Consider the following 54,145-nt stretch of genomic DNA (forward strand, 5'->3'; position numbering starts at 1 on the left):
CGTGGTGGATTTGTCTCGCCGAGCTGAAAGCTCCAAAAACAGCATTTCTCTGTACCCAAAGTTGGCATTGGCAAATATACCATCCACACCTCTGCGCCAGAACTCCTCCTCGGGGGGCTCCACCGGACTTAATGAGTTTGACAGCGAATATAACCCAGGTACTACCAGCCCGCCGTTGGTGGACGCTCTGATAGAGCTCATGCGCTCCCGGCGAAGGTTGGAGCCCAGCAGACCAGTGAAGCTGATGTCCTCGTTGAGGTCCTTGTTGAAGTTCAGGATCAGGTCGTAGTTCGATTCGTTGAAATCCCTGTTGAACCGGGTATACTCGGCCACGTCTGCACTCCCTATGGCTACCCGTTCTTCCTGGAAGTCAGTAGTGGTGTTGAAGGCAGCCCGCCCCATCAGGCTGAACCAGTCTGTGAACTTGTAGTTTGCCATCGCATAGCCAAAGAAGTTGTCCCGGCTATCGTTCGAGAAGTTCTCGAATCTTGTCCAGTAGGGGTTGTCTGTGTAGATGGGCCCCGTGTTCAAACTGTTCCAGTTCCAAGTGATGTTCTGGCGGTTTCTGAAATACGCCTCTTCCTGTTCCCTGATATCCACGTTGGTTTGCCACCACTGCCGGAAGGCCTGGTTCGGATTTCGGCCGTTGTAACCGGTACCATACCTGCCCACACCCTCTATTCTGGAATAGTTACCAGAGGCGCTGACCGTTAACTTATCGGTTGCCTCATACGATCCGTTGAAGTTCAACAGGTTTTTGTCAATGGTGCTGTTGGGCAGGTTTCCCTGGATGTCGTTGCGGGTATAGCCCAGGTTGATCGTGGTTTTGTCGCCGCCCCCGCTCACCACGATGCTTTGGTTGGAATTGACACCTGTTTCGTAGAAGGTGCTTGGGTCGTTGTCGGCGGCTACCCAGGGTTTTGTTCTGCCAAAGTTCGGATGGAGCGGGTCGATCGCGTCCCAATGGTATACCTGTAGGCTTGGATTGAACCGAGGGCCATAAGAGGCGTCATCCTGAAACCTTACGACCGGCGCTACGCCGCTTCCCAGATCGGCAGGGTCACGAAAGCTCTGGTCATAGCCGCCGCCATACTCTTTCTGGTATCTGATAAAGGTGCTCTTATCGATCCGGCTCCAGGTTACGCCACTGTTGATGGTCACATTCAAGGCATTCTTCATACCCTTCTTTGTAGTGATCATGATCACGCCGTTTGCTGCCCGTGAACCATACAGCGCAGTGGCTGCTGCCCCCTTCAACACGTTCACCGACTCAATGTTGTCTGGGTTCAGGTCGGCTGCGGCATTTCCAAAGTCAGTACCCACCCGACCCGTTTGCTGGTTTGCGGTGTTGTTGTTGGCATTGCTCACCGGCACACCGTCGATCACGAACAGTGCCTGGTTATTACCTGTAATGGACGAGTAGCCCCGTATGACCACGTTGGTAGACCCGCCCATGGTGTTGTTGGTCCGGATATCCAGACCGGCTACCTTGCCAGAGAGGGTGTTCACGAAGTCGGCGCTTCGCGTGCGGGTAATCTGGTCGCCGCTCACCTGCTGGGCCGAGTAGGCCAGCTCGTTTCTGCTGCGCTCTATACCTAGTGCTGTAACCACTACCTCGCCGAGCTCTCTTGTGGACACGGGCAGGTCAACGTTGATGGTGGTGGCATTGCCTATAGGCCGCTCAGTGGTTTGGTAGCCTATAAAACGGAATTGCAGTGTATTGCTGCCCTCGGGTACGGTGATAGAGTAATTGCCGTCTGTGCCGGTTGCGGTACCCACGCTTGTCCCCTTCACCAGGACTGACACTCCAGGCAAGGGCTGATTGGTGGAAGCGTCCATTACCCTTCCGGTGATGGTCCTTCCCTGTGCCAGCACCTGCAACTGCAGCGCGAAGACCAGCAAAAAGAGTAGCGTTAAAATTTTTCTCATAGCTTTCTGGATTTGAAAAGAATCGAAGTAGAACTAGCTTACAATAGTAAAACTGATGCATCAGCGTCAGGTAGACGACTGTTCAGAGAAAGGCCAATGATGTTACCGGTGCTGAAAAGCAGCCGTTCAGGATAATCCATTTGCACCGGCGCCAGAGCGGCAACCGTCGGGTGAGCTATAGAAGTCGCAGCAAACTCAATTTAAAGTACACAGTAATACCCCCTTCCGGGCAACTGCATTTGTTGCTGTATTAGCTGTTATATACCTGAGTTTCAAGGTATATGTTATAACTTTTTTAATTTAACTTTAATGTCGTATTGTCATTTTTAAAACATTATATAAAAATATTTACAACCCAAGCTCAGAAATGGAATTAATCTGGGAAGTGAATCAAGCAGTAGCGACACAGTAGATTACGTGGTTTGCATTACCTGCTTTGCTTTAGGAGATAATCTGACAGGCCGATAATAAGCGGAGAGTCCAGTGAAAACGAAAGCGCCTGCCTCCAGAATCGGAAGGCAGGCGCTTTTGATGCAGATATGTTTCAGGCGGAAACGCCAGCCACACTATTTCATTAGCTGATAGGTGATAAAGGCGGCCACATACGCCAGTCCGCTCATGTAAAGCAGTTGCGCCAGCGGCCACATCCAGCTTTTGGTTTCGCGTCGCACTACGGCCAGCGTACTTACGCATTGCATAGCAAAGGCATAGAAAATCAGCAGCGAGAAAGCACGCGCCGGCGTGAAAAACGGTTTGCCGTCGGCGTCTTTCTCCGACATCAGCTTATTTTTGATTGTGCTCACGTTCTCTTCCTCGCCTATGCTATAAATGGTAGACATAGTGCCCACAAACACCTCGCGGGCAGCAAAAGAGGTAAGCAAGGCTATACCTATTTTCCAATCATAACCCAGTGGACGAATGGCTGGCTCGATGGCATGGCCGAACTTACCCGCATAGGATGACTCCAGTTGCGCAGCCGCAACAAGGTTTTCGGTTTGCTCCTCAGTGTAGCCTTTTGCTGCCGCCTCTGTGTTGGCACGCTCCTCGGCCCTCTCAAAGCTATCGCCGGGACCGTACGAGGCCAGCACCCAAAGTATGATAGAAACCGCCACGATGATCTTGCCGGCCTCCAGCACAAAGGTCTTCGATTTCTCGAAGATAGTCAGGCCTACGTTTTTCCAACGGGGCATTTTGTATACAGGAAACTCCATGATGAAGTAGCTGCGCTCCCGGGCCTTGAGCAGCACCTTGAGCAGCAGCGCCGAGAAAATGGCCGACAGGAACCCGAGCAGGTATAGCCCCATCAGCACAATGCCCTGCAAATTCAGGAAACCAAAGTAGTATACCTCCGGCACCACCAGCGCAATCAGTACAGTATAGACAGGTATGCGGGCCGAGCAGCTCATGAGCGGCGTCACGAAGATGGTGATCATCCGGTCTTTCCAGTTCTCGATGGTACGGGCCGACATAACCGCCGGCACAGCACAGGCCACGCCAGAGATCAAGGGCACCACGCTTTTGCCGTTAAGCCCGAACTTGCGCATGATCTTGTCCATCATGAACGTCACGCGGGCCATATAGCCGGTCTCTTCGAGTATGGCGATAAAGGCAAAGAGAAGCGCGATCTGCGGTATAAAGATCAGCACGCCACCCAAACCGGCGATCACGCCTTCGGTCAGCAGGTTGATGAGCGGACCGCTGAAATTTGCCTGGATCAGGGTATTTAGGTTGGCTATACCTTCGTCGATCAGGTCCATGGGGTAGCTGGCCCAGGCAAACACTGCCTGAAACACCAGGAACAACAGCGCCAGAAAGATCAGGTAACCGAATACTTTGTGTGTCAGGATCTGGTCGAGTCGGTTACTGAATTTTTCCTCCTCTTTCACCTTCTCGACACGTACCACATCGAGCAGCAGTTCGTTTATGCGGAGGTAGCGGGCAATGGTCTCGTTGGCCTGCACAGTGTTCGACTTGAAGTCAATCGAATGCAGCAACTCTTCCAGCCATACCTTGTCTTCTTCAGCAATAAATCGCAGGCTCTTGTATTGGTGCGCATAGTGCAGTGCCAGGTAATCGTTGCGGAGGCCAAAGCGCTCCCTGATCTGGCTTACAACAACTTCAAGCTCTTCCGGTATATCAAAGAAAGCCGCCTTAGCTGGGGCCAGCTGTTGCGATGTCACGATTTTGAGGGCTGCTATACCTACGCCTTTACGGGCATTCATCGGGATAACCGGCACGCCCAGTTCACGCTGCAGCGCTTCGATATCGATCTTCACCCCTTCGGTTTCGGCCACGTCCATCATGTTGAGGGCGAGCACGGCAGGTATACGCAGATCGGCCAGCTGTGTGAACAGCAACAGATTGCGCTTTAGGTTAGACGCGTCGGCCGTTACGATCACAAGGTCGGGGTAATGCTTGGAGTCCGGATCGTAGAGCAGATCGATGATCACGCGCTCGTCCAGCGACTTGGGGTATAAGCTATAGGTACCAGGCAGGTCGATGATCTGCGCCTTGAGGCTAGGGGTAAGCTGGCTGATGCCCGTCTTCTTGTCGACGGTAACACCCGGAAAGTTGCCGACTTTCTGGTTAAGGCCGGTTAGTTGGTTAAAAAGGGACGTTTTGCCCGAGTTGGGATTGCCAATCAAAGCAATTCTGGCCACTGGCTGATGGACAGGTGCTTGCTTGGCCTCTGGCGCTTCCGCCTGTATGGTTACAGCCATGTGATAATTATCTCTTCAGCAGAATGGTTTCGGCTTCGTCTAAACGGAGGGAGAGCGTATAATCATTCACGATGATAGTGATAGGATCTCCGAGCGGTGCTTTGCTGTTCAGTTTGATCTCCGTACCGGGTATGCACCCCATCTCGAGCAGCTTCAGGGCCATTTCAGGGTCTCGGAGGCAGCAAATCTCTCCCCGCTCCCCGATTTTCATGTCGCGTACACTCTTCTGTACCTGTGGTTCTTCTGTCCTGTTACGCACCGCTACCTTCCTTTTATTTAGACTGCTTATAAACAACCGCAAGTTACAAGCTGTTCCCCTCTTAAGCAAAAGATTAAGTCGATTTGAAAATTTGGAGATTTGGAGATGAGGGGGATTTGGAGATTTGAAGATGTGAGAAATGCACGGCTGACTTCAGCGCCGTTTCATTTGCTAGTCCTAGGCGAGGGCAGGGTTCTATAGGTATCGCCTCAGTGGTGAGGATGTTTTGCAAGACCGGGTCAAACCGTCCTTGCCCTTCATTGTCCAAGGCGGGGAATCTGTTGCTACCAACTCATAGATGGAAGCCCTGTAGTCACAGTTACGCACCACCGTCACGCATTGAAAGGGTAACTCGCACGCTGACTACGCAGGTATAGCCTAAGCCCGGTGCATAACCGACGATTTTGTGTTGGGGGTAGGGGCCCTAGATAAGAGCGTTCAGCGAGTTTAAAATCGTCTTGATTTTTTTGTCCCGAAAGCTTTCGGGAGCCCGCCCGGCCAGGGCAAGCTATGAAACAGTACAAGTTGCTCTAGGAATTGCTTCCGCTACGCCAGGTGCGCTATAACATCAGCTTTTACCCCCAATTCCTATATCAATAAAAATTATTCCGAAAAGAAGATACGCTTGACACGGGCGCTCACATTCGTAAGCAACTCATACGGAATGGTGCCGATGCGCCGGGCCAGCTCTACCAACGTCAGCTGAGGGCCGAACACAACAACTTCGTCACCAGCTTTGGCAGGTATACCGGTCACGTCGACCATACACATATCCATACACACATTGCCGATGATGGGGGCACGCCGGCCGTTGATGATTACCTCGCCTCCGCCGTTGCTGAAGCGGCGATCGTAACCGTCGGCGTAGCCAATGGCGATGGTGGCGATGGTCTTATCGGTGTCGGCTATACCTTTGCGGCTGTAACCAACCGTTTCGCCCTGCCGGATGCGTTTGATCTGCGAGATGGTGGTTTTGAGTGTACTCACCGGCTGCAGGGCTTCCTGTTGAGAACCGGTGGCCTCTACCCCATACAAACCTATACCTAATCGCACCATGTCCAGGTGGTGTTCCGGGAAACGCACAATGCCGGCAGAGTTGAGGATATGCTTGATGAACGTATACCCGAGCCGGGCCTCTGCTTCTTCGGCCAGTTTTGAGAAGGTAGCCAGCTGCATGTTCGTAAAATCATCGTGCAAGGCCTCATCGGCTCCGGCCAGGTGGCTAAAGGCACTTGCTACCCGCACCTGTGGGTGCTGACGAAGCAAGGCAAACAACTCCTCAAAATCCTCGCCTGTGAAACCCAGCCGGTGCATGCCCGTGTCGAGTTTGAGGTGGATCTTGTGCGAAACTCCTGCCTGGGCCGTTGCCAGAAAATCATGTAATTGCTCCAATGAATAAATCTCAGGCTCCAGGTTGTATTGCCGTAGCTTGGCAAAACTGTCCGGCGATGGGTTCATGACCATAACAGGCAGCGTGATACCGTGCTCCCGCAGGCTCACACCCTCGTCCACATAGGCCACGGCCAGGTAGTCCACCCGGTGGAATTGCAATAGGTTGGCCACTTCGAAGCTGCCGCTGCCATAGGCATAGGCTTTCACCATCACCATCAGTTTAGTGCCCGAAGCCAGTTTGGAGCGGTAGTAGTTCAGGTTATGCACCAAGGCATCCAGGTTCACTTCCAGCACTGTGCCGTGTACCTTCTGCTGAAAAGCGTGCACGATCTTCTCAAACCCGAACACACGGGCTCCTTTCAGCAGGATCAGCTCGTTGCGGAACTGGTCCGGACTGAACTGCTGCAGAAAATCGCCAGTGCTGACAAAGAATGTGGAGTCGCCCTCAAACTTAGCGGCGTGCGCCTGAATGGTCGGCCCTATACCGATCAGCCGCTCTACACCGTGGGCCTGGGTAAGGGTGGCAACTTTGGCATATAGCTTCTCTTCTGCCATACCCGATTCGAGCAAGTCTGACAAAATGAGGGTGCGCCGGCCCCGCCCTAGCTGACTTGCCAACAGATCGAGTGCGATGGAAAGTCCGGCGAGGTCGTTGTTGTAGGTATCGTCGATGAGGTAACAACCGTTGATGGCCTCTTTCATTTCGAGGCGCATGGCTACCGGTTGCAGGCGATCCATCCGATCCTGGATATCAGTCAGCGGCAAGCCCCGGTACAGCAGCACGGCCAGGCAGTGAAGCGTATTCTCTACAGAGGCCTCGTCGGTGAAAGGTATAGCCAGGCTGTGCTGTTCTCCCCGGAAGGTATAGCCTACGATGGTTTTGTGACCGGATACGGTACTGGACACGATGGTAACATCCGCTGCCTGCTTGCGGGACCAGGTGAAGGCTGGAATCCCTTTGGCCTGCGCCGCTTCGTGTATCAAGGTATGGTCCCGGCAATAGAAGAGCAAGTCCACCTGGCTGAAAAGCTGCAGCTTCTCCGCCGTTTTTTGCTCGTGGCTGGCAAAGCCCTGGTCGTGAGCACTGCCGATGTTGGTAAAAACACCAAGGGTCGGCTGAATGATTTTCTGAAGATTCGCCATCTCGCCCGGCTGCGACACACCTGCCTCGAATATGCCAAAGATATGGTGCTCGTCGAGTTGCCACACCGAGAGCGGCACCCCGATCTGCGAGTTATAGCTCCGGGGGCTTTTCACGACCATCTCATCGGGACTCAGCAACTGGGCCAGCCACTCTTTTACAATGGTTTTGCCGTTGCTGCCCGTTATACCCAGCACCGGTATCCGGAACTGCGCCCGATGCCAGGCCGCTATTGCCTGCAAGGCGATCAAGCTGTCTTTTACCTGCAGGATGTTGGCCTCCGGGTACAGCGCTGCCAGGCCGGTAGCCTCTTCCACCACAAACTGCCGCACCCCCAAGCCGTAAAGCTGCCCCAGGTACAGATGTCCGTCGTTGTGCTTGCCCCGGATCGCAAAAAAAAGCGTGCCCGCCGGCTGCGAGAGCTTCCGGCTGTCGGTGAGCAGGTGCACAACCGGCCTGTCCTGAACCAGTCGCCCCTCGGTGCTGCCTGTAATAGGAAAAAGCTGCTGAAACGTGAGCATATTCGTTGTTATTAAAGGCTTCAAATATACTATTTCCTTTCGGGTATAAACCAAGCCTATAACCCGACTCCCAAAATCGGGATGGCATACCGAGTGCAGTTAGGGAGGCAGTTAACCATGACCACTGCCCAACTGAGCCTAAGATTGCTGAAATCCTACAAACTCCTTAACTTTTGAAACCCACAATATAGCGGCTTGTTAGTCCAGAAAAGTATACCTTTGCGCTCTTTTATTTTGAAATGGAACCGACAAACACCAAACCATACTATGCGGCAGGTATAGCGGCCTTCGTGATCTGGGGCTTTATACCTTTCCCGCTCAAGGCGCTGGCCGATTACCCGAGCGGGCAAATCCTGTTTTTCCGGGTGGCGCTGTCGGTGGGTCTTTTACTCACCATCTCACTGCTGTTCAGGCGCAAGAACCTGCTGCTGACGCTGGCAGAGGTCAGAGCTTCTAAGCCAAAAGAGATCCGTAAATTTTTGCTCTATACCTTCCTGGGCGGTTCGCTGCTGACCATCAACTGGCTGGCTTTCATCTATGTGATCAACCACATCAACATCCAGACCGGCTCGTTTTCTTACCTCCTCTGCCCGATCCTGACGGCGGTGCTGGGCTTTGCGCTGCTCAAGGAAGAGCTTCGGGCGAACCAGTGGGTGGCCATCGGGCTGAGTGCGCTGAGCTGCGTGCTGATCGGCACCGGCGAACTGACCAGCCTGCTGTTCAGTTTGCTAATCGCGTTGAGCTATGCCTTTTACCTGATTACCCAGCGCATTCTTAAGGTATACGACAAAATCGTGCTGCTCACGTTGCAGCTTCTGCTCTCGCTCCTGTTCATCGCCCCGTTTTACGGGCAGTTGAAAGGAGGCGCTACAGTAGAACTGGACACGCACTTCTTTCTGATGACAGGTATACTGAGCGCTCTGTTCACAGTGTTGCCGCTGTTCCTGAACCTCTATGCCCTCAAGGAGCTCACGTCGGGCACAATCGGCATCCTGATGTACATCAACCCGATTCTCAACTTCGTGGTGGCTTTCCTTTATTTTAACGAAGAGACAACTGTCGTAAAAGTGGTGGCGTATGCGCTGATTTTTATCTCGGTGATCATCTACAACATCAACCTGAAAGGGCGTAAAAAGACGGGTGCTGGCATGGTGATTCCTCCGGTGGGGACAACAGCCGTCGTAAAATAGCATACCCGCTAAACAGAGAGAGGCCATACCTGCTATGCGTACAGGTATGGCCTCTTTCCGTTTCAGTCTTTAGCGGTTACTGCCCAGTCTGTCCTCCCTCCACACGGCGCCCCTGCGGAGTGCGGGGTCTCGGGCGTTGGTTAGGATTTTCCTCCAGCTGTCGCTGGCGGTCTAGCTCTACTTTTGCGCGTGCCACCGAGTCCACATTAGGTGGAATATTCCCGAATCGGTCGGCCTGCTCGCCTGTCTCGGCGGTGCGGCCTATTGGTGCGGGGCGCGGCTTGTTCAGGTTCTGTGTGGATTTGCTCCTCTCGGTTATGGCCTCTGATGTACTGGTATCGTCTGTTGGGTTCGATTTAGGTCTCTCACCGCAGCTTACTGCTATTGTTGCCACAAAGGCAGCGGCAAGACCGGTTTTTAGTATATGTTTCAGGTTTTGCATGGTCGTGTTTAAAATGATTTGACATCCCTGCTTTCTAACGTCCATCACGGATGTTAGGTTGTAGAACAGCCCTCCACCGCATTAGAGGCCTATTAATCCCAAGCCAAATATTAAAACCCTAGTCCGATCCGTATTCCGGAACGCACTTTCTGCCGCTCCTGAAACGAGGTCACAAAATCGACGCGCAGCACTTTGAAAATATGCTCTATACCTAAGCCAAGCTCCGCATAGTTATCCGACTCCTGGGTGTTCAGGTAGTGCAAACTCACTACCTCCTGCCATTTGAGGCGGCGGAAGAGCGGTATTTTATTGAACAGGAACCCGTTGAAATGGTGCTCATAATGCCCTTCGAGGTAACGGTTATTGGTGCTGTAGCGGTAGTAATCGAGCAGTTGGAAGCCGGTGTACACACCCGCAAATACGGTGCGGTTACCGTTGAAATGGCGGTAGTCCATCAGACGCATGCCTTCCTTGCCCCAGAAGGTGCCACCCGTGAAACTGTATTCGCTACTACCCAACAGACCCAGGCTGAAATCGTCTGAAATGCGGAACGCCATGGTGGTATACTTCACATCGCCGCCCAGCGCTTTTATACCTCCCCGGTAACCCAGCGAGAAAGTCGGCCAGCGGGAGCCGATGTTAATTTTGCGGTCGGGCCGGGAGATGTAGTTCATGCCTGGCCGGAAGCTTACCGTGAAAGCAGCCGTCAGGGCTTGGTGCGGTTCAAAGGAGGCATCGACCAGCTCGGCATTCGCGGGTACGTTGGAGGTAAACCCGCCGCTGTCGCTTTCCCGGAAGGCATAGTCCGTGGCGTTCTGCAGGGGCATGCGGTGCGCGTAATCCAGTGAGGTGAGTATGGCCACGCCGTTCAGCAGCTCCGACCGGTACGTGACCCGGGCATAGTCGCGCTGGTAGAGCTTGAGGTAATTGCGCTCCATGAAAAGGGTATAGATCGTATTGGCGAAAGGCGCGATCGGCTCGGTAGAGTTGATCTGGTCTACAAAGCGGCCGCCCTCTACCGTAGCTGTACTCCGTTTGATCGGATTGTAGGTATAGCTCAGGCGCAGTTTGGCGTTCAGCTTCTCGTTGGCAAAGCCGTAGCGTATGGTAGGCTCTATCTCGTAGCGCCGGCGGTCTTCGAAATCCTGCCGGAACTGTATGCCTACGTTGGCCACCACGCCTTCTACTGTGTTGTACTGCAGCAGGCTGGGCCCTCCCCTCAAACTCAGCAGCGGATCGAAGTTATAGGACCTTCGCTCATAAGTGTTGGAATAGGTATAGCCCCGCATAAAGAAATTCCCGAAAGTCGGTTTGTTCCGGATGCGGTCTACGGAGTCTTTGTACACCTTCGATTCCCGGATCACCTCCAGGCTGTCCTTGCGCTGGTAGTCAACCTGCTCTTCTTTCGTAAGCGGCACCGGCCTGATCTCGGCCCAGTAGGCTGAGTCGCGGGTGTTGGCTTCCTTCTCCACCACCAGCACCTCGCGGCTGAAAAGTTTCTCGTCGTGAATGGCCGGCTGCTCCGCCGGTGTGGCTTCTTTTGGCTTCACCACCCGCACACGCTGCCGTCTGGCGGGCTTCACCTCTGCCCTGGCATCAGTGGCAACCAACTCGGGCTCGGGCTCTACGATGGCTGGCGGACGGCTGTAGGCCGGCTGTACCTTATACCTGGAGTACACGCCCGTAGCGTAGCCTCCACCCTTAAAGCCAAGTCCTGATGCCTCAAATGTGAACCGCTGCGAAACCGGCATCCATACCTCGTCCTGCACCGGGGCGTATACCTGCCTCACCCTGATAAAATCCACGAAATCTATACCGGCGCTTTTGGTGAGTGTGAGGTCTGTGCTGTGGATGCGCCAGCTCCCATCCACAATGTAGATATTCCCTTTGAACACAGGATCGTTCGTCCGCCGGGGAATGACCTTGATTTTGTTGATGGTGCGGCCATTCTCCTGGAAAGTACCCAAGTACTCGAAGCGATAAAAAAACAGCGCATTGTTGGCCAGCGGCGATACGAAACCCCGCTCACTCAGCCCTTCTACCTTGAGCAGGTTGTCATAAAAGCTGATGTTCATCTCGGAGGCCTGGTTGAAACTGAAACTCTGCTTCTTGCCGCTCACCTTAGAGGAAATCATGCGCTCACTGATCTTGTTGGGCTTCTTGAAGTGCAGATCCGACACCGACTCCGACAGGTACACAATGCCCGTGTCCACGTCCACCACCCGCACACCGAGCACTTTGCCGGGCACTTTGTCCATGCGGGCCACGCTTTTCATGTATACCCGGGCGCTCCAGGCGTTTACCTCGTCGCGGTGGTATTTGCGCAGCCGGATGGCATTGCGCATAATGCCGTAAGCCGGGTCTTCGTCCGAGGCTTTTACCACGACCTCTTTCAGGTTGAGCACCTCCGGCACCAGCTGCACGTTCAGTTCCTGCACCGCCTCCCCGATCATAACGGTTTCGATTCTGGCCCTGTAGCCCACATACTTGAATTCCAAGGTATAGGTACCGGCTGGCAGTTGCAGCTGGTAATGCCCCTGATCGTTGGAGGCGGTCCCACTGGCGGTTTCTTTGATATAGATGCTGGCAAAAGGCAGTCCCTGATTGTTTTCGTCGGTAATGCGCCCGCGCAATACACCGGCTGCGGCTATGGCGGGGATCAGGTATAGCAGGATGAGTAGATTAGCAAAGCGCATGCGCTGAAGAGTTAGGGTCTGTCCTGATGAGATTTACAATTTAAGAACTAACGATAAAACCCATCTATCTTATTTCTCTTTTTTCGATTTTAAGGAAACAGGCTATACCTGCCGGGCCGCCACTACCGGGGAAGTTTGGTTTGGTGGGCTTCGATTTCACGCTGTGAGAGGCGATTTTTATAGCGCACATTCAGGATAACGCCCACCAGCACCAGGGCCATTCCTACGTAGGTTGCCAGCTCAAAATGCTCGTCGAATAAAATAAAGCCCAGCGACAACGCATAGATGATTCCGATGTAATTGAGGTTGGCCACTTTCGAGATTTCCTCGGCCTGGTACGACATGGTCATGTAATACTGCCCCAGCTGCGTGAGCACACCCACCAGCAGCAGAATGCCCCAGTCCCAACCGTCCGGCTGCACCCAGTTGAAGATGGAGTAAATACCTGAAATCGGAAGTGCCACCAGCGGAAAATAAAACACAATCACCAGCGGATGCTCGCGTGTGTTAAGCCGCCGGATAAAATTGTAGGCGAAGCCCGAGAACACGGCACTCGCCACACCCATCCAGACATAAAAGGAATCTGCCGTGGCATCCATGCCCTCTATCACCAGAATACCGCCAAACGAGATCGCAAAAAAGACCCATTGCCAGGGTTTTACTTTCTCCTTCACGATAAAAATGCCCATAATCGTCGTGAAAATGGGCGACAGGTACTGTAGTGTAGCAGCCGTGGCCAAGGGTATATTCTGCAGTGTGTTAAAGAAGAGCATGAGTGCCATGGCCCCTGCCGCTCCCCGGGCGATCAATAAGCCATAATTGCTGCCCCACACGCTTACCCGCTTGCTCCGCAGCACCACAAAGCTCATCACCAGCGACACCACCGAGCGAAACAGAATCACCTCAATGGCAGGTATATGCGGCAGCATTTTCACGCACACATTCATGAGCGAGAAAAACAGCGTGGACAGCAACATGTACCTGACTCCTTTTGAAAACATATCCCGATTTTATCTTTGGAAGTACAAAGGTGCAGGTAATTAGGTTTAGTTGTGTGTTTAACTGCCGGATTATTAAATTGCTGATTGTTGAAAATACCGCAACTCTTGCAAGCCCGAACTTGTTTTAAACAGGAGCAACACGAACGATTTGGAACGACATAAGAAACAGAAAACCTATACCCCGAAAGAAGCCTTGATTAAGGCAGCGGCCTACTGTGCCTACCAGGAACGCACCCAGCAGGAAGTGCGCACCAAGCTCTATACCTACGGCCTGGAACCCGACGATGTAGAAGAGATCATTGTGCGCCTTGGGCAGGAGAAAATGCTGGACGAGGAACGCTACGCACAAGCCTACGTGCGCGGCAAGTACGGACTAAAGAAATGGGGCCGGCGCAAGATCACACAGGGCCTCAAAGCGAAAGGTATCTCGGACTACTGCATCAAACAAGGCATGAAGGAGATTGACTTTGAGGTATACGAACAGAACCTGCTGCAGCTCCTTGAGAAAAAGAACGCTACCGAAAAAGAAAAGAACCCCTTCGCCCGCCGCCAAAAACTCACCTATTTCCTCATGAGCAAAGGCTACGAAAGCGATTTGGTGCAGGAAGCGGTGAAAAAGTTAGAAAGTTGAGAAGTTAGAAAGTTTGGGAGTTATGAGTTCAGGTTGGTTTCGTAGGGATAGGTCGCGACCTGTCCCTACAAGTGGAAAAAACGATCAACGAATAACGATCAACGTCTCTTTGGCATTTCCGGGTTCTGGATGCGGCGCTGCGGCACCAGCACCACTTTGCGGCCAGTTATCTCTTCCAGCATGGGCTTCAGCACTTTCTCGGCGTTCACGGTTGTCTGGCGCAGTATCCCTGAGTTGATAGCCGCTTCCTTCACATTGTCCTCGGCATAACGGTAGCTTTCCTGCACCAGCTCCGCATCCTGGAAGTAGGTGTTTTCCTTTGAGAAGACTTTAGACTTGCTGTGGTCTATTTTGTAATAGCAAACCTCGGGCTCCGGCAGACTGATTTCCACCAGCGAATCTCCATAAAACCGGATATCCTGGGCAGTCAGCTTGGCAAAGTCCACGCAGCCAACCGCCTCGCCCGTCACGACCAGCACCACCTTTGAGTTGGGCACCCAGCGGGACACGTTCTTTTCATACTCCACCACATCCTTAAAATTATAGCGCACCAATTCCATCCGTCCCAGTTCTTCGACCGTGGTCAGGATGGTATTGTGGTTCACGATAACTTCCGGTTGTTTCTCGTCAGGGCCGAAGGTGTCTTTCACCTGCCGCCAGACGTACCAGCCAACCAATAGCAGTAGGAGGAGGGGCAGCAAGCGGAATAAAAATCGGATGAGTGGCATCGGGTCAAATATAGGGGTTTGTATCTATTATTGTCTACACAGCAATTTTGGTGCGAAAGTTCAATATATACCTATACCTCAACTCCCAACCGTTCTCTGAAACCCGCATTGCCTTGCAAGCCGCCGGTATGAATAGCAACGAGGCGACTGCCTTGCGGAAAATAGCCTTTTTGGATCATGTCGATCAGGCCATAGAACATTTTACCTGTATAAATGGGCTCAAGAGGCATGTTGTGCTGCTGCTGAAATTCACGCATGAACTCCAGGAGTTCCGGTTTTACTTTAGCGTAGCCCCCGAAGTGGTAGTCGGTGATGAGCTGCCAGTTGTCGTAGTGCTGTCCGTTATACCTGTCGATCAGTTGCGTAATCTCCTCCTTTAGGAATTCGCCGCCTTTCAAGGCAGGGAAACCCAATACCTGCTTATTGCCTTCCAGTCCGGCGATGATACCCGCTATCGTGCCGCCCGTGCCGCAGGCGCAGCAGATATAGTCGTAGTCAATCGGGATGTCTGCCACAATTTCGGTGCAGCCCTTCACGGCCAGGCTGTTGGTACCGCCTTCCGGTATAAGGTAAGGATTGCCGAACTGCTCAGCCAGTTGCGTCAGGTATAGCAAGTCGGACTTCTGGCGGTAGGCTTCGCGGGAGATGTAATGTAGTGCCATACCTACTGAGGCGGCAAATGAAAGCGTGGGATTGAGCGGCAGATGTTTCTCTCCCCGAATAATGCCGGTAGTCCGGAAGCCAAACTCCTGCCCAGCCGCGGCCACTGCAGCTATGTGGTTAGAATAAGCGCCACCGAAAGTCAGGAGGGTGCTCTTTTGCTGCCGCCTGGCCTCCTCGAGGTTATATTTGAGTTTGCGCCACTTATTGCCGGAGATGGCAGGGTGCAGCAAATCTTCCCGCTTCACCCAAAGCGCTATACCTTGGTTCTCCCAAAGGGGATTGTGCAACTGCTGCAGTGGTGCTTCCATAATAGCGGTAAAACAAAGGCCCCGGCTACAGAACCGGGGCCTCAGCCTTTTGTAAGATTATACGTTCACTTTTTCTGGCTCCGGCTTCTTCCGAATGCTGTAAAAGATGGCTCCTCCCAGCACTAACAAGAGTAGAATGGATGATACCAACGACACGGTGTTTCCGATGGTATAGGACTTCGGCTCAAACCGGAACTCAATCGTGTGCTTACCCGCTGGCACCGGCATGGCCCGCAGGATGTAGTTGGCCCGGATGTGCTCCACTGGCTGACCGTTCAGGTACGCTTGCCAGCCATCGGCGTAGTATACCTCCGAGAACACTACCAAACCCGACTGGGTTGCTTTAACCGCATATTTCAGCTCGTTCGGCTGGTACTCAGTCAGCTCAATGGTAGAGCCCTCGGTGTTAAAGTTCTGGGCCGGCACCTTGAACTTGGACACATCCACTACAGCTGTTTTGTTCGCTTCAAAATCTGTCAGCGCCTCGATCTCCTCATCCGGGGTATTCACCGTTTTGACCTCCTCCACAAACCAGGCATTGCCCAGTGCGCCCGGCACACGCTGTACTGGCTGCTGCTGATCGCCCGTGATCACGTAGCGGGTGTTGAGCATGCGCAGCACCTCCAGGTTGTTTTGCACAATGTGGCGGTCAATCACATCCTGATAGCGGCGCAGTTTGGCACCGTGGTAACCACCCACCGACTTATGGAAATAAGACGTGCGGGCATCGTTAAATGGGTTTGGCAGGTATAGCACCCGGTAGTTCGGGTCTTTGTCCTGCAGAATCATCTGGTCGGCCGGCGTCGGCTGAAAATGGTTCTCTACCACACGTTTCTCGAAATCGCCGTCGTTGAGATAGCGTTTGTTCACGCCCCACAAATCCACCAGCACCAACAGTCCTATACCTGCAATCGCCACTGTAGAAGACAGTTTGCCTTTGAGATAGAAGTAAAGCAGCCCCACTGACAAGGCGATAAAGACAAAAGAACGTAGCGCGTCGGAGCGCATCATACTTTCACGATCGGCACGGATGGCATCTATCGGAAAACCCGATTGCTGAAGCTGCTGATCCACAGTTCCCGCGAAACTGGCCGAACCTGCAAACAGCCACACCAACAGGGAAATACCTGCTGTGATGCCGCCCGCGATCAACAGTTTTTTGTCAAGGTCTTTGATCGTAACCCGGTCACGGATAAGTCTGTAAAGTGCCAACATCCCCAGCAAGGGAATGGTGATCTGGGCAATAACCAAGGCCGACGACACCGCCCTGAACTTGTTGTAACCCGGGAAATAATCGAACATAAAGTAGTTGAAAGCCTCAAAATGATTGCCCCAAGCCAACAAGATAGACAGCAAAGTAGCTGCCGCCAACCAGATGCGGGTAGGTTTGTTCACGATGAAAAGTCCCAGCACAAACAGGAAGCAAATGATAGCGCCAACATACACTGGCCCGCTCGTCATCGGTTGTGGCCCCCAGTAGGTCGGCAGGCCCTGCTCCACGATCTGCTCGGCCTGCACAGGCGGCATACCCATTTTCAGGAAGGCATTGTAACTGTCAGAGTCTTTGTCGAGTGGGGTGTTGCTGCTGCCTCCGTAAAAGTCAGGTATAAGCAGGGTGATGGTTTCGCCTACGCCATAGCTCCAGCTGAAGGCATAATCGCGGTCGAGGCCGCTGGAGGTCTTGTCGCCGCTGTTGGCCACGCTGAGCTCAGACTTGCCCCGGATACTGTGCTGGCTGTACTCGGCCACGGTATAGAGCCTGCCAAAGTTCACGCCCACTGCCAGTATGGCTGCTATACCTAGTACCAGACCACGTTTCACCAAATCCGCTATACGACCTTGCTTCAGGGCATAAATCACTTCCACGACAACCCATATCAGCACCATCAGCAGCATGTAGTAGGTCATCTGCAGGTGGTTGAAGTGCAGGTTCAGGGTAAGTCCCAGGGCAAAAATAGCCGCCCCGATCCAGACATTCCGGCGCAGGGCATAGAACATACCGGCCAGCACCAGCGGGATGTAAGCAATCGTGAGGGACTTGGTGTTGTGGCCCGCCTCCAAGATGATGAAGTTGTAAGATGTAAAGGCAAATGCAATGGCTCCCACAACCGAGAGCCAGGTATTGAGCCGCAGTGTCACCAGCAAAATGTAGGCGCAGAGCAGCGTAATAAAAATGTTACCCGCCATGGCCGGCAGGTTAAACGTCAGCAGGGTATGGATATAGCCTGAGAAATCGCCGGGATAACGGGTGTTGATCAGGTAAGAGGGCATGCCGCCGAACATGGAGTTTGTCCAGAGCGTCTCTTCGCCGGTAGCCTCCCGGTAGTCCTGTATCTCTTTGGCGCCCCCCTTAAACTGCAGGATGTCGTGCTGGGCCATCGCCTTGCCCTCAAACAGGACAGGGGCGAAATACACGGCGGTAAGTGCAAGAAAAATCAGGATTGCGATCAGGTGCGGGAGCACGTCGCGCTTAAAGTCAATAGAAGCAGTCATATCTTTCAAAAACCTCGGAATAGAGGTTGAAAGATAGCGGTTTTATTTTATTTCTTCATAATCCACGTACTGCCCCCCGTTGAAATCCTTGCGGTCGGGCTGCTCCGGCACATAGTCGATTTTCACGCCGCCCTGCTGCCTGCTGTGGCCATTCGGACGTGGCTCCGTCTGCGGGCGGTTCATGTTGGAGTGGAAGAAAGTGCCGTTGCGCAGGCTTTTCTTCACAAAGAAAGCCAGCAACCAGCGAAACAGGAAAGGGGCCACCAGCCTGATAAAAAAGATGACAAGAAGGGTAACGAATATAAACTTGATCATGATGCTCGGTTAAGGTATAGCTGCTTGAAAGCCAGCTATCATATAACAATAATAGTACCCTTTTAGATACAAAGCCTTTGCCAAAAAGTTGCCACCTGTCATTTAGTCGGGGTACGGTGCAAAGATACGGATTTGTGCCGCCTCCTGAAAACCATCGGGACACGGGTAAAGCAAAAAGCCTTCCCCGTTACGGGGAAGGCTTTCCTAAATTACACAATTAAACGTTTATACGCTCAGGTATAGGTTTCGTTCGGAATATACCTTCACGAAGTAGTCATCCTGCAGGTTATCAATGAAGTAGATCGCCTCACCGGTAGACTTCATTTCCGGCCCCAGCTCCTTGTTCACTTCCGGGAACTTGTTGTGCGAAAATACAGGAACCTTGATGGCATAGCCTTCTTTGTGCGGGTTGAAGGTAAAGTCTTTTATCTTCTTCTCGCCCAGCATCAACTTGGTCGCATAGTTAATGTATGGTTCGCGATAAGCCTTGGCAATAAAAGGTATTGTGCGCGATGCACGAGGGTTGGCCTCAATCACATACACGATCTCGTTCTTCACGGCGAACTGTATGTTGATGATACCCACCGTATTCAGGGCAAGGGCAATCCGCTTGGTGTAGTCCTCGATCTGGCGGATCACGTTCTCGCTCAGGTCAAACGTAGGCAGCACGGCGTACGAGTCGCCGGAGTGGATACCAGCTGGTTCGATGTGCTCCATGATACCACAGATATGCACATCCTCGCCATCGCTGATCGCGTCGGCCTCTGCCTCAATGGCATGGTCCAGGAAGTGGTCGAGCAGCACCTTGTTGCCCGGATGGTCTTTCAGCAAGTCGATCACGTGGGCCTCAAGCTCCTTCTCGTTGATCACGATCTTCATGCTCTGACCACCCAACACATAGCTTGGACGCACCAACAGCGGGAATTTCAGCTCTTTGCACAGTTCCAACGCCTCCTCAGCCGATTCGATCACACCGAACGGTGGGTATGGAATGTCCAGATCACGTAGCAGCGAAGAGAACGAGCCACGGTCCTCGGCCAGGTCGAGCGCTTTGTAGCTTGTGCCAATTATCTTGATACCATAGCGGTCCAGTTTCTCGGCCAGTTTCAGAGCCGTCTGTCCACCTAGCTGCACGATCACACCTTCCGGTTTTTCGTGCAGAATGATATCATATATATGCTCCCAGAATACCGGCTCGAAGTAGAGCTTGTCCGAAATGTCGAAGTCCGTAGAAACCGTTTCCGGGTTACAGTTGATCATGATGGTTTCGTAGCCGCACTCCTTGGCCGCCAATACGCCGTGCACGCAGCTGTAGTCGAACTCGATGCCTTGACCGATACGGTTCGGGCCGGAACCCAGCACCACGATCTTCTTCTTATCGCTCACATGACTCTCGTTCTCGCCATCAAAAGTACTGTAGAAGTACGGTGTCTTGGCTTCAAACTCGGCGGCGCAGGTATCCACCATTTTGTAGCCGCGCAGTATTCCCAGTTCGGTACGCACGGCGTGCACTTCGCTCTCCAGGCAGCGCAGGATGTGCGCAATCTGGCGGTCAGCGAAGCCTTTCACCTTTGCCTCGCGCAGCAGTTCGGCTGGCAGTGTGGCCAAGGTATACTTTTCCATTTCCTTCTCCAGCATATCGATCTCCTCGATCTGGTTTAGGAACCAAGGGTCAATTTTGGTGAGATTCTGGATGGTGCTGGTAGGTATACCGATGCGCATGGCATCCTTGATGCAGAACAGGCGGTTCCAGCTTGGGTTCTTCAGGTTGTAGACGAGGTCATCGTAATTGGTCATCTCTTTGCCGTCGGCGCCCAGTCCGTTGCGCTTGATCTCGAGGCTCTGGCAGGCTTTCTGCAACGCCTCCTGGAAAGTGCGGCCAATGCCCATCACTTCGCCCACAGATTTCATCTGCAGACCCAGTGTGCGGTTAGCGCCTTTAAATTTATCAAAATTCCAGCGCGGTATCTTCACGATCACGTAGTCCAGCGCCGGCTCAAAGTAGGCCGATGTAGTTTTGGTAATGGCGTTCTTCAGCTCGTCCAGGTTATAGCCGATGGCCAGCTTGGCGGCAATCTTGGCGATAGGGTAACCAGTGGCTTTAGACGCCAGCGCCGAAGAGCGCGAAACGCGTGGGTTAATCTCGATGGCGATGATAGTGTCGTCATCCGGGCTCACGGAAAACTGCACGTTACAACCACCTGCAAACTGCCCGATGCCGTTCATCATCTTGATGGCCAGGTCGCGCATTTGCTGGTATACCGTGTCCGGTAAGGTCATGGCAGGAGCTACCGTTATAGAGTCGCCGGTGTGCACGCCCATCGGGTCGAAGTTCTCGATGGAACAGATGATGATCACGTTGCCCAGGTTATCGCGGAGCAGTTCGAGTTCGTACTCTTTCCAGCCCATGATGCTTTGCTCCACCAGCACCTCGTGTGTTGGCGAGGCGTGCAGGCCGCGGGTCAGGGCCGCGTCGAATTCGGCAGGGGTATTAACAAAACCGCCCCCCGTACCACCAAGGGTAAACGAAGGGCGAATCACGAGTGGAAAACCAATTTCCTGCGCTATCTCTTTTCCTTCCAGGAATGAGGTAGCTGTTTCTCCCTTGCAAACATTTACCCCGAGCTCGAGCATCTTGAGGCGGAACTTCTCACGGTCCTCGGTAGTCTCAATCGCGTTGATGTCCACCCCGATGATACGAACGCCGTATTTCTCCCAGATACCGGCCTTATCGCACTCGATGGCCAGGTTCAGGGCCGTCTGCCCACCCATGGTTGGCAACACAGCGTCGATCTTGTGCTTCTCCAGAATCTCAATGATGTACTTCTTCTCTAGCGGTTTGAGGTACACATTGTCCGCCGTTACGCTATCTGTCATGATAGTGGCGGGGTTTGAATTGATAAGCGTCACCTCAATCCCTTCTTCACGGAGGGAGCGGGAGGCTTGGGAGCCTGCATAATCAAACTCGCAGGCCTGGCCGATAACGATGGGGCCAGAACCAATAATCAGAACGGATTTAATACTGGTGTCTCTAGGCATGTGCTTTGGTAGGTATAAATTGCCCAAAGTTACCGTAAATTGTTGGGCTTGGCAACATAAAAATGATGGCATTGCGATTTTAACTTCAGGCATAGGCTGAAACAGGTATTGACAGACATTATAACAAGTGTATGTAACACAGGCTATACCCAAACCTTGCGGACGTAGCACGTAAACAGGGTATAACTTAAAACAAATCATCATGGAAACACCACGCGAAGACGATTACATTACGAACTCAGAAGAAAGCGAACGCCTACCCGAAGAAAGCCCGGAGCCACTGGAGGGATTAAAAAAAGAAGAGCACGATATACTGGATCCCGAACCGGAAGGCAAGGAGGAAGGTGGCAACGTAGCTGCCAAAGAGGAGGCCGATACCCGGAAACTGGATGGCAGCAACGCCAACAACCTCCGCACAAAATAATAATCAACAGTTAAAAAGAAGCCGCAGCACTTAGGCAAATGCCTGAAACTGCGGCTTTTCCGTTTATAAACAGGCATTTGTTGCCCGAAAAACTGATTTAAGCCTTTTACTCTGCCAGTTTTTACATAAAACGAGAATATAGCTGCAAAAATATATAAACAACATAATATTTAAATTGGATTATTTATATCCGATCAGTTTTGCCTTCCCATAATTTTTGGTTATCATTATCCTGAAATTCACCGGTTTAACATCATGGATTATGGTATACTTTCAAACAGACTACCTGCTCGTTGAATACCATGCCGCCAGCAATGTGCTGCTGAGCCAGTGGTATGGCAAATGCAGTAGCCTGCAGTACCGGCAGGCGCTCATACAGGTTGTGCGGCTTGCAAAGCAGTTGGGCGCACCCTATGCCATCACCGACAGCAGACTGCTGTCACCGCTTCAGCCCGAAGACCTTGCCTGGACGCGGGATGTATATGCGCAGGCTTTCCGCCAACTCCCCTTAAAGCGAACCGCTGCCCTCAACCCGTTCGATGCGACCGCTGAGCGCCAGATACAGCAGATCTTTGCGACAAACGCACATCCGCTCCCTTTCGAAATGAAGGAGTTCGATGACCTGACCTCTGCCTACGACTGGCTCACATCAAAGGAATAAACCTTGGACAAACAGTTTTCCGGCTATAACTGTTTGCTTTTGAATGCTTCCGGCATAGGTATACCTGCCGCCGCTGCGCAGTGCTGAATATATTCCCTATATTGTATCGGGTTATGCTTGCGATGTAATGCCTGCAAGCTTCTTTCTAACGCCTGATAACACATGCTATACCTTGTCCTCAAGCTGATTCTCCGCATTGGCCTTTGGGTGTTCTTTCGGAGATTTGAGGTGCGCAACCGCCATCTGATGCCTAAGCGCGGCCCACTGCTGGTAGTGGCCAACCACCCCAACACCTTTATGGACCCCATTGTGATCGCGTCGCTGTTGGGACAACAGGTATACTTTATAGCCAAAAGCACAGTGTTTGACTCGCCGCTCAAAAAGTGGCTGCTGCACCGCATGAACCTCATCCCGATACACCGACGCGAGGACATGCCGGACGGCGCTTTCGACAATGCGCAAACCTTCCGGACCAGTTACCAGGCGCTGGCTGCGCATAAAACACTGTTGATCTTCCCAGAGGGGAACAGCTTTAACGAGAGGCGCCTGCGCAAACTCAAGACAGGAACGGCCCGCATGGCTTTTGGCGCAGTGGAAAATTCGGCTGACGCGGCGGATCTGCTCATACTGCCAGTGGGCCTTAATTACTCAGACCCGACCCGCTTCCGAGGCGAGGTGTTCGTGAACGTGGGCAAACCTATTGCAGTGGCACCTTACCTGGAGCAGTACCGCCAGGACGGCGTGGCCACTGTAACGGCATTGACAGCACAATTAAGGCTTCAACTGGAAAAACTCATTGTCGTGACGCCCTCCAATGACGAAGACGAGCTGGTGCGCCAAATCGAACAGTTATACAAAGAGCGGCTTGCTGCGCAGACCCCCATAGAAGCTCCCAGGCACATACGTGATTTCCTGCTGACAAGGGCCATTGTGAAAAGCCTGGCACACTTTATCAAAACCCAGCCGCAGCGTGTTGAGAATCTGCGCAAGAAAATCGCCCACTACAACCGGCAACTACAGTCCCTTGACTTACAGCACCTGCCAACAGTGGAAGAGAAGCACGTGCTACTCCAGCAAAGCATAGCCAAGACACTTTTGCTGGCTACCACCATCCCGCTATACCTGTATGGGCTTCTAAATAATTACCTGGCTTATATTATTCCGTCTAAAGTGGCGGATGCCCTTACGGAGGCGGCTGAGTTCCGGGCTCCCATCATGCTATCAGTTGGTATTTTCTCCTTTCCGGTACTTTATGCGGTTCAGGCAGCTGTGCTCTGGCAGTTTGTGCCGGGCAAGGTATACCTGCTGCTATACCTGATTAGTCTGCCCCTTTCAGGATTTTTCACGCTCCGGTACTGGAATGCCTTGCAACATGTGCGCAGCCAGTGGCTGTTGCTCCGCTTGTTTCTGACGAAGAACCCCATGGCAGAGCGCTTGAAGAAAAAGCGCCAGGAGATACTGGAGGAGTTGGATCAGGCAAGAGTAGAGTACCTGCAGCAGTTTGGTTAGCCGACAATTTAGGGTATAAAGGCAGGTATGCCATTGCCCATTCCTGCTCAGAAATCGGCCAAATGCCTGGTGCGTAATCAGGGACGGCCAGCCTTTGCATCATGGCGCAGCTTGAAAGTGCCTGTATGCCCCCCGGAAATACTACCCAAATTGCCAAAGCCCCGTAAACAGGATACTGGAATCATTTTATACAGTCTTACAATTTGAAAGCTATGAAAAAAACATTCTTAAACCTGCTCGCATTTTCCTTTGTGGCTGCCACCGTTTTGGCTGGATGCGCCGACACCACCACTACCGGCACGGAAACAGACGCCATGGAAACTGACACTGAGTCTGAGTACGGCACAACCACCGGTACTACCACGACGGGTACAACCACTGGAACCACGACCGGTACAACTACCGGTACCACGACTGGCACGACCACTGGCACAACAACGGGAACCACTACTGGTACAACCACCGGCACAACGACAGGCACCACTACTGGCACAACCACCGGTACGACAACAGGAACCACGACAGGAACTACCACGACCGGTACGACCACTGGAACTACTTCCGGAACTACTTCTGGTACAACCACTATGGGCACGACAACCGGTACTACTTCTGGAACGACAACGATGGGTACAACCCCAAGATAGCAGGAACTTCAATCACATTGATCAACAAAAAGGCAAGTACCTCCCGGTCTTTGCCTTTTTGCTTTTCACATACCTCTATACCTGATCCACGATGAATCAACTGCAACGATACCTGCGACGTGTTTTTACAGTTGACCTCCGTGCCCTGTCCATCATGCGGATCTGGGTGGGGGGCATTATCCTGATCGATCTAGCCATACGGGCCACAGACCTGGAGGCGCACTACTCGAACATGGGTGTGCTGCCTTTGCATGTATTACACCAATTCGGCTGGAACCCCTACCATTTCTCTTTCCATACCCTGAGCGGGCTCTGGCAGGTGCAGGCCGTGCTGTTTTTAATAGCGGCTGTTTTTGCCGGATGCCTCTTGCTAGGCTACAAAACCCGCACGGCCACTATTGCAAGCTGGTTGCTGCTGCTGTCTTTGCAAAACCGTAACACTTTTATTTCGCAGGGTGGCGACGACCTGCTGCGTATGCTGCTTTTCTGGGGTATGTTCTTACCCTGGGGAAGATTTTACAGTTACGATGCCGTCAGATCCGAACCACCCGCCCTGCAACAAACCACCTATTTCAGTGCAGCCACGACCGCCTATATCCTCCAGATTTTCCTGGTGTACTTCTGCACTGCCCTGCTCAAAAACGCTCCCGAGTGGACCACCGAAGGTACGGCCCTGTACTACGCCTTAAGCCTTGACCAGATACTCATGCCGGTCGGCAGACTGATTTACCCATATCCTGACTTGCTGAAGTTCTTGACACACTTTACCTGGTATACTGAGCTGCTGCTGCCCTTCCTGTTGCTGATCCCTTTTTATAACCACCTATTCCGGCTCATTGTGGTGGGTGTGCTGTTCTTTTTCCATATCGGCATAAGCCTGACACTCTTCGTGGGCTTATTCTACTTGGTCAACATTGCTTCCATCTCGGGTTTGCTGCCTCCCAAAGCCATGGATTGGGCAGAGAAACAGCTGCTTTCTTCGTTCAGACGGCCACTCTCAGGCCAGTTTCAGCGAATTTTCAAAGGCTTCAGGAGTCCGGCGCAGCTGCAGGTGAATTTTAGCCTGCGGAAACCGCTGCTTTCCAGTTCTCAAGAAAGGTATGCGCGGGAAGGGTTTGTGGGCTTTATCTTGCTCTACTGCATCTGGTGGAATTTATCGGGTGCCACATCCGCCGTTCCGGCTATGCCGGCGTCCACCACCTGGCTGGGGAGTTTGCTGCGGGTGGACCAGCGATGGGGCATGTTTGCGCCGGCTGTGTTTAAAGACGACGGCTGGTACGTCATGGAGGGACATACTACATCCGGCCCTTTGATTGACCTAAACCGGGAGGGTAAAAAAGCAGATTACGCTAAACCGGCCTCAGTGGTCTCGATGTTCAAGAACGACCGTTGGCGAAAATATTCTGAGAATTGCCTGTTTGTACATTACTCCTTCCTAAGACCCTACTACTGCAACTACCTCGTACGCCGTTGGAACGAAGACCATCCGCAGAACCCTGTAAAAGAGCTGCAGATAGTCTACATGAAAGAAGTTACCCTGCCTGACTACAATGAAGCGGAACCACTACGAGAAGTACTCTGTACCTGCGCCAACCTACCGGAGTAGCTGGCCACAGACACAGCGCCCTTCGATTTATTTTTTGTCGGAGCTCAGCGCACTGCCTACAGCGGCGGCCACCAGACCGCCCAGCAGGTATAGCCCTACTGTCATGGCACGGGTGCTGTTGGTTCGGTTACTGGGGTCGGAGCCCAGACCCATCGGCCCGGGTAGCAGCACAGCGCCCGCGCCCGCCCCGGCCCCTAACAGGCTTCCGCGCAGCCAGGCTCCTTTTCCAACGCCGGCCATACTGTAGTAAATGGAGTTGGATACCACATCGGCTACCAAGGCCCAGGCACGAAGTGCCCCGTCTTCCGGCGGTTCGGCACCGGCTTTCTTCATCGTCTTGGAGATAGCCCGCATCCCCAGCACATCCATACGGGGCGCCTCAGGCAAAAATCGACGCAGGGTTTCGTGTGCGATGGTCAAGGTGACAGCCCCTGCCAGCCCGCCAACCAATGCTTTACTTACTTCCATAGTATTTTCTTTCTTCATAGGGTTAAGGTTCGGTTACTGTACTAGGTATACGGAGCCGCTCATACCTCGGCGAAACGGCATTGCTTATACCTATACGACACAAAAAGCCGGGTTATTTACCCGGCTCTCTGATCTGTTTCGTTATACCTGAAAAGACTATCTGTTCTTATTCAGGTTTTTGTTCAGCTTGTTCTGTGCATTGGCATTTTTAGAGCCAGTGCTGCCTTTCTTATTTCTGGAGTTCATGGCTACCCAACCTGCACCAAGTGCCAGTAAAGAGCCGCCTACTACCTTCTGGGTAGTGCTCAGGCTATTCACTTTGTCCATGGTTGTGCTGCCAAACTCCTGCAGTTTGCTGGTCAGGTTGTTCAGGTTTTCTTTGCTGAACGTGTCTTTTAGCCCAGCCTTGCCTGAAGAAGCCGACTGGCTACCGCCGGAAGTGCTTTTCATGGAGGACTGGTTGCTGCCGGAGCCTGATACCGAAGACTGGCTGGCTGAACCGATGCTGGAGTTATTTGAATTTGAGCTACTCTGAGCTGTTGGGTTTTGATTTGATTGCGGATTCTGATTCGCTTTGTTTTCCATAGGTAAGTTATTTTTAATTATATACTTGTAGCTGCCCTGGCTCTCAACTACACTTGACTGCTTTGCCGGGGCATCAGACTTATATTTATCGGTTTTGGACCAATATGGTTACAGATAGCCCAATATTTCCGTTTGCGCACAAGCCTGACCCGCTATAGTTATATTAGCTACAGAAAAGCTCTAAAGAGAACAGGCCTTTTTTTGCAAGGTATAGCACCAGCCGCTGAGGATATATTTTTAAAACCTCTAGAGTTGGAGCGCCCTGAGTTTTGTCAACGCCTCACTAACCTCTGCCCGGTCGCCTTCCTCCACTTCTTTCAAGGCCTTGTTTGATTGGTAGAACTCCAGAATATTCTGCCGCAGGGCCGGACTCATGTGCTCAAAATCAGACTTGGTTAGTTTGAGCACTAACTTCGCATACGTCTCGTCGGTCAGTTTATAATCTGCAGGTATGGTAGGCTTGCCGGTATCGAGTTGCATGTTAGTCAGCTGTAGCTTATCCTGTTGCTGCCTGAGTTGCTGTATCAACTTGGTGTAGTTCTCGACCGTGGTGTTGAAGCTGTGGTAAAATAGCTTCTCGGCTTCGGGAGTCGGTGGTTTAAAGGCAAGGGTTTGTAAAGGTCCGATTTTGGGCAGCACTTTAATGATCCAGGCAACGAAGCGGGCGAAGATGTTGGGCCGCTCGTAGTCGTTGCCCCACGTCTTGTTAAACTCAGCCCGGCTCATGTGGTAGTGAAACTTCCGGCGGGTTGCACCGGGGCTGGCTTTCTGTATATCGCCGTTCTTTGCCTGCCAGGCAGCTTTGGTCAGGTCTGGCATAAGTCCCCGTATGGTGTAGCGGTACGTCCCGATGGCCAGGGGCACGTTCAGAAACACATCATTCAACTTGAGTCCGTAGGTTTCCAGGAAGGCTTTCTCGAGCAACTCTTTCGATACTTTGAACCCGATGAATGCCTGGTAGTCGTCGGAGGCGTAGTTACCACGGGCCACCTGCAGCACGTCAAAGCCGAACTCCGTCTTGACATGGGACACCGGATCCTCCGCGTACGTTACCTCCCGACCATGTTCCGCCTTCACCTTGGGGTATACCAGCGCCACTGCCTTGTTGGTACCCAGCGGGTGACCGTGTATATCGGCGTTGTAGTGCGACATGGCTCCCAAAGCAAACCCGTACTCTTCTACTGTGGTAGCCGACTTGATCATATTGGCCACAAAGTCGCCGCTGCGCACATAGTGCGTCAGGTCGGTGAAGAAAGTGTTGCCAAAAGGGAAGTAGCCCATGTCCTGCACAATGGAGCCGCCGTAGGCATGCGCGTGTGCTTTGAGGAGGTCTTCGTCGGTGGCATTCGGGAAGCGCCTGCGCAGCAAAGGCTCAATAGAATCTTTCCAGGCGGCGTCGATAATGGCCTGATGCGTGAGCACGCCGTAGGCTTTGGCAGCAGGCGTTGAGAACAGTAAGATCAGGGCGAGCAAGAAGCCCGTGCGCTTCATAAGGGTAGTGTTGTTCATAAAATGGGGTATGCGTCAGGGGTTATACGCAAAAGAGCCCACAATAGATAGCCGTCTTGCTATATTCAGGATGCCTCGTCAGGCCTTGCCAAGCCTGCGGTGCTGCAGGTAGGTCATTACCTCCATCAGGCTGATCCCCATCAGCACCCACATAGCTCCCAGTAGGAACCCCGCCAGCACATCTGACAAAAAATGCACGCCCAGGTATATTCTGCTGAAGCCAACCATTACAATCAGGACACCGGAAGCCAGCAGCACCGTCTGCCGCTGGCGTTTGCTGCCCAAGTGCCTGTACATAAAATAAGCCAGCATGCCGTAAAGCGCCATGGAGGTGGTGGCATGCCCGCTCGGGAAAGAAAAATTGTGCTCCGGGTAAAAGGCCACTTCCATGGGACGGTCGCGGCTGATGAACTGCTTGCCATACTGCACTGAAAGCCCTATACCTGCCATGGTGAGCCAAAAAGCCAGCACGGCGATGTAGCGTCGCCTGTAAAAGAAAACGATCGTGGCCAGCCCGCCCATGGCAAATACCGCCTCGCGGGTTCCCAGTTGGGTAAGCGCATAGAACAGCTGGCTCAACCAACCGCTCCGAATACTGTACAGGAAAGCGGTGAACTGCTCGTCCAGGCTCACCACCCCTTCCGACTCAATAACGTCCTCCGTCAGTTGCGACAGCAAGGCCGCATTGATACCAATAACCAGAAACAGAATGGTAAGAGGCAGGCCAATGAAAGAGGAAGTATCGAAACGGTTTAACAGAAAGCGAAAAGCCTTTGGGAAACGACGCTGCAGGCGCTGTACCAAGGGCTGCCTGGACAGCCAAACCCGAAAGCGCTGGAAAATGTAGGTCAGGAAATTCTTCATAATGGAATAATCCAACCTTTATACGCAGTTTTCTTTAATTGAGGAAGGCTGTCTGCTATTCTCCCTGATTATTGGCCCTCTCGCCTGGCAAAACGATTTATTAACAACTTCTTAGCACAATATAAAGTACATATTCTTATGAGAGGGTTTGAATATATGTACGACAAACTCCTACTCGCTGTGGGGGTTGTATTGTTGGTGTTGCTATGGGTGCAATTTCCGGCAATGCCTGAGATGAATGCGCAGGACCACATCCGCTACACGTCAGAAGAATCTGAGGTTGTGTTACACTCCAAAGCCCGCTTCCTGAAGCCCTCCAAAGCACTCTCGCCCCGTGAAGTAATCAAGATACAACTACATGCCCTGCAACGCAACGACATGACCGACAGCGGCATTATCACCGTTTTCAATTTCTCTTCGCCTTCGAGCCGGGTCAGCCTTGGTCCTCTCAACAATTTCCGGATGAAGGTACGCGACCCGGCATACAGCCCAATGCTTAACTTCGTTTCGTACAAGACCGGGCAGATGGTCATCACAGATAATACAGCCTATCAGTTGGTGCTGGTAAAGGGAGTGAACGGGGAGAAAGTACCCTATCTGTTTATACTGGCCAAACAGCGCAAGGGCATGTACAAAGGCTGTTGGATGACCGTGGGTGTGGCCCGCCAAGACACCGATCGCCAGACAAGCCTGATTTAACGGCCACTATACCTGCAGTTTATACCTTGCTATACCTTACAAAGGCAACTCCATTTTAATATTGGCGCGCTCGTAGATGCTGGGCGGCATGGGCACTTCCACAAATCCCAATCGGTGGTAAAGGTTTATTGCCGTCTCCAGTTTCCGGTTTGACACCAGGTATACCATATGGGCACCAGCCTCGCGGGCTTTGCGAATAGCGGCCTCACCCAGCAACTTGCCTATTTTCAGTCCCTGTGCTTTGGGTGTCACAGCCATTTTAGCCAGTTCGTATACGCCACTACCTTCATTGATCAGGGCGCAGGTGCCCACTATCTCGCCCTGGTAGCTAGCCATTATAATGAAGCCTCCTTTATCAATAATGTAACTTACAGGGTTGCTCAGGGATTTGTAGTCCGCCTCCTCCATCACAAAGTAGCGGGTAATCCACTCTTCATTCAGGGCACGGAACATGCCGGCATGCTGCGGCTCAAAATCCAGTATCTGTACAGTTGTTGCGGTGTCGGCCAATTGCATAAAGTATTCTGATTTGCTGCAAATGTACGACAAGGCACAACGCTTTTCAAACATCCGTCACACTCCTAAGAAACTGGCTGCGGCTTTACAGATATCATACATCGTTTGTATGCAGTCGTCCTGCTCTACTTCTGTTCTATCTTTTCGCCTGCATTTCAGGTATAACACATTGATCCGAAACCCCATTTTGCCATGCCTGACACCATTCCGCTTTGGTTGCCCATTGCCTATACCTTGTTTCTGCTGGTGTTGGTGCCTGTGTATTGGAAGCACTACGGCCCGGGCAATTTTCTCTGGTTTTCGGATGTGGCCCTTTTTTCTGTGGCCCTCGTGCTCTGGACGGAAAACCATTTACTGCTGAGCATGGTGGCGGTGGGTGTGTTAGGGTTGGAGCTCGTCTGGAACGTAGAATACTTCGGGCAGCTGCTCACCGGCAAACCGATGCTGGGCCTGAGCGACTATATGTTCCATCCGGACAAGAGCCTGTTTCTACGGGGGCTGTCGCTGTTTCATGTGTTTCTGCCGGCCATCGTCATCTGGCTGCTGATGGAGTGGGGCTACGACACCCGTGCGCTCTGGTACCAGACTGCCCTGACCTGGATCGTGCTGCTGCTCTCCTATATCCTCACTGATCCGAAGGAGAATGTAAACTGGGTGTTCGGTCCCGGCAACGAACCGCAAAAGGCTATCCCTCAAGGACTCTACTTTACGCTGAGCATGCTGTTTTTCCCGCTTTGCATTCTCATGCCCTCCCATTTTCTGCTGCAGTGGATTTTCAATTGAGGTATAGGCCTGTAAAAGAGCGGGCTATACCTGTCTTCTGCTCGTCTGGTACAGACACTAGCTATTCTGCGGGGAATTCGCGTCGGGCACTTTCACTTTTTCGGAGTTTTTCAACCCTGACACGACCTCAATGTTGATTCCGTCGGACAGACCGGTTTCCACCTCGCGCTTTTCAAAGGTCTGCGGAGCGGTTTCTACCTCCACGTAGGGCTTCTCCTTCTCAAACTTGAGCATGCTTTCCTTTATGGCCAGTACGTTCTCCCGCTTGTCCAGCACGATGTCGGCATTGGCGCTATACCCTGCCCGGATAAAGTCTTTCTCGTCGAGCAACACCTTTGCCCGGATCGGGAACTTGATGGAGCCTTCCTCCAGCACGCCTTTCGGGGCGATGTACTCCAGTTTGGCATTGAACACACGGCCTTCAATTGCGCCGATAGTTAGCAGCAGGTCCATGTTTTCTTTCAGCTTGCCTACCTCCGACTCGTCTATCTTTCCTTCGAATACCAGGCTGCGCATGTCAGCAACCGAGGCAATTGTGGTGCCCTCGTTGAAGTTGTTGCGCTCGATGATGGAGGTACCCACTTTCACCGGCACGTCCAGCAGCATGCCACCGATGGTAGAGTACACCAAGTTGGAGGCCTGTCCGCTGCGACGGGAGGCACCTTCGCGCACCAGCTGCAGGTTGCTCTCTGCCGATTGCAGCGCCTCGCGCTTCAGGTCGTAGTCGGCCTTATACCTGCGGAACTCCTGCTCCGCAATCGCCTTCTGGTCGTAGAGTTCCTGGTAGCGGGCCAGTTCGCGCTTGGCTTCATTAAAATTGATACGGGCCGTCTCCAGCGTATTTTGCGCGTTGTTCACGTTCACGATGTTCGGCACGATCTTGATCTTGGCCAGCAACTGTCCCTGTTTCACAATTTGCCCAGCCTCCACATACAGCTCCTCCACTATACCTGACACCTGCGACTTCACCTCCACCTCCTTGCGCGGCACAATAGAGCCCGTGGCCACCGTCTTCTTTACAATGTCTGCCGTGAAAGGCTCCTCAGTTTTATACACAATGGGGTCGGTGTTCGCTTTTTTGTAAAAGTACCTGCCCAGCCAGACGGACAGCGCCAGGAAAACGAGAACAAACAGTCCGATAAAAACCTTTTTCATAGTGGTATAATCTATTGTGTTTTTGTTGATACTCAGCTAAAATTACTCTTCCTGCAGAGCCACTACCGGGTTCACGCGGGCAGCTTTGGTGGCAGGTATAAGACCGGCCAAGGCACCTGCCACCACCAGCAGCACCGTGGCGGCAACGGCAACGCCCATGTTCACTTCCGGTGGTCCGAAGAAACCCGCCTGCACATCGTTTTTCACCATAAAGCCTTCGATCGCTGCGATCAGCCCCGTTCCTGCCAGCAAACCGATATACCCGGCCAGCCCCGTTATCACAACCGATTCCTGTATGATCAGGCTCACGATAGAGAACGGCGTGGCACCCAGGGCCTTGCGTATCCCGATCTCCTTGGTGCGTTCCTTTACCACGATCAGCATGATGTTGCCCACCCCGATGATGCCGGCGATGATGGTACCAATACTTACCAGCCAGCTAAAACCGGCTATACCTGCAAACAAGCCTTGCACATCCTGAAACTCTTTCTCCACGTTGGCCGAGCCGAATGCCTTCAGATCGGTCGGGGCCACCTTGTGCCGTTTCATCAGCAGCGTCTTTACTTTCTCCTCCACCACGGCGGCCGGTATACCTGGCTTTGGCGTCATGGCAAAGAAACCAACCTGGTTGGGCTGGTTAAAGGCCTGTTGCAGCGTGGTGTTCGGGATATAGATGGTCTGTGCGTCCTGGATCACATCTTCGTCCTTCCCGATTGGCTTGAACGTACCCACCACCTGAAAATAAATGCCTTTGATGCGGATATACTTGCCGATCGGGTCTTCATCTTCGCCAAACAAAAGCGCCAGCGTACGGGGGCCAACCACTGCCACTTTGCGGCGCTCATTTATGTCCTTTTGATTGATGAACCGGCCATTGACCACGTTAGTTGGCTTCACTAGCAGCACCTCCGGCGTTTCTCCGTTCACGGTGAAGGCGGAGCTTTTGGCACCGTACACCACCGAGAAACTACCCCGCAACTGATTGCTCGGCGCAATAACAGCCACCTCCGGCACGAAGGCACGAATGGCTGCGATGTCGTCGTTCGTCATCTGGATGAACCTGCCTGCTTTTAGTCCCATGTAGGGCACACTGGTGCGCTGCGTCCAGACAAACACCGCATTCTTGGCGACGTTAAACTCCGCCGTTATCCCTTTCTCGAGTCCACGCCCGGCTCCCAACAGCAGCACTAACATGAAAATGCCCCAGAACACACCAAAAGCCGTGAGCGCCGTGCGGAGCTTGTGCTTTTTAACAGTGTTGTAGATCTCGGTCCATTTATCGATGTCGATCATAGTCTAGTTTTGATTGAGTGAATGAGCGATTGAGTGAGTGTCTAAAATTTTAAATTTTGATTGTGCGAATAGGTATGTTGTTTCTTTTGGTCTATACTGTTAGCTATACCTTTTCTTTTGCTTTTAAAATATCCTGAATGACGCAACACGAGCATAATATTCACACATTAATTCATTCACTCAATCACTCATTCAAAATTAAATTAATCCGCCCTCAGCGCCTCAATCGGTTTGATCCTGGCGGCTTTCAGGGCCGGCATCAAACCTGCCAGAGCGCCCGATATCACCAGCACTAGGGTAGCTGCCAAAGCCACGCCAGGGTCCACCTCGGGGTTGGCGAAGAAAGGTGCTTCCGTTCCCGACGACTCCATCAAGTACTCCAGCCCAGCCAGTACGCCGGTTCCGGCCAGTAAGCCCATGTAACCCGAAAAAGCCGTAATAACCACTGACTCCTGCAGGATCAGGCTCACGATGGAGAGCGGCGTGGCACCCAGAGCCTTGCGCACACCGATCTCGCGGGTGCGTTCTTTCACAATGATGAGCATGATGTTACTCACGCCCACTATACCTGCGATCAGGGTGCCTATACCTACGATCCAGACAAATATCCTGATCCCATTGAACAGGCCCATCACTTTTAGAAACTCTGCCTCCGTGTTTTCTACCCCGATGGCCATTTTATCTTCACCGGAGAATTTGTGCCGTGCTGCCAGCAGGTTTCGCATGCGGGCCTCCATTTCTTTGGCGCTCACGCCAGGCTCAGCCACCAGGGCCATCATCTGTACCTGGTTACTCTGGTTGAAAGCTGCCTGCAGTGTCGAGAAAGGTATGTAGGCCCGCTCCTCACGACGGCTGCTGTTATTGCCGCGCATCTTAAAGGTACCGACCACCTTGAAGTGAATACCCCGGATATTGACGTACTCGCCCACCGGGTCCGCCTCCCCGAACAGTACCTTGCTCACCTGGTCGCCGATCACCACGACCTTGCGCTTTTGACGCTCGTCGTACTCGTTCAGCAAACGCCCCCGGAAAGGAATTTCGCCATTGATTGCGAGGAAACCAGGTTCAGCTCCAAACACCTGGTACGAGCCGTTTTTGGTTTTATAGTTGATGGTATACTCGCCCATCACCCGGTTGCGGGGCGCCAATAGCCGGACATCGCTGATGTCGCGTTCCATTGCCCCAAGATCCTGGTTCGTAAATTTGATTTCCCGCCCGGGCGACATGCCTTTATGGGCGAGTGCGGTCTTGCCGCTCCACACATAAATACTGTTTTTCGCCCCAGCCCCGAAGCGGTTGTACACACCATTCTCCAGTCCTTTGCCGGCACCGAGCAGCAACACCAGCATAAAAATCCCCCAAAACACGCCAAAAGCCGTCAGGAATGTCCGCAGCTTGTTCTTCTGCATTGTTCCCAATATCTCTTGCCATTTGTCTAGGTCGAACATGTATTTAGTTGCTGATTGTTAACTGTTGATTGTTTTCGGTCAGACTTAACTTTTAGCGGCTACTGCCTCTGCTGCCAGTATCGCATCGTCTGTACTGTGGTCGTTATGCACAATCAGGCCGTCTTTGAGCCTGATCACGCGGTGCGTCTGGGCGGCTATGTCGTTTTCGTGGGTTACTATCACGACGGTCATGCCTTTGTTATTCACATCCTTGAAGATGTCCATCACATCGTAAGAGGTCTGGGTGTCGAGTGCCCCCGTCGGTTCGTCGGCCAGGATCAGTTTGGGCTGTGAGATCAACGCCCTGGCAATGGCGACCCGCTGTTTCTGCCCGCCTGACATTTCGCTGGGGGAGTGCTCCGCCCAGTCTTTCAGGCCCACCCTGTCGAGGTACTCCAAGGCCAGTTTGTTGCGCTGCTTGCGGCCCACATTCTGGTAGTAAAGTGGCAAGGCCACGTTTTCCATAGCATTTTTGAAAGAAAGCAGATTAAAGGACTGGAACACAAAGCCCAGAAATTTATTGCGGTAGTAAGCCGCCTTCGCAGCAGACAGGTTACGGATGGGCGTGCCTGCCAAGGTATAGCTGCCGTTGTCGTAATCGTCGAGGATGCCGAGGATATTGAGCAAAGTGGATTTGCCGGAGCCCGAGGACCCCATGATCGAAACCAGTTCGCCCTCCTCTATGAGCATATCGATTCCCTTGAGCACATGCAGTTTGTTGTGCCCCACCGCATAGTATTTGTGTATATTTTCCAGCTGGATCATAGGCGGCAGACAGTAGTGGTGGCAAATAAATTACAAGTATTCGCTTTGCAAATTGCACTATATAGTGCTAAATTTTCTGAACTTTATACCTACAGCGGCATTATCTCGATTGACAGGTATAGTTTATCTATCAATCAAGTTGCTATTTGGCAGGCAAGCTTCCGTTACCCTCGCGCTAATTTGAGTTGAATCGAAACGCCGTACACGGTTATTTTGCCGTGCTCATCATTTTGCCGTGCTCATCATAAAGATGAAAAAGACTGAGGGTCGGTTGCCTGCGGTTTGGTGAAAATTTTGCCAACGGCCCTCTCCTCTGCGTAAAAAAGCTATGCGATACACGGATGTACCTGCGCCGATTCTCTTTCACCCGCTCAAGCATCACCTGGGGTATATCCGGGAGTTTATAAAGGAGCAAGCAACCGCAGAAGAAGTGACACTTATCGCGCAACTCCAAACAATAGGCAGTTCACAGCTCGATCTATACCTGGGTAAGCTATCAACTCAACAGATTGCCCAAGAGACAATCCTATATCTAGAGTCGCAGCATATCCTCGAACCTGAAGCTTATCAGCTATACCTATCCAATAGCGAGGCAAACTACGGGTTGCTTACTCTGTCTGACGGAAGCAAGTGGGTGCTACGATGGGGCGTAGTGAAAGGAAGGCATGTGCATTTGCACCCAGCAAGGTATAGCCAGCACACGATCAGAGTGAAGGCTAATACACTGAAAACAGCTGTGGCTACATTGTTAGCATTGAAACGTGTAAGTGCTGCAGCGTCAGACCTATCACTGATCAACCACGCTCGCGTACAATGGCTGGAGCTGGCGCCTATACCTACTTATTTACCTGAAGAAGGCTTGGGAAAGATGTTCAACCTACTGCAGCAGTAACCGCTTATCCTGCTATTCCTTCCTGTTGGCATTTTCGATCAACTCCATGAAGTTATCCTTAAAGGTGTCGCCAACAGGTATAACGGCATCGCCGATAAAGATCCGGTTCCTCTCAATTGAGTCGATTTTATCAAGTGAGATGATATAAGACTTGTGCACCCGTACAAACTGCTGCGCAGGCAACTGCTCCTGCATCTTTTTGATGTTCCGGAGTGATAAGATACGCTCGTGGCGGGTGTAGATGGACACGTAGTTTTGCAACCCCTCCACATACAGAATATCATCCAGCCTCACCTTCACGATCTTGTATTCCGTCTTCACAAAAATAAAACTCCGGTTACTTGTCTCTGGGGTTCTTTCTTCTGCCTGAGCCGGGGGCATAGCAGCGACAGATGGGGGACTGACCTCCAGTTGTTGTCGTGCCTTCTGTGCTGCTTTGTAAAACCTATCAAAAGCAATCGGCTTGAGCAGGTAGTCCACCACGTTGTGTTCATAACCCTCCAGCGCATACTCGGTGTAAGCCGTTGTCAGGATAACCCGACACTTGTCACCGATGATTTTCATGACCTGTATACCTGTCAGCTCGGGCATCTGGATGTCCAAAAAGATCAGGTCTATTTGTTCCCGTTCTATTAGTTTCAGTGCCTCCAAAGCGCTGGTGGTGCTGGCCACAAGCTCTAAAAAGTCTATCTTCCGAATATAATCAGTCAGGATGTCCAGCGCCAGTGGCTTGTCATCTACTAAAAGGCAGCGTATTGTTTTCATTTGGTTATTCATCTCAGGCTTAGTAGGCTCCGGCAGGTATAGCTTGGTGCTCGTTTGGTTGACTTGATTTCATGGCATTTAATTGCAGTGCCAGTTCTACTTTGAAGGTATGCGGCTCGTCTGTAATCTCCAGGGTATAGCAATCAGGATATAATAGCTCCAGCCGGCGCCGTACATTCACCAGCCCTATACCTCCTGTTCTGTCTTTCTGGTCATTGTTCTTCCAGTTAAGCACCTTAAACAATAAAGTATTACCTTCCACAGCTAGATTGATGTGGATCGGATGGTTTGGATCATCGCACACACCGTGTTTGAAGGCATTCTCCACAAAAGCGATCAGCACCAGCGGCGAAATCAGCTTTTGGTCAGTAGCTCCCTCTTTCTCAAACTCAATAAAAGCATGGCCTTTCAAACCGATGCGCTGCAGGTCTATCACATCCTCCAGGTATGCTACCTCCTTCGAGAGCAGCACTTTGTCTGCCTCGCTTTCGCGTAGCATGTAGCGCAGCAGTGCCGACAACTTAAGCAATGCCTCCGGAGCCAGATCAGATTTCTGGTAGGTGAGTGAGTAAATGTCATTGATGGTATTAAAAAGGAAATGCGGATTGATCTGTGATTTCAGAAAGGCCAGCTCTGTTGCCATTTTTGCTTTCTCCAGTTCCTTTTTCTCTTCCTGTGTTTTAAAGTAATCCACTACATACCCATAGGCTATACCTAACAAGATGTACATCAGACTGCCTCTCAGCACACTCTGGAAGATCCAAACCATGGTGATTTCCCGTCCATAAGTAGCCCAATTAAAGTACTTCAACAGGATAACCTCCAGCAGATAGTGAACCGGTGTAAAAGCCACCAGCAAGGCCAATAAACTTAGCGCATAAAGTCCATACCTGCCTTTGCCAAAAAAGCGGGGTACAAGGACCAGGGCATTCAGATAAAACAGTGCTGCCGTCAATAGCGTGCGCACAAAGTCAACGGCTGTGGTTTTGTAAAGCGACGCCAGAGTATACTGGGCATCATAAAAGTAGTAGTACTGGAAACCGTAAACCGTGTCTTTGAAGAAATCGAAAAACCAAAACAGGCAATGAAACAGGATGATCTTCTTCTTATTCATCCCTAAAAATAAATGAATTGAACAGAACATCGTGGTTAAAATACAGCAACTGCCCAATTTACTTTACCAACCGTTCTACCTCGTGTAGCAAGCTGTTCGTGTAGCCAATAATCCGTTCGTAAATTGAAATAGGCAGTTGCTGTATTACTGCCGTTGCCTTCACTCAGGAGCCAGTATGTTTGTATCAGTTAAATGAAACAAGCAAACTGATATAAAAAGAAACTTTAGCTCCATGAAAAAGCCGCTCCTCCTACTTCTTACCTTCCTTGCTTCAGCTCAACTTTCTTTTGCAAAAGTATTGCCCGACTCCATCCAAACTTATGTGGTGCAGGCGCTGGACATCATGAAAAAGAACTCCCTGAAAAAGCACACGACAGACTGGGAAACGCTTTATGCCAAAACACTGGAAGATGCGAAGGCCGCTACGACAATAAGAGCCACCTATCCGGTTATAGAAAAAGCGCTGCATCGGTTGGGTGACGGGCACAGTGGCTTGTATGGCGCCGAAGTGATTGAGATATTATCGAAATACAGTTACGAGGAGGCCACTTCTCAGAAATTGCCTATGCCATCGGGACGCATGGTGGAGGGGAAGTACGCCATGATCGTTATCCCGGGCTTCGCCGCCTTTCTCAATGAAGAACAACTTGCCTTCACAGACTCCCTGCAAAGCATCATTAAAAGCCTGGATGCCCAAAAGCCGAAAGGATGGATTATAGATTTGCGCAGAAACCAGGGTGGTAACTTTGAGCCTACTATGGCAGGCTTACTCCCGATTTTAGGCGATGGCAATTGGATAGGTTATACCGATGCGGATGGTAACCTTAGACACGAAACTTATAAAAACGGCACTATCACAGGGTTGACAGATAGCCTGGAACATACGATTGCTAAACCCTATAAAGTAAAGAAACGCAACTTGCCTGTTGCAGTACTGGTGAGCAAATCCACTAGCTCTTCGGGAGAGTTTGCAGCTATCACCTTTGTCGGCAGACAACGTACCAAACTAATCGGCACCAGCACCCTGGGCCTTACCACCAGCAATCGGCCCTTTGTTTTGTCTGACGGCGCCTGGCTGAACCTGACCACTACAAAAGCCACTGACCGGAACGGCAAGGTATACGGTAAGAGCATCACCCCTGATGTTGAGCTTAGCCTGACTGACAAAGAAAAAGAAAATAACGCACTATACCTGGAGGCAGCAATCAAACATCTCAAAAACGCCAGGAAATAAGAAAGGCCACCCCTAGGGATGGCCTTTCTTATTAGCGACTAGTTATTCACCAGGTCAGCTCTCGATACTTTTCGGTTGTTGACTTGTGTGTACTTGAAGTCTTCATCTCCATCGAACACGGCTTTTTGCAGATTCATCTCATTCGCCACTTTCGTGTATTTGAAGTTAGCCAAGCCCCCGAAGTTTGCTTGCCTGAAGTCGGCGTCTTTGCTGAATTTCGCATACTTAAAGTTAGCCTCTCTTTTGAAGGAAGCATTTTCAAAGCTGGCCACCTGTGGAAAAGCAACGTATTTGAAATTGGCTTCTTCCCCAAACTTCGCGTTTCTGAAATCCGCGGATCTGGAGAACTTGCTATACTTGAACAGCGCCTCTTGCTGGAAGCGGCTTCCTGCAAACGACACGTCTCCCTTGAATTCAGAATATTTAAATGCATTGCTGCCTTCAAACACACAGTTCTCAAAGCGCACCGCTTTTTCGAAATTAGTGTTGTATACCTCGTTCTTGCTGTTATCGCGTTGCCAGTTGCCTTGCTTGCCCTCCGGGTTGAAATATGCCAGCACATCGCCCTTGAAAGTACAGTTCACGAAAGTTAGAGGAGCAGTCACGGTACTGATATACTCCCGGGTGTTATACCTGTTGTCCGGTTCTTTCTCCAGCTTCATGTTCTGGAGCTGTGTCATGTCTAGGTTCCCCACAATCTCGACGTCTTTATAAGAAACAGCCTCGCCGCGGTTGATCTTGGCAATGATTTCGGAGGCGTTGACACGCGTTTGAGCCCATGTGAAGAGCGGCAGCATCAATAAAATCAGGAGTAGAGGTAATTTTTTCATGGCATGTATGATATGTAGTGGAGTTAACATTGACGATTCATGCCATAAAGATGAGACCGGCCCCGCAAAGGTTGCCTGCGGGCCAAATTAATTTCCCCCATCATGCCATTGCATGACCAATTTGAATGCAGGAATAATTTCGGCTCACGCCATGAAGGAGCGTAATGTTTGGGTGGGATTTGGGTTAGAGCAAAACACCAGGTTGTATGCCGATGCACTTTACGTTGGAAAGGAAACAAGGCTCTATTAATCCTCGAGCAACTGCATTACCGCTTTGGCTACGATCCAGTACGTGAGAAAACTGAAAACGAAGACCATGCAGAAAATCATCCCTATCTCAAGAAAATCAGCACCAATGCTTTGACTAGTGAAGCTTGCCACTAAAAAAGGTAGGAAAACGCCTAACCCAAACAGCAATCTGAGTGTTTTTTCGGGGAGGTATTTGGACTGTCTCATGGCAAGTGTATATTTAATTTTTCATATTAAACCTTAACGTAAAAGCCACAAAACAAGTTTTATCACTATATAGCAATAAAAAACAGCACCACCCCTCAGGGATGGTGCTGCCAATCAATCTTATTCAGATTTGGTTAAATATGTAGGGCGCGGTTTTCCGTCGCTGCCAGGCAAGCTTCTTTCACGGCCTCCGCGTAGGTTGGGTGCGCATGGCTCATGCGGGAGATATCCTCTGCCGAAGCACGGAACTCCATTGCCACCACCGCCTCTGCAATCAGGTCTGCTATACGTGGCCCGATCATGTGCATGCCCAGAATCTCGTCTGTCTCCTTGTCGGCCAGCACCTTCACGAAACCGTCGGTATCCATCGATGCCTTGGCACGCCCTGATGCTTTGAACGGGAAAGAACCGGCCTTGTAAGCACGGCCCTGCTCTTTTAACTGCTCTTCGGTATAACCCACACCCGCCACTTCTGGCCAGGTATACACCACACCCGGTATCAGGTTATAGTTAATGTGCGGCTTCTGGCCAACGATGGTCTCTGCCACGAACACGCCTTCTTCCTCTGCTTTGTGTGCCAGCATAGCGCCACGCACCACGTCACCAATCGCATAGATGCCCGGCACGTTGGTTTCCAGATGATCGTTCACGGCAATCATACCACGCTCGCCCATTTGCACGCCAGCGTTCTCCAGACCCAGTCCTTCGGTGTATGGCTTGCGACCAACGGAAACCAGCACGTAGTCACCATCAAAGGTCACTTCCTCACCCTTCGGGTTCTGGGCAGTCACTTTCACAACATCACCCTCATTGGTTGCGCCTGTTACTTTGTGGTTGAAGAAGAACTCAAAGCCCAGTGTTTTCTTAAGTATACGCTGCAACTCTTTGCCCAGCGCACGGTCCATGGTCGGGATGATCGAGTCCATGTATTCCACCACCTGTACCTTCGTTCCCAGACGAGCATAAACAGAACCCAGTTCCAGACCGATTACACCGCCACCGATCACAATCATTTTCTTTGGCACTTCAGTTAGCTCCAGCGCTTCTGTGGAAGTGATGATGCGTTTCTTATCGATTGGCAGGAACGGCAATGAAGTCGGCTTAGAACCAGTCGCAATGATCGTTTTATCTGTCTCGATCTGCTGCTCCTGACCGTCTATACCTGCGATCTTGATTGTGTTCTTGTTCACGAACGAACCCAGTCCGTAGTAGGTGTCGATCTTATTCTTTTTCATCAGGAAGGAGATGCCGTCGTTGTTCGACTTCACCACGCCTGCCTTGCGCTTGATCATCTGCTCCAGATTCACCTGCAGATCATTCAGCTCAATACCGTGCTCCTTAAAGGTATGCGCCGCATTGTGATAATGCTCAGATGAGTCAAGAAGTGCTTTGGAAGGTATACAACCTACGTTCAGGCAGGTACCGCCCAGCACATTATACTTTTCTATGATAGCGGTTTTCAGTCCCAGTTGCGCGCAGCGTATAGCCGCTACATACCCGCCAGGGCCCGAACCGATTACAGTAACATCGTATTTCATTTCTTTCTATACTTTGAGAGAGGTATACTCTCGTTATATGTAGTTAATTCTTCTAATTACTTGCCGTGGACAAAGACGATCATGCCTTTTGCTATACCTAGAACCACAAAAAGAAGGAGGAGCAAACTGCTTCGCTTACCCCTCCTTCCTTCGCTCAATAAATTATACTCCAAGAAGTAGTCTCATCGGATCTTCCAAAAGCTCTTTTACCCGAACCAGGAAGCTAACCGACTCACGCCCGTCAATGATGCGGTGATCGTATGAAAGTGCCAGGTACATCATCGGGCGAATCTCTACCTGTCCATTCACGGCACCCGGACGCTGCACGATGTTGTGCATACCCAGAATAGCCGACTGCGGTGCGTTGATGATCGGCGTCGACATCATGGAGCCAAACACACCACCGTTGGTGATTGTGAAGGTACCTCCTGTCATCTCGTCGATTGAAAGCTTCCCGTCACGCGCCTTCTTAGCCAGACGAATTACTTCTTTCTCGATGCCGTCCAGTGTCAGTTGCTCTGCATTGCGGATAACTGGCACCACCAGGCCTTTAGGAGAGGATACCGCGATAGAGATGTCGCAGAAATCATTGAAGATCATGTCATTCCCATCGATCTGTGCATTAACAGCCGGCCACTCCTGCAGGGCGACGGTACAAGCCTTTGTGAAGAAGGACATAAAACCTAAGCCTACTTCGTGCTTCTCCTTGAACTTGTCTTTGTACTTAGTACGGATGTCCATGATTGGCTTCATGTCTACCTCGTTGAAGGTAGTCAGCATGGCGGTCTCGTTTTTCACCTGCACCAGTCGGCGGGCAACTGTTTTGCGCAGTGAACTCATTTTCTCGCGACGCTGGTTGCGGTCACCCGTAGTAGCCTGAGCAGTTTCCTCTTGCTTCGCAGCCGGGGCTGAAGCAGCAGGTTGTGCCGCTGGTCTTGCTTGCGCACCCATCGCATCTTCTTTCGTGATACGACCGTCGCGCCCTGTACCCTGCACCTCCGCTGGGTTAATGCCTTTCTCAGAAAGGATTTTGCCGGCAGCCGGAGACGGTGTACCAGATGCATAAGTCTGTGCTCCAGATGGAGCGGCGGCAGCTGGCTGTGATGGCTGTTGAGCAGCCGGAACACTTGGCTGAGCAGCTGGCTGCGCAGCGCCTGCACCAGCACCTGCCACGATGCGGCAAAGCAATCCACCGATCTCTACTGTATCACCCTGCTGGGCTACGATCTGCAAAGTACCCGCAGCTTCGGCTGGCAGCTCAAACGTTGCCTTGTCAGACTCCAATTCTGCGATTACCTCGTCCATTTCTACGTGGTCGCCTTCGTTTTTCAACCAGCTGGCAATTGTTACTTCTGTGATAGACTCACCTACGGTTGGCACGCGCATTTCTACAGTCTCGCCAGTGCCTTGTGCAGGCGCAGACTCCTGCGCGGCAGGTTGTGTCGCCTCAGATGTAGTCGGAGCGGCAGTTTCTTGTTTAGCGGCAGGGGCAGCTGGTGCGCTGCCTGCTTCTCCGTTTTGCTCGATGCGGCAGATCGTAGCGCCTACCTCAATGGTATCGCCTTCCTGCGCAACGATGCGTAAAATGCCTGCGGCTTCAGCGGGCAGTTCGAAGGTGGCTTTGTCAGATTCCAGCTCAGCAATCACCTCATCCATCTCCACACGGTCGCCGTCTTTCTTTAGCCATTGGGCTATGGTTACCTCGGTGATAGACTCACCTACAGCAGGCACTTTAACTTCTAAGCTCATATTTTATCAATTATGAATTACGAATTAAGGATTACGAATCATTAATAATTAATGATGAATGAATAGTGAATAATTAAACCTCACAGTCCATTCATCATTACTTATTAACCATTATTGACTAGTCATTAAATAGCAAACGCGCGTTCAACGAGATCTAACTGCTCTTTGCCGTGTATTTTATTGTATCCGGTTGCAGGAGAAGCACTTGGCTTACGGGCTATTACATCTTCCACGCCGTTTCGCATGACACGCAGGATATACATCCAGCCGCCCATGTTCTCCGGCTCTTCCTGTACCCAGTATACCTTCGCGTTCTTATATTTTTTCAGTTCGGCCTCCAGCTGCACTTTCGGGAACGGTGCCAACTGCTCCATCCGGATAATAGCTACATCCTTACGCTTGTTTTTCTGCTGCTCTTCCAACAGGTCGAAATATACCTTACCAGTGCACAGCAATACTTTCTTCACTGTCTTGGCATTAGCATAGTTGTCACCGATCACTTCTTTGAAACCACCTTGGGTGAACTCATCCAATGAAGAAACCACATCCGGGTGGCGTAGCAGTGACTTAGGCGCCATGTTGATGGCTGGCTTGCGGAACGGCAGGGCCAGCTGGCGACGCAGGAAGTGGAAGAAGTTGGCAGGAGTTGTGATATTGGTCACGAACATGTTGTTCTCGGCTGCCAGTTGCAGGAAGCGCTCAGGACGGGCATTGGAGTGCTCCGGTCCCTGACCTTCATAGCCGTGCGGCAGCAACATCACCACACCATTCATACGCTGCCACTTGGATTCTGTGGCCGATATAAATTGGTCGATCATTACTTGCGCACCGTTGGCGAAGTCACCAAACTGTGCTTCCCATATAACCAACGCATTCGGGTTAGCCATTGCATAGCCAAACTCAAAACCAAGTACGCCATACTCTGACAGGAGCGAGTTGTAGATTTCGAGCTTTACCTGATCCTCCTGAATATGGTCGAGGTTAGAGTATGGAGCGCTCGTGTTGGCGTCGCGCAATACCGCATGACGGTGTGAGAACGTACCACGTTGCACATCCTGTCCGCTCAGGCGCACCACCCGTCCTTCTGCCAGAATAGAGCCATAGGCCAGCAACTCGGCAGCAGCCCAGTTCAGTTGGCGGCTCTCAAAGAACATGTCTTTACGCTCTTTCAGAAGCTTCTCAATCTGCTTGAGCGGCTTGAAACCCTGCGGAACAGTTGTAAGCGCCTTGCCTACTTTGTCGATCACTTCCTGGGCTATACCTGTCTCAGGCGACTGGTTAAAGTCTTCTGGAGTCGAGCGACGAAGTTCTTTCCATTCCTTCTCCAAAGTCTGGTAGTTGTAAGGAAGCGGCTTTTGCTTCACCATGTCCAGGCGGTCCTGCAACATCTGACGGAACTCCTTGTCCATAGACTTAGCCAGTTCAGCGTTGATTTCACCGTGGCCGATCAGTTCCTTGTTGTATACCTCCCGTGGATTCGGGTGCTTCGAGATCAGGTTATAAAGGTGTGGCTGCGTGAACTTCGGCTCGTCCGCCTCGTTGTGGCCATGACGGCGATAGCACACCATGTCAATGAAGATATCGTTGCCGAACTTCTGACGGTATTCTGTTGCCAGGCGCACAGCAAACACCACAGCCTCCGGATCGTCACCGTTTACGTGCAGTACAGGCGCGTCAATGATTTTAGCCACATCGGTGCTATAAATAGAAGAACGGGCGTCTTCGAAGTCAGTTGTAAAACCTACCTGGTTATTGATCACAAAGTGAATGGTACCTCCTGTCTGGTAGCCTTTCAGCTTGGCCATCTGGGTTACCTCATACACGATACCTTGGCCAGCTACAGCGGCGTCGCCGTGGATTAGGATCGGTACAATTTGCTTCGGATCCCGGTCATACATACAATCGATCTTGGCACGCACAAAACCTTCCACTACCGGGTTCACTGCCTCAAGGTGCGATGGGTTCGGCGCCAGCTTCAAATTCACTTTATTGCCAGATGGGGTGTCAACTTCAGACGAGAAGCCCATATGGTACTTTACATCACCATCACCCATGGTCAGGTCCGGCACGGCTGTCCCTTCGAACTCAGAGAAAATCTGCTCATAGGTCTTGCCCATGATGTTGGCCAGCACATTCAGGCGGCCTCGGTGCGCCATCCCTATCACTACCTCTTTTGCGCCAAGCTCAGAGGCTTTATCGATGATGGCATCCAGGGCAGGTATAGTCGTTTCGCCACCTTCCAGTGAGAAACGTTTCTGGCCTAAGAATTTTGTGTGCAGGAAGTTCTCAAATACAACCGCTTCGTTCAGCTTAGAAAGAATGCGCTTTTTGTACTCAATGCCTGGGTTGAAATTAAGAGACTCATTCTCGATCTTGTTTTGTAGCCAAGAGAGCATCTCCGGATCACGGATATACATGTACTCATAGCCGATCGGGCCTTCGTATATCTTCTGCACAGCCGCCACTATATCGCGCAGTTTGGCAGGTCCGATACCGATGATCTCACCAACCTGAAAAACAGTATCCAGATCTGCTTCAGAAAGACCAAAATCTGCCAGGTCCAGCAATGCCTTGCGGTCTTTGCGCTCACGCACCGGGTTGGTTTTGGAGCGCAGGTGTCCGCGGCTGCGGTAAGCGTATATAAAGTTGCGTACCGCTACTTCTTTATCCGATTCGCCTGCTGCAACCGTGGCTTTGGCAGGGGCAGCCACTGGGGCACCCTCTTTCTCATGACCGTTTTCGTTATAAGCAGTTGAGAACTCAAAGCCCTCAAAGAATTTGCGCCATCCAAAGTCTACTGACTCCGGGTCCTGCTGATAAGACTTATAGAGTTCATCAATATAGGCCCCGTGCGCATTTGCGATGTAGGTATATTTATCCATAATTCAATTTACGGCTGTGTGTAAAGGCAAAGTTAAGAGTATTTATAACAAATCAAACTTCATGAATTCGCATAAGCAAATACACCTATCAATCAACCACCTAAGATTGTATTCAAGACCTCTATATAGCACATGATTAATGTTAGGGAAAAAACAGGGCTAGTTTACATCACATAATAAGCACTTTTGTCTCCTACATTGTTATGAAACCGGAACAATTCAGGCACTTCCGGCTCTGGTAGTTTGTTTAACCTAGAGCATTCTACGAAATCAACTTTGACCGCCAAAAAGAAACCCAAAAAATATAGCGCGAAGCCTGTCCCGCTTACAGCCCAAGAGAAAATAACCCGCTACATGCGAGGCAACAAGGCTCGTAACACAAAGCCGGAATTGTTGCTGCGCAGTATACTTTGGAACAACGGCTTACGCGGTTATCGGGTGCATTGGCGTAAAGCTCCTGGCAAGCCCGACATTTGTTACCCGGCACGACGTCTTGCCATATTTGTGCATGGTTGCTTTTGGCACCGATGCCCCTATTGTCAGCCTGCTTTCCCTAAGTCCAATCTACAGTTCTGGGAAGAAAAGTTTACTAACAATCAATTGCGCGATGAGCGTTATAAAGCCATGTACCGAGAGGCTGGATGGCAGCGGGTGGTGATATGGGAGTGCCAGCTTCGGCAAGACCTGGATAGTTGCCTGCGCCTGATCCGGGAATTGCACCGCGGGGTTCCTGGCAGTTGGGAGCTTGCTGCCTGATTAAATTCCACTGTCGCGTAACTATAGGCACGAATAAAAGTATTATCTTCAGTACCTTAACACCTAGCTATACCCTATGAAGAAAAAAATAGTCGGCCTGGCTTTTCTAAGCCTGACGGCCTTCGCCTGCAGCGAAAACGCCAGGCAAGTAGCCGAAACTGCGGATGAGAATCAGGTGACGGCAAGCGATAGCACCAACCTGCAGCCCGCACTGCAAAGTATAAATGCCAACGATCTGCTACAGCATATCAAAGTGCTGGCGTCCGATGCCTACGAAGGGCGTAGCCCTGGCACAGCCGGTGAAGATTCCACTGTGAACTACCTTACCCGCGAATTCAAAAAGTTAGGCCTGCAGCCCGGTAACCCGAATGGTACGTATGTGCAAAAAGTGCCTATGTTTGGCTTCACAGCGCAACCTAAGGCCAGTTTCACGGCGGGAGGCAAAACCATTAACCTTAATTTCCCGGATGATTACGTAGCCGTGTCGCGCCGTTTCGTGCCGGACGTGAACGTAAACAACTCTGATATAGTGTTTGTGGGTTATGGCATTGTGGCGCCGGAATATGGCTGGGACGACTACAAAGGTATAGACGTGAAGGGCAAGACCATTGTCATGCTCATTAATGACCCGCCTATACCTAGACCCGACAATGCCGATCAACTTGACAGCACCATTTTTGGCGGCAAAGCCATGACCTATTATGGCCGCTGGACTTATAAGTATGAGATTGCTGCAGAGAAAGGTGCTGCCGCCGCCATCATCATCCACGAGACTGGACCTGCAGGCTATCCTTACGAAGTAGTATCGGGTAGCTGGAGCCGGGAGAATTTTGACATCAGCAACCCCGGCAAAAACATGGATCGCGTGGCCGTGGAGTCCTGGATTACAGAAGCCAAGGCAAAAGAACTCTTCTCCGCGGCGGGCAATAACTTTGAGCAACTCAAGCGTGCAGCTGCCAATAAAGGATTCAAGCCTGTTGCCTTAAATGCCAAAGCTAATTTCACACTCAAGAATAAACTTCGTGAAATTGAGTCTCAGAACATCATCGCTAAACTAGAAGGTTCAGACCCAAAGCTTAAAGAGGAGTACGTGGTTTATACCGCACACTGGGACCATCTGGGCAAAGACGACAAACTGCAGGGGGACCAGATTTACAACGGTGCTATGGACAATGCCAGCGGCACTGCCGGCTTAATTGAACTGGCGAAGGCTTTCACAAAACTACCTGAAAAACCGAACCGCTCTATCCTGTTCCTGGCCGTGACAGCTGAAGAGAAAGGATTACTAGGCTCAAAATACTATGCTGCTAATCCGCTATACCCGCTTAACAGGACGCTCGCCAACATCAACATGGACGTACTGAATGCCTACCATCCAACCGAGGATGTAATTGTGATTGGATATGGCAACTCGTCCTTAGAGGATATACTGGCGGAAGAATCCCGCTCACAAAACAGGCGCATCGTACCGGAGGCTTCACCTGAGAAAGGCTCCTTTTATCGTTCCGACCATTTTGAGTTTGCGAAGCAAGGCGTGCCAGCCCTGTACGCCAAGTCAGGTATTATAGCCCGTAACCAGCCCGCTGATTATATTACCAAAAAGCAAGAGCAGTATACTGCTGACCATTACCATAAAGTGAGCGACGAAGTGCGGGAAGATTGGAACCTGGATGGCGCTGTGGAAGATCTGCGCTTGTTCTTCCGGGTTGGCTATCGCGTAGCCAATGGTGATACGTATCCTGAATGGCGACCTAAATCGGAATTTAAGGCCAAACGTGATAGTTCCCTTTCCAAATCCAAATAGGGCTTGAGTCAGGAAAAACTTAAAGGCACCTCCAAAGAGGTGCCTTTTTTATTGGCAGCTATGAAAGCTCAGGTCTCATTATTGTCATAAATCATCAGCAGCAACAAGCAGGCAATTAGAATAATTATAAAATTTAATAAATCAACTTAAATAGCGCTGAAGCTATCATAAACGCTAACCACACAATCACTCTTAAATACCATTGATTAACACCCATTTAAAACGCGACCACTTAAATAGTATCTAAAAAAACATATTCCAAGGGTTACCTTTTCGTATAACCAGAATAAATAAGTACAAATTTGCTTTTTTAACAAAATTTGAAGTATTATGAAAAAGACCATAAAATTAGCTTTCGCCGCATTCGCATTCTTCGCTTTTACAGCATGTAATTCTGAAACCAATACGACTACAGAAACCGAGCGTATCGAAGAAATAGAAACTGACATGGATGCCGACATGGACATGGAAGCTGACACTACAACCGTTATGGATACAACCGTAAATGACGGTGTTGCTGATGAAATTCCTGAAGAAAGACCTATCCAGTAATCTTATATAGATAATTAAGTAAAAGAGGTCCTTACCAATCAAATGGTAAGGACCTCTTTTTTATACCTATGCATTTAAGGGAAACTATATATGTAAAAGAAAAAGGCCTTCTTATGCGGATATGGCGTAATACTTGTTAAATTTAGCAGATGGAAAACTTACCTTTAACAGAGGATGGCATAGCTATTATATTGGTTGCCTCTGACGAAGCATTGCGAAATGCAGTTGCTCATCTGCAGCAGCATCAGGAGCTCGCCCTTGACTTAGAATTTGACCAAAACCGTTATACCTACGGATTCAATCTGTGCCTTATACAAATTGCAGACGGTAATGGCACATGCTATATTATAGACCCTTTTTACATCGATGATCTTAGTCCGTTATTTGCAATCATCGAGAATCCAGCTATTGCCAAAATCATACATCACTCTAATAACGATATTCTACTGCTTGACAAACTCGGCTGCCACATTAAAAACGTAGTGGATACAGATGTTGCTGCCAAAGTTATAAATTATGAGCGCTCTTCCTTAGCGACTGTCCTTAAAGAAGAATTCAATACAGAAATAGACAAATCACAACAATCCAGTAACTGGAATAAGCGCCCGTTAACGGAAGATCAACTGCGTTATGCTGCGATAGATGTTATCTACCTGCACAAAATTAAAGCGAAGTTACTGGAAGCGATTGAGAAAGAGGGACGCAGCCATTGGCTGGAAGAGGAAAACCATTTGCTGGAGCAGCTTAAGTTCACGGAGCCTGAAAACCCACATTTGCGGCTAAAACAAGCTTTCCGACTCAATTACTATCAGCAGTATATCTTAAAAGGGCTTTATGCGTTTCGAGATGAATTGGCACAGGAATTCAACAAACCAGCACCTTATGTTATACCTAACGATGCGTTAGTAGACTTAGCCAACAATCCGAATGCAGATATTCATGAATGGTTAAACCATACTAAAGGAATACACGGTGGCCTAAAGAAACCTAAAAATGAGCGCTTATTAAAGGAGGCGCTGGAAAACACAAAGAAGGCCGCAAAAGCGAATAACATCAGTGATGATTATCCAGAGCATCGTTTTCATCGCCCAATGCGCACTCCTGAGACTGAAAGACGCAAAGAGCTTCTAACAGAAGTGCAACAGAAAATTGTTGCTAAATATGGAGAGTATGCTTCTAAATTAATCATTAACCAAAGCTTAATAACAGATTATAGTCAAACCGGCCGACTCCGCTGCTCCAAAAAATATGCAACTGATATTGTCCTTCAAACAGCCAGTGAGCTAGGTATAGATATACCTGTCATGGAACCCGCTGCCCCGAAGAACTAGATCTTCTTATACCTAATACAGAAAATACCTATCACTAAGCATGAACACATTTAGAACGGAACACGACTTTCTAGGGGAAAAAGAAATTCCCAGTGAAGTATATTACGGTATTCAAACTTCGAGAGCACTTGAGAATTTTCATATAACTGGCATCCCGATCTCTAAAGAACCATTATTTATAAAAGCTTTTGCTTATGTAAAGAAAGCGGCGGCAATAGCCAACCACAAGTGTGGCGTTATAAGCAAGGAAGTAACAGATGCTATCTGTATTGCATGTGACAGGTTAATTGATGGTGAATACTTAGATCAGTTTGTAACAGATATGATCCAGGGTGGGGCAGGCACCTCTGTTAATATGAATGTAAACGAAGTGATCGCCAACATTGGATTGGAGCATATGGGCCATGCAAAAGGGACTTATAACTTTTTGCATCCAAATAATCACGTTAACTGCTCCCAGTCGACCAATGATGCCTACCCTACGGCATTCAGAATAGCGCTATACTGGAAAATACAAAGCTTTATGCAAAGCTTAGAAGCACTTCAGCAATCCTTTGGTCGCAAAGGAGAAGAGTTTCAGGAAGTATTGAAAATGGGGCGCACTCAGTTACAGGATGCTGTACCTATGACGCTTGGAGCAGAATTTCATGGTTTCTCCACAACTATAAGGGAAGACATTCAGCGTCTGAGTGAGGTTAAAATGTTGATTTGCGAGATCAATATGGGAGCTACTGCTATTGGCACCTCGATTAATGCTCCGGAAGGATACCCACTATTAGTAACTGATATATTGCGAGAAATTACAGGTATACCTGTCGTGCTGGCAGAGGACTTAATTGAGGCCACTTGCGACACTGGAGCCTATGTACAAGTATCGGGTGTCTTGAAGCGATGTGCTGTTAAAGTATCTAAAATTTGTAATGATCTTCGCTTACTGTCATCTGGACCAAGAGCTGGTTTCAACGAAATCAACCTTCCTCGTATGCAACCAGGCTCATCTATTATGCCTGGCAAAGTAAACCCGGTTATACCTGAGGTAGTTAATCAAACTGCCTATTATGTCATAGGAGCAGATATGACCATCACGATGGCTGCAGAGGCAGGTCAATTACAATTAAATGTAATGGAGCCAGTTATTGCTTACAGTCTCTTCAGCTCATTGACATACTTGGAAAATGCATGCTATACCTTACAGGCGAAATGTGTGGATGGTATAACAGCTAATGAAGAAATATGCAAGAACATGGTGATGAATAGTATAGGCATCGTAACATCGCTCAATCCTATTTTAGGTTATGAGGAGTCGGCTTCTATTGCGAAGGAAGCACTTACAACTGGCAAATCTATTCATGAAATAACCGTACTTGAGCGAAAGAGAATTACTCAAGCAAAATGGGATGAAATATTCTCTATTGAGAACTTAATTCATCCAAAGTTTATCAATATCTAAACTTATTTAGGTTCCCATAAACAAAAGAGGCGCTCCGTTTAGGGAGCGCCTCTTTTGTTTATGGGATATTTACATAGCGTACATAGTCAAACTTGCCTGTATGGGGTGGAACTGGGAAGCCCTTCCAACCTTCGCTAACTTCTGCATGCAAAGCCTGACGGTTTCATCGTTTCCCCTGTACTGCTTACCGGTTTTGGCCTGGCCTGTCGTGTCGCCCTGGCGCGGCGTCGGTTGGATTTGGTTTGGCCGGATGGGGTTGGGTTTGGCTCAAACGCGGAACGGCCCCCGTCTCTTGCGAAACGGGGGCCGTCCTGTTGTTGGGGTTGGCGGCCACCTACTCTCCCGGGTGTGACCCCAGTACCATCGGCGCAGCCGGGCTTAACTTCTCTGTT

General features: G+C 50.8%; 45 protein-coding genes (1 of these 45 only partly in view). 16 read left to right on the forward strand and 29 right to left on the reverse strand.

Features of this window, described 5'->3' with window-relative positions; translation table 11 throughout:
- The 4 genes from H9Q13_RS15620 to H9Q13_RS15635 all read right to left on the reverse strand — a co-directional run.
- Positions 1-1,929 carry the 5' portion of a SusC/RagA family TonB-linked outer membrane protein gene (locus tag H9Q13_RS15620; protein ID WP_191184740.1) on the reverse strand. It extends 1,296 nt beyond the left edge of the window, so 1,929 of the gene's 3,225 nt are visible here — the first part of the coding sequence; the start codon lies at positions 1,927-1,929; its stop codon lies off the left edge, out of view.
- Between the two features lie 566 nt (positions 1,930-2,495).
- Positions 2,496-4,649 carry a ferrous iron transport protein B gene (feoB, locus tag H9Q13_RS15625; RefSeq protein WP_191184741.1) on the reverse strand — a complete coding sequence of 718 codons (2,154 nt, stop codon included), beginning with the start codon at positions 4,647-4,649 and terminating at the stop codon, positions 2,496-2,498.
- Positions 4,650-4,656: 7 nt separating this feature from the next.
- A complete protein-coding gene (locus tag H9Q13_RS15630; protein ID WP_317173910.1) occupies positions 4,657-4,908 on the reverse strand; it encodes a FeoA family protein in 252 nt (83 codons plus the stop codon).
- A gap of 603 nt (positions 4,909-5,511) precedes the next feature.
- Positions 5,512-7,962: a bifunctional UDP-N-acetylmuramoyl-tripeptide:D-alanyl-D-alanine ligase/alanine racemase gene (locus tag H9Q13_RS15635; RefSeq protein WP_191184742.1), complete on the reverse strand. Its 2,451-nt coding sequence runs from the start codon at positions 7,960-7,962 to the stop codon at positions 5,512-5,514.
- Between the two features lie 239 nt (positions 7,963-8,201).
- Here H9Q13_RS15635 and H9Q13_RS15640 point away from each other — a divergent pair, with 239 nt between their 5' ends.
- Entirely contained in the window at positions 8,202-9,152 is a 951-nt protein-coding gene (locus H9Q13_RS15640; RefSeq protein ID WP_191184743.1) for an EamA family transporter, read from the forward strand.
- A gap of 76 nt (positions 9,153-9,228) precedes the next feature.
- On the opposite strand, the gene H9Q13_RS15645 is transcribed toward H9Q13_RS15640, so the two are convergent.
- The 3 genes from H9Q13_RS15645 to H9Q13_RS15655 form a co-directional block, all read right to left on the reverse strand.
- Positions 9,229-9,594: a hypothetical protein gene (locus tag H9Q13_RS15645; protein ID WP_191184744.1), complete on the reverse strand. Its 366-nt coding sequence runs from the start codon at positions 9,592-9,594 to the stop codon at positions 9,229-9,231.
- Positions 9,595-9,704: 110 nt separating this feature from the next.
- Entirely contained in the window at positions 9,705-12,290 is a 2,586-nt protein-coding gene (locus H9Q13_RS15650; RefSeq protein WP_191184745.1) for a DUF5686 and carboxypeptidase regulatory-like domain-containing protein, read from the reverse strand.
- 122 nt (positions 12,291-12,412) lie between these two features.
- Complete coding sequence (locus H9Q13_RS15655) at positions 12,413-13,291, reverse strand: DMT family transporter (RefSeq protein ID WP_191184746.1); 879 nt, start codon at positions 13,289-13,291, stop codon at positions 12,413-12,415.
- A gap of 148 nt (positions 13,292-13,439) precedes the next feature.
- Between H9Q13_RS15655 and H9Q13_RS15660 the strand changes: the two genes are divergently transcribed.
- On the forward strand, positions 13,440-13,922 hold the full coding sequence (locus H9Q13_RS15660; protein ID WP_191184747.1) for a regulatory protein RecX: 483 nt from the start codon (positions 13,440-13,442) through the stop codon (positions 13,920-13,922).
- Positions 13,923-14,020: 98 nt separating this feature from the next.
- Here H9Q13_RS15660 and H9Q13_RS15665 read toward each other — a convergent pair whose 3' ends face one another.
- The 5 genes from H9Q13_RS15665 to carB all read right to left on the reverse strand — a co-directional run bounded on the left by H9Q13_RS15665 (position 14,021) and on the right by carB (position 21,468).
- Positions 14,021-14,650: a DUF4230 domain-containing protein gene (locus tag H9Q13_RS15665; protein ID WP_191184748.1), complete on the reverse strand. Its 630-nt coding sequence runs from the start codon at positions 14,648-14,650 to the stop codon at positions 14,021-14,023.
- A gap of 71 nt (positions 14,651-14,721) precedes the next feature.
- Entirely contained in the window at positions 14,722-15,621 is a 900-nt protein-coding gene (locus H9Q13_RS15670; protein WP_191184749.1) for a 1-aminocyclopropane-1-carboxylate deaminase/D-cysteine desulfhydrase, read from the reverse strand.
- A 57-nt stretch (positions 15,622-15,678) separates the two neighbouring features.
- Positions 15,679-18,114 (reverse strand): YfhO family protein, encoded by a 2,436-nt coding sequence (locus H9Q13_RS15675; protein ID WP_191184750.1) that lies wholly within the window; start codon positions 18,112-18,114, stop codon positions 15,679-15,681.
- A gap of 42 nt (positions 18,115-18,156) precedes the next feature.
- Entirely contained in the window at positions 18,157-18,429 is a 273-nt protein-coding gene (locus tag H9Q13_RS15680) for a DUF4834 family protein (protein WP_191184751.1), read from the reverse strand.
- A 225-nt stretch (positions 18,430-18,654) separates the two neighbouring features.
- The gene (gene carB / locus H9Q13_RS15685) at positions 18,655-21,468 is read right to left on the reverse strand and encodes a carbamoyl-phosphate synthase large subunit (protein ID WP_191184752.1); all 2,814 of its coding nucleotides are present in this window, start codon (positions 21,466-21,468) and stop codon (positions 18,655-18,657) included.
- 202 nt (positions 21,469-21,670) lie between these two features.
- Here carB and H9Q13_RS15690 point away from each other — a divergent pair, with 202 nt between their 5' ends.
- The 5 genes from H9Q13_RS15690 to H9Q13_RS15710 all read left to right on the forward strand — a co-directional run bounded on the left by H9Q13_RS15690 (position 21,671) and on the right by H9Q13_RS15710 (position 26,315).
- On the forward strand, positions 21,671-21,892 hold the full coding sequence (locus H9Q13_RS15690) for a hypothetical protein (RefSeq protein ID WP_191184753.1): 222 nt from the start codon (positions 21,671-21,673) through the stop codon (positions 21,890-21,892).
- A gap of 262 nt (positions 21,893-22,154) precedes the next feature.
- Complete coding sequence (locus H9Q13_RS15695) at positions 22,155-22,553, forward strand: hypothetical protein (RefSeq protein WP_191184754.1); 399 nt, start codon at positions 22,155-22,157, stop codon at positions 22,551-22,553.
- 162 nt (positions 22,554-22,715) lie between these two features.
- Positions 22,716-24,062, forward strand: coding sequence for a lysophospholipid acyltransferase family protein (locus tag H9Q13_RS15700; protein ID WP_191184755.1), 1,347 nt, complete (start codon positions 22,716-22,718; stop codon positions 24,060-24,062).
- A gap of 212 nt (positions 24,063-24,274) precedes the next feature.
- The gene (locus H9Q13_RS15705; RefSeq protein ID WP_191184756.1) at positions 24,275-24,709 is read left to right on the forward strand and encodes a hypothetical protein; all 435 of its coding nucleotides are present in this window, start codon (positions 24,275-24,277) and stop codon (positions 24,707-24,709) included.
- 91 nt (positions 24,710-24,800) lie between these two features.
- Positions 24,801-26,315: an HTTM domain-containing protein gene (locus tag H9Q13_RS15710; RefSeq protein WP_191184757.1), complete on the forward strand. Its 1,515-nt coding sequence runs from the start codon at positions 24,801-24,803 to the stop codon at positions 26,313-26,315.
- A 27-nt stretch (positions 26,316-26,342) separates the two neighbouring features.
- Here the strand turns inward: H9Q13_RS15710 and H9Q13_RS15715 are convergent, their stop codons facing one another.
- The 4 genes from H9Q13_RS15715 to H9Q13_RS15730 all read right to left on the reverse strand — a co-directional run bounded on the left by H9Q13_RS15715 (position 26,343) and on the right by H9Q13_RS15730 (position 29,741).
- Positions 26,343-26,801, reverse strand: coding sequence for a hypothetical protein (locus tag H9Q13_RS15715; protein WP_224744327.1), 459 nt, complete (start codon positions 26,799-26,801; stop codon positions 26,343-26,345).
- 138 nt (positions 26,802-26,939) lie between these two features.
- Complete coding sequence (locus H9Q13_RS15720; protein WP_191184758.1) at positions 26,940-27,368, reverse strand: hypothetical protein; 429 nt, start codon at positions 27,366-27,368, stop codon at positions 26,940-26,942.
- 246 nt (positions 27,369-27,614) lie between these two features.
- Positions 27,615-28,877: a zinc dependent phospholipase C family protein gene (locus tag H9Q13_RS15725; RefSeq protein WP_191184759.1), complete on the reverse strand. Its 1,263-nt coding sequence runs from the start codon at positions 28,875-28,877 to the stop codon at positions 27,615-27,617.
- Between the two features lie 78 nt (positions 28,878-28,955).
- On the reverse strand, positions 28,956-29,741 hold the full coding sequence (locus tag H9Q13_RS15730; protein WP_191184760.1) for a phosphatase PAP2 family protein: 786 nt from the start codon (positions 29,739-29,741) through the stop codon (positions 28,956-28,958).
- 138 nt (positions 29,742-29,879) lie between these two features.
- Between H9Q13_RS15730 and H9Q13_RS15735 the strand changes: the two genes are divergently transcribed.
- Positions 29,880-30,440, forward strand: a complete 561-nt coding sequence (locus H9Q13_RS15735; RefSeq protein ID WP_191184761.1) for a DUF4864 domain-containing protein — start codon at positions 29,880-29,882, stop codon at positions 30,438-30,440.
- Positions 30,441-30,476: 36 nt separating this feature from the next.
- Here H9Q13_RS15735 and H9Q13_RS15740 read toward each other — a convergent pair whose 3' ends face one another.
- Positions 30,477-30,989 carry a GNAT family N-acetyltransferase gene (locus H9Q13_RS15740; protein WP_224744328.1) on the reverse strand — a complete coding sequence of 171 codons (513 nt, stop codon included), beginning with the start codon at positions 30,987-30,989 and terminating at the stop codon, positions 30,477-30,479.
- Positions 30,990-31,148: 159 nt separating this feature from the next.
- Between H9Q13_RS15740 and H9Q13_RS15745 the strand changes: the two genes are divergently transcribed.
- Entirely contained in the window at positions 31,149-31,739 is a 591-nt protein-coding gene (locus H9Q13_RS15745) for a membrane-associated protein (RefSeq protein ID WP_191184762.1), read from the forward strand.
- 57 nt (positions 31,740-31,796) lie between these two features.
- Here H9Q13_RS15745 and H9Q13_RS15750 read toward each other — a convergent pair whose 3' ends face one another.
- The 4 genes from H9Q13_RS15750 to H9Q13_RS15765 all read right to left on the reverse strand — a co-directional run bounded on the left by H9Q13_RS15750 (position 31,797) and on the right by H9Q13_RS15765 (position 36,400).
- Positions 31,797-32,894, reverse strand: coding sequence for an efflux RND transporter periplasmic adaptor subunit (locus H9Q13_RS15750; RefSeq protein WP_191184763.1), 1,098 nt, complete (start codon positions 32,892-32,894; stop codon positions 31,797-31,799).
- Positions 32,895-32,936: 42 nt separating this feature from the next.
- Entirely contained in the window at positions 32,937-34,187 is a 1,251-nt protein-coding gene (locus H9Q13_RS15755; RefSeq protein WP_191184764.1) for an ABC transporter permease, read from the reverse strand.
- Between the two features lie 203 nt (positions 34,188-34,390).
- Positions 34,391-35,635 (reverse strand): ABC transporter permease, encoded by a 1,245-nt coding sequence (locus tag H9Q13_RS15760; protein WP_191184765.1) that lies wholly within the window; start codon positions 35,633-35,635, stop codon positions 34,391-34,393.
- Between the two features lie 45 nt (positions 35,636-35,680).
- Complete coding sequence (locus H9Q13_RS15765) at positions 35,681-36,400, reverse strand: ABC transporter ATP-binding protein (RefSeq protein WP_191184766.1); 720 nt, start codon at positions 36,398-36,400, stop codon at positions 35,681-35,683.
- A gap of 328 nt (positions 36,401-36,728) precedes the next feature.
- On the opposite strand from H9Q13_RS15765, the gene H9Q13_RS15770 reads away from it, so the two are divergent.
- On the forward strand, positions 36,729-37,292 hold the full coding sequence (locus H9Q13_RS15770) for a hypothetical protein (protein WP_191184767.1): 564 nt from the start codon (positions 36,729-36,731) through the stop codon (positions 37,290-37,292).
- Between the two features lie 12 nt (positions 37,293-37,304).
- On the opposite strand, the gene H9Q13_RS15775 is transcribed toward H9Q13_RS15770, so the two are convergent.
- A complete protein-coding gene (locus H9Q13_RS15775; RefSeq protein ID WP_191184768.1) occupies positions 37,305-38,057 on the reverse strand; it encodes a LytR/AlgR family response regulator transcription factor in 753 nt (250 codons plus the stop codon).
- Positions 38,058-38,076: 19 nt separating this feature from the next.
- Positions 38,077-39,171: a sensor histidine kinase gene (locus H9Q13_RS15780; RefSeq protein WP_191184769.1), complete on the reverse strand. Its 1,095-nt coding sequence runs from the start codon at positions 39,169-39,171 to the stop codon at positions 38,077-38,079.
- 232 nt (positions 39,172-39,403) lie between these two features.
- On the opposite strand from H9Q13_RS15780, the gene H9Q13_RS15785 reads away from it, so the two are divergent.
- Positions 39,404-40,405 carry a S41 family peptidase gene (locus H9Q13_RS15785; protein WP_191184770.1) on the forward strand — a complete coding sequence of 334 codons (1,002 nt, stop codon included), beginning with the start codon at positions 39,404-39,406 and terminating at the stop codon, positions 40,403-40,405.
- Positions 40,406-40,443: 38 nt separating this feature from the next.
- Here H9Q13_RS15785 and H9Q13_RS15790 read toward each other — a convergent pair whose 3' ends face one another.
- The 5 genes from H9Q13_RS15790 to H9Q13_RS15810 form a co-directional block, all read right to left on the reverse strand.
- Positions 40,444-41,235, reverse strand: coding sequence for a pentapeptide repeat-containing protein (locus tag H9Q13_RS15790; RefSeq protein WP_191184771.1), 792 nt, complete (start codon positions 41,233-41,235; stop codon positions 40,444-40,446).
- Positions 41,236-41,481: 246 nt separating this feature from the next.
- On the reverse strand, positions 41,482-41,691 hold the full coding sequence (locus H9Q13_RS15795) for a hypothetical protein (protein ID WP_191184772.1): 210 nt from the start codon (positions 41,689-41,691) through the stop codon (positions 41,482-41,484).
- A gap of 134 nt (positions 41,692-41,825) precedes the next feature.
- Positions 41,826-43,229, reverse strand: a complete 1,404-nt coding sequence (lpdA, locus tag H9Q13_RS15800) for a dihydrolipoyl dehydrogenase (RefSeq protein ID WP_191184773.1) — start codon at positions 43,227-43,229, stop codon at positions 41,826-41,828.
- Between the two features lie 162 nt (positions 43,230-43,391).
- Positions 43,392-44,978, reverse strand: a complete 1,587-nt coding sequence (gene odhB, locus H9Q13_RS15805; protein WP_191184774.1) for a 2-oxoglutarate dehydrogenase complex dihydrolipoyllysine-residue succinyltransferase — start codon at positions 44,976-44,978, stop codon at positions 43,392-43,394.
- 125 nt (positions 44,979-45,103) lie between these two features.
- Positions 45,104-47,860: a 2-oxoglutarate dehydrogenase E1 component gene (locus H9Q13_RS15810; RefSeq protein ID WP_191184775.1), complete on the reverse strand. Its 2,757-nt coding sequence runs from the start codon at positions 47,858-47,860 to the stop codon at positions 45,104-45,106.
- Between the two features lie 276 nt (positions 47,861-48,136).
- On the opposite strand from H9Q13_RS15810, the gene H9Q13_RS15815 reads away from it, so the two are divergent.
- From H9Q13_RS15815 to aspA, 5 genes are all read left to right on the forward strand, one after another.
- On the forward strand, positions 48,137-48,616 hold the full coding sequence (locus tag H9Q13_RS15815) for a very short patch repair endonuclease (RefSeq protein WP_191184776.1): 480 nt from the start codon (positions 48,137-48,139) through the stop codon (positions 48,614-48,616).
- A gap of 76 nt (positions 48,617-48,692) precedes the next feature.
- On the forward strand, positions 48,693-50,420 hold the full coding sequence (locus H9Q13_RS15820) for a M28 family metallopeptidase (RefSeq protein ID WP_191184777.1): 1,728 nt from the start codon (positions 48,693-48,695) through the stop codon (positions 50,418-50,420).
- A gap of 330 nt (positions 50,421-50,750) precedes the next feature.
- Entirely contained in the window at positions 50,751-50,972 is a 222-nt protein-coding gene (locus H9Q13_RS15825) for a hypothetical protein (protein ID WP_191184778.1), read from the forward strand.
- A 149-nt stretch (positions 50,973-51,121) separates the two neighbouring features.
- Positions 51,122-52,303 carry a ribonuclease D gene (locus H9Q13_RS15830; protein ID WP_191184779.1) on the forward strand — a complete coding sequence of 394 codons (1,182 nt, stop codon included), beginning with the start codon at positions 51,122-51,124 and terminating at the stop codon, positions 52,301-52,303.
- A gap of 40 nt (positions 52,304-52,343) precedes the next feature.
- Positions 52,344-53,753 (forward strand): aspartate ammonia-lyase, encoded by a 1,410-nt coding sequence (aspA, locus tag H9Q13_RS15835; RefSeq protein WP_191184780.1) that lies wholly within the window; start codon positions 52,344-52,346, stop codon positions 53,751-53,753.
- Positions 53,754-53,887: 134 nt separating this feature from the next.
- Here the strand turns inward: aspA and H9Q13_RS18065 are convergent.
- The coding region (locus tag H9Q13_RS18065) for a hypothetical protein (protein WP_224744329.1) at positions 53,888-54,145 on the reverse strand (258 nt) is incomplete at its 5' end.

This window comes from Pontibacter aquaedesilientis (assembly GCF_014773225.1).
GTDB lineage: Bacteria > Bacteroidota > Bacteroidia > Cytophagales > Hymenobacteraceae > Pontibacter > Pontibacter aquaedesilientis.

Coding starts and splice junctions, on each gene's coding strand:
- feoB (WP_191184741.1), bottom strand. CDS start 4,649: ATGGCTGTAACCATACAGGCGGAAGCGCCAGAGGCCAAGCAAGCACCT.
- H9Q13_RS15635 (WP_191184742.1), bottom strand. CDS start 7,962: ATGCTCACGTTTCAGCAGCTTTTTCCTATTACAGGCAGCACCGAGGGG.
- H9Q13_RS15640 (WP_191184743.1), top strand. CDS start 8,202: ATGGAACCGACAAACACCAAACCATACTATGCGGCAGGTATAGCGGCC.
- H9Q13_RS15645 (WP_191184744.1), bottom strand. CDS start 9,594: ATGCAAAACCTGAAACATATACTAAAAACCGGTCTTGCCGCTGCCTTT.
- H9Q13_RS15650 (WP_191184745.1), bottom strand. CDS start 12,290: ATGCGCTTTGCTAATCTACTCATCCTGCTATACCTGATCCCCGCCATA.
- H9Q13_RS15655 (WP_191184746.1), bottom strand. CDS start 13,291: ATGTTTTCAAAAGGAGTCAGGTACATGTTGCTGTCCACGCTGTTTTTC.
- H9Q13_RS15665 (WP_191184748.1), bottom strand. CDS start 14,650: ATGCCACTCATCCGATTTTTATTCCGCTTGCTGCCCCTCCTCCTACTG.
- H9Q13_RS15670 (WP_191184749.1), bottom strand. CDS start 15,621: ATGGAAGCACCACTGCAGCAGTTGCACAATCCCCTTTGGGAGAACCAA.
- H9Q13_RS15675 (WP_191184750.1), bottom strand. CDS start 18,114: ATGACTGCTTCTATTGACTTTAAGCGCGACGTGCTCCCGCACCTGATC.
- H9Q13_RS15680 (WP_191184751.1), bottom strand. CDS start 18,429: ATGATCAAGTTTATATTCGTTACCCTTCTTGTCATCTTTTTTATCAGG.
- carB (WP_191184752.1), bottom strand. CDS start 21,468: ATGCCTAGAGACACCAGTATTAAATCCGTTCTGATTATTGGTTCTGGC.
- H9Q13_RS15690 (WP_191184753.1), top strand. CDS start 21,671: ATGGAAACACCACGCGAAGACGATTACATTACGAACTCAGAAGAAAGC.
- H9Q13_RS15695 (WP_191184754.1), top strand. CDS start 22,155: ATGGTATACTTTCAAACAGACTACCTGCTCGTTGAATACCATGCCGCC.
- H9Q13_RS15700 (WP_191184755.1), top strand. CDS start 22,716: ATGCTATACCTTGTCCTCAAGCTGATTCTCCGCATTGGCCTTTGGGTG.
- H9Q13_RS15705 (WP_191184756.1), top strand. CDS start 24,275: ATGAAAAAAACATTCTTAAACCTGCTCGCATTTTCCTTTGTGGCTGCC.
- H9Q13_RS15710 (WP_191184757.1), top strand. CDS start 24,801: ATGAATCAACTGCAACGATACCTGCGACGTGTTTTTACAGTTGACCTC.
- H9Q13_RS15715 (WP_224744327.1), bottom strand. CDS start 26,801: ATGAAGAAAGAAAATACTATGGAAGTAAGTAAAGCATTGGTTGGCGGG.
- H9Q13_RS15720 (WP_191184758.1), bottom strand. CDS start 27,368: ATGGAAAACAAAGCGAATCAGAATCCGCAATCAAATCAAAACCCAACA.
- H9Q13_RS15725 (WP_191184759.1), bottom strand. CDS start 28,877: ATGAACAACACTACCCTTATGAAGCGCACGGGCTTCTTGCTCGCCCTG.
- H9Q13_RS15730 (WP_191184760.1), bottom strand. CDS start 29,741: ATGAAGAATTTCCTGACCTACATTTTCCAGCGCTTTCGGGTTTGGCTG.
- H9Q13_RS15735 (WP_191184761.1), top strand. CDS start 29,880: ATGAGAGGGTTTGAATATATGTACGACAAACTCCTACTCGCTGTGGGG.
- H9Q13_RS15745 (WP_191184762.1), top strand. CDS start 31,149: ATGCCTGACACCATTCCGCTTTGGTTGCCCATTGCCTATACCTTGTTT.
- H9Q13_RS15750 (WP_191184763.1), bottom strand. CDS start 32,894: ATGAAAAAGGTTTTTATCGGACTGTTTGTTCTCGTTTTCCTGGCGCTG.
- H9Q13_RS15755 (WP_191184764.1), bottom strand. CDS start 34,187: ATGATCGACATCGATAAATGGACCGAGATCTACAACACTGTTAAAAAG.
- H9Q13_RS15760 (WP_191184765.1), bottom strand. CDS start 35,635: ATGTTCGACCTAGACAAATGGCAAGAGATATTGGGAACAATGCAGAAG.
- H9Q13_RS15765 (WP_191184766.1), bottom strand. CDS start 36,400: ATGATCCAGCTGGAAAATATACACAAATACTATGCGGTGGGGCACAAC.
- H9Q13_RS15770 (WP_191184767.1), top strand. CDS start 36,729: ATGCGATACACGGATGTACCTGCGCCGATTCTCTTTCACCCGCTCAAG.
- H9Q13_RS15775 (WP_191184768.1), bottom strand. CDS start 38,057: ATGAAAACAATACGCTGCCTTTTAGTAGATGACAAGCCACTGGCGCTG.
- H9Q13_RS15780 (WP_191184769.1), bottom strand. CDS start 39,171: ATGAATAAGAAGAAGATCATCCTGTTTCATTGCCTGTTTTGGTTTTTC.
- H9Q13_RS15785 (WP_191184770.1), top strand. CDS start 39,404: ATGAAAAAGCCGCTCCTCCTACTTCTTACCTTCCTTGCTTCAGCTCAA.
- H9Q13_RS15790 (WP_191184771.1), bottom strand. CDS start 41,235: ATGAAAAAATTACCTCTACTCCTGATTTTATTGATGCTGCCGCTCTTC.
- H9Q13_RS15795 (WP_191184772.1), bottom strand. CDS start 41,691: ATGAGACAGTCCAAATACCTCCCCGAAAAAACACTCAGATTGCTGTTT.
- lpdA (WP_191184773.1), bottom strand. CDS start 43,229: ATGAAATACGATGTTACTGTAATCGGTTCGGGCCCTGGCGGGTATGTA.
- odhB (WP_191184774.1), bottom strand. CDS start 44,978: ATGAGCTTAGAAGTTAAAGTGCCTGCTGTAGGTGAGTCTATCACCGAG.
- H9Q13_RS15810 (WP_191184775.1), bottom strand. CDS start 47,860: ATGGATAAATATACCTACATCGCAAATGCGCACGGGGCCTATATTGAT.
- H9Q13_RS15820 (WP_191184777.1), top strand. CDS start 48,693: ATGAAGAAAAAAATAGTCGGCCTGGCTTTTCTAAGCCTGACGGCCTTC.
- H9Q13_RS15825 (WP_191184778.1), top strand. CDS start 50,751: ATGAAAAAGACCATAAAATTAGCTTTCGCCGCATTCGCATTCTTCGCT.
- H9Q13_RS15830 (WP_191184779.1), top strand. CDS start 51,122: ATGGAAAACTTACCTTTAACAGAGGATGGCATAGCTATTATATTGGTT.
- aspA (WP_191184780.1), top strand. CDS start 52,344: ATGAACACATTTAGAACGGAACACGACTTTCTAGGGGAAAAAGAAATT.